The sequence below is a fragment of the Haemophilus sputorum CCUG 13788 genome (assembly GCF_000238795.1).
GTDB classification, from domain to species: domain Bacteria; phylum Pseudomonadota; class Gammaproteobacteria; order Enterobacterales; family Pasteurellaceae; genus Haemophilus_A; species Haemophilus_A sputorum.
The window spans coordinates 1-57,671 of sequence record NZ_AFNK01000007.1; the positions used below are offsets into that span (position 1 = coordinate 1).

Annotated in this window: 50 protein-coding genes, 1 tRNA gene and 1 riboswitch (1 of these 52 running past the window's edge); of the genes, 15 read left to right on the forward strand and 36 right to left on the reverse strand. The window is 39.0% G+C overall.

Features of this window, described 5'->3' with window-relative positions:
* Positions 1-50 precede the first annotated feature (50 nt).
* Together epmB and HSP_RS0101920 are read right to left on the reverse strand one after the other, a co-directional pair.
* Complete coding sequence (gene epmB / locus HSP_RS0101915) at positions 51-1,067, reverse strand: EF-P beta-lysylation protein EpmB (RefSeq protein WP_007524320.1); 1,017 nt, start codon at positions 1,065-1,067, stop codon at positions 51-53.
* Positions 1,068-1,104: 37 nt separating this feature from the next.
* The gene (locus HSP_RS0101920; RefSeq protein WP_007525405.1) at positions 1,105-1,671 is read right to left on the reverse strand and encodes a hypothetical protein; all 567 of its coding nucleotides are present in this window, start codon (positions 1,669-1,671) and stop codon (positions 1,105-1,107) included.
* Positions 1,672-1,820: 149 nt separating this feature from the next.
* On the opposite strand from HSP_RS0101920, the gene efp reads away from it, so the two are divergent.
* The gene (gene efp, locus HSP_RS0101925) at positions 1,821-2,387 is read left to right on the forward strand and encodes an elongation factor P (RefSeq protein ID WP_007524727.1); all 567 of its coding nucleotides are present in this window, start codon (positions 1,821-1,823) and stop codon (positions 2,385-2,387) included.
* Between the two features lie 113 nt (positions 2,388-2,500).
* Here the strand turns inward: efp and HSP_RS0101930 are convergent, their stop codons facing one another.
* Positions 2,501-3,574 carry an acyl-CoA dehydrogenase family protein gene (locus HSP_RS0101930; protein ID WP_007524392.1) on the reverse strand — a complete coding sequence of 358 codons (1,074 nt, stop codon included), beginning with the start codon at positions 3,572-3,574 and terminating at the stop codon, positions 2,501-2,503.
* Positions 3,575-3,863: 289 nt separating this feature from the next.
* On the opposite strand from HSP_RS0101930, the gene glnS reads away from it, so the two are divergent.
* Both glnS and HSP_RS11400 read left to right on the forward strand, forming a co-directional pair.
* Positions 3,864-5,534: a glutamine--tRNA ligase gene (gene glnS / locus HSP_RS0101935; RefSeq protein WP_010128283.1), complete on the forward strand. Its 1,671-nt coding sequence runs from the start codon at positions 3,864-3,866 to the stop codon at positions 5,532-5,534.
* 62 nt (positions 5,535-5,596) lie between these two features.
* A complete protein-coding gene (locus tag HSP_RS11400; protein WP_010128284.1) occupies positions 5,597-5,743 on the forward strand; it encodes a lipoprotein in 147 nt (48 codons plus the stop codon).
* A gap of 39 nt (positions 5,744-5,782) precedes the next feature.
* Here the strand turns inward: HSP_RS11400 and glpX are convergent, their stop codons facing one another.
* Positions 5,783-6,781, reverse strand: a complete 999-nt coding sequence (gene glpX, locus HSP_RS0101945) for a class II fructose-bisphosphatase (RefSeq protein WP_007525310.1) — start codon at positions 6,779-6,781, stop codon at positions 5,783-5,785.
* A gap of 194 nt (positions 6,782-6,975) precedes the next feature.
* Between glpX and HSP_RS0101955 the strand changes: the two genes are divergently transcribed.
* The 3 genes from HSP_RS0101955 (at position 6,976) to HSP_RS0101965 (ending at position 8,760) form a co-directional block, all read left to right on the forward strand.
* Positions 6,976-7,194, forward strand: coding sequence for a cell division protein ZapB (locus HSP_RS0101955; RefSeq protein ID WP_007524063.1), 219 nt, complete (start codon positions 6,976-6,978; stop codon positions 7,192-7,194).
* A gap of 55 nt (positions 7,195-7,249) precedes the next feature.
* The gene (locus tag HSP_RS0101960) at positions 7,250-7,828 is read left to right on the forward strand and encodes a thymidine kinase (RefSeq protein WP_010128285.1); all 579 of its coding nucleotides are present in this window, start codon (positions 7,250-7,252) and stop codon (positions 7,826-7,828) included.
* 68 nt (positions 7,829-7,896) lie between these two features.
* Positions 7,897-8,760, forward strand: a complete 864-nt coding sequence (locus HSP_RS0101965) for a VirK/YbjX family protein (protein ID WP_010128286.1) — start codon at positions 7,897-7,899, stop codon at positions 8,758-8,760.
* A gap of 73 nt (positions 8,761-8,833) precedes the next feature.
* On the opposite strand, the gene HSP_RS0101970 is transcribed toward HSP_RS0101965, so the two are convergent.
* Both HSP_RS0101970 and sspA read right to left on the reverse strand, forming a co-directional pair.
* Positions 8,834-9,250 carry a ClpXP protease specificity-enhancing factor gene (locus tag HSP_RS0101970; protein ID WP_007524558.1) on the reverse strand — a complete coding sequence of 139 codons (417 nt, stop codon included), beginning with the start codon at positions 9,248-9,250 and terminating at the stop codon, positions 8,834-8,836.
* The gene (gene sspA, locus HSP_RS0101975; RefSeq protein WP_007525118.1) at positions 9,250-9,894 is read right to left on the reverse strand and encodes a stringent starvation protein SspA; all 645 of its coding nucleotides are present in this window, start codon (positions 9,892-9,894) and stop codon (positions 9,250-9,252) included. The genes HSP_RS0101970 and sspA overlap by 1 nt, the downstream gene beginning before the upstream one ends.
* 226 nt (positions 9,895-10,120) lie before the next feature.
* Between sspA and purE the strand changes: the two genes are divergently transcribed.
* The 4 genes from purE to HSP_RS0101995 all read left to right on the forward strand — a co-directional run bounded on the left by purE (position 10,121) and on the right by HSP_RS0101995 (position 14,022).
* Positions 10,121-10,615 carry a 5-(carboxyamino)imidazole ribonucleotide mutase gene (gene purE / locus HSP_RS0101980; protein ID WP_007524438.1) on the forward strand — a complete coding sequence of 165 codons (495 nt, stop codon included), beginning with the start codon at positions 10,121-10,123 and terminating at the stop codon, positions 10,613-10,615.
* 1 nt (position 10,616) lies between these two features.
* Positions 10,617-11,582 (forward strand): asparaginase, encoded by a 966-nt coding sequence (locus HSP_RS0101985; protein WP_007524612.1) that lies wholly within the window; start codon positions 10,617-10,619, stop codon positions 11,580-11,582.
* Between the two features lie 19 nt (positions 11,583-11,601).
* Positions 11,602-12,690, forward strand: a complete 1,089-nt coding sequence (gene purK / locus HSP_RS0101990) for a 5-(carboxyamino)imidazole ribonucleotide synthase (protein ID WP_007524324.1) — start codon at positions 11,602-11,604, stop codon at positions 12,688-12,690.
* Positions 12,691-12,825: 135 nt separating this feature from the next.
* Positions 12,826-14,022, forward strand: coding sequence for an amino acid aminotransferase (locus HSP_RS0101995; RefSeq protein WP_007525366.1), 1,197 nt, complete (start codon positions 12,826-12,828; stop codon positions 14,020-14,022).
* 148 nt (positions 14,023-14,170) lie between these two features.
* On the opposite strand, the gene HSP_RS0102000 is transcribed toward HSP_RS0101995, so the two are convergent.
* Genes HSP_RS0102000 through uvrB form a run of 3 tightly spaced genes read right to left on the reverse strand, consistent with a single transcriptional unit; the run spans position 14,171 to position 17,617 of the window.
* Positions 14,171-14,830 (reverse strand): hypothetical protein, encoded by a 660-nt coding sequence (locus tag HSP_RS0102000; protein WP_007524390.1) that lies wholly within the window; start codon positions 14,828-14,830, stop codon positions 14,171-14,173.
* Between the two features lie 9 nt (positions 14,831-14,839).
* On the reverse strand, positions 14,840-15,571 hold the full coding sequence (locus tag HSP_RS0102005) for a PD-(D/E)XK nuclease family protein (RefSeq protein WP_231287863.1): 732 nt from the start codon (positions 15,569-15,571) through the stop codon (positions 14,840-14,842).
* A gap of 9 nt (positions 15,572-15,580) precedes the next feature.
* The gene (uvrB, locus tag HSP_RS0102010) at positions 15,581-17,617 is read right to left on the reverse strand and encodes an excinuclease ABC subunit UvrB (protein ID WP_010128290.1); all 2,037 of its coding nucleotides are present in this window, start codon (positions 17,615-17,617) and stop codon (positions 15,581-15,583) included.
* Between the two features lie 428 nt (positions 17,618-18,045).
* Here uvrB and asnS point away from each other — a divergent pair, with 428 nt between their 5' ends.
* Positions 18,046-19,449, forward strand: a complete 1,404-nt coding sequence (gene asnS / locus HSP_RS0102015; protein WP_010128291.1) for an asparagine--tRNA ligase — start codon at positions 18,046-18,048, stop codon at positions 19,447-19,449.
* 111 nt (positions 19,450-19,560) lie between these two features.
* Here the strand turns inward: asnS and serC are convergent, their stop codons facing one another.
* The 4 genes from serC to HSP_RS0102035 form a co-directional block, all read right to left on the reverse strand.
* Positions 19,561-20,649, reverse strand: a complete 1,089-nt coding sequence (gene serC / locus HSP_RS0102020; RefSeq protein ID WP_010128292.1) for a 3-phosphoserine/phosphohydroxythreonine transaminase — start codon at positions 20,647-20,649, stop codon at positions 19,561-19,563.
* Positions 20,650-20,778: 129 nt separating this feature from the next.
* Entirely contained in the window at positions 20,779-21,651 is an 873-nt protein-coding gene (locus HSP_RS0102025) for a MurR/RpiR family transcriptional regulator (RefSeq protein ID WP_007524419.1), read from the reverse strand.
* A gap of 14 nt (positions 21,652-21,665) precedes the next feature.
* Positions 21,666-22,133 (reverse strand): N-acetylneuraminate anomerase, encoded by a 468-nt coding sequence (nanQ, locus tag HSP_RS0102030; protein WP_010128293.1) that lies wholly within the window; start codon positions 22,131-22,133, stop codon positions 21,666-21,668.
* A 199-nt stretch (positions 22,134-22,332) separates the two neighbouring features.
* The gene (locus HSP_RS0102035) at positions 22,333-23,397 is read right to left on the reverse strand and encodes a porin (RefSeq protein ID WP_010128294.1); all 1,065 of its coding nucleotides are present in this window, start codon (positions 23,395-23,397) and stop codon (positions 22,333-22,335) included.
* A 464-nt stretch (positions 23,398-23,861) separates the two neighbouring features.
* Between HSP_RS0102035 and priC the strand changes: the two genes are divergently transcribed.
* Entirely contained in the window at positions 23,862-24,374 is a 513-nt protein-coding gene (priC, locus tag HSP_RS0102040; protein WP_010128295.1) for a primosomal replication protein PriC, read from the forward strand.
* Between the two features lie 34 nt (positions 24,375-24,408).
* Here the strand turns inward: priC and galU are convergent, their stop codons facing one another.
* The 5 genes from galU to HSP_RS0102065 all read right to left on the reverse strand — a co-directional run bounded on the left by galU (position 24,409) and on the right by HSP_RS0102065 (position 31,140).
* Positions 24,409-25,296, reverse strand: a complete 888-nt coding sequence (gene galU, locus HSP_RS0102045) for a UTP--glucose-1-phosphate uridylyltransferase GalU (RefSeq protein WP_010128296.1) — start codon at positions 25,294-25,296, stop codon at positions 24,409-24,411.
* A 101-nt stretch (positions 25,297-25,397) separates the two neighbouring features.
* Positions 25,398-25,586, reverse strand: a complete 189-nt coding sequence (gene csrA / locus HSP_RS0102050) for a carbon storage regulator CsrA (protein WP_010128298.1) — start codon at positions 25,584-25,586, stop codon at positions 25,398-25,400.
* Positions 25,587-25,681: 95 nt separating this feature from the next.
* Positions 25,682-28,306 carry an alanine--tRNA ligase gene (alaS, locus tag HSP_RS0102055; protein WP_010128301.1) on the reverse strand — a complete coding sequence of 875 codons (2,625 nt, stop codon included), beginning with the start codon at positions 28,304-28,306 and terminating at the stop codon, positions 25,682-25,684.
* Positions 28,307-28,523: 217 nt separating this feature from the next.
* Positions 28,524-30,455: an LTA synthase family protein gene (locus tag HSP_RS0102060; protein WP_010128304.1), complete on the reverse strand. Its 1,932-nt coding sequence runs from the start codon at positions 30,453-30,455 to the stop codon at positions 28,524-28,526.
* A 259-nt stretch (positions 30,456-30,714) separates the two neighbouring features.
* Positions 30,715-31,140, reverse strand: coding sequence for a universal stress protein (locus HSP_RS0102065; protein WP_010128305.1), 426 nt, complete (start codon positions 31,138-31,140; stop codon positions 30,715-30,717).
* A 206-nt stretch (positions 31,141-31,346) separates the two neighbouring features.
* Between HSP_RS0102065 and HSP_RS0102070 the strand changes: the two genes are divergently transcribed.
* Positions 31,347-32,129, forward strand: a complete 783-nt coding sequence (locus HSP_RS0102070) for an FNR family transcription factor (RefSeq protein ID WP_010128306.1) — start codon at positions 31,347-31,349, stop codon at positions 32,127-32,129.
* Between the two features lie 68 nt (positions 32,130-32,197).
* Here HSP_RS0102070 and topA read toward each other — a convergent pair whose 3' ends face one another.
* Positions 32,198-34,804 (reverse strand): type I DNA topoisomerase, encoded by a 2,607-nt coding sequence (gene topA / locus HSP_RS0102075; RefSeq protein WP_010128307.1) that lies wholly within the window; start codon positions 34,802-34,804, stop codon positions 32,198-32,200.
* Positions 34,805-34,955: 151 nt separating this feature from the next.
* Between topA and HSP_RS0102080 the strand changes: the two genes are divergently transcribed.
* A complete protein-coding gene (locus HSP_RS0102080; protein WP_010128308.1) occupies positions 34,956-35,852 on the forward strand; it encodes a LysR family transcriptional regulator in 897 nt (298 codons plus the stop codon).
* Positions 35,853-35,899: 47 nt separating this feature from the next.
* Here the strand turns inward: HSP_RS0102080 and argA are convergent, their stop codons facing one another.
* The 10 genes from argA to hisC form a co-directional block, all read right to left on the reverse strand.
* Positions 35,900-37,207 (reverse strand): amino-acid N-acetyltransferase, encoded by a 1,308-nt coding sequence (argA, locus tag HSP_RS0102085; RefSeq protein WP_010128309.1) that lies wholly within the window; start codon positions 37,205-37,207, stop codon positions 35,900-35,902.
* Between the two features lie 126 nt (positions 37,208-37,333).
* On the reverse strand, positions 37,334-38,431 hold the full coding sequence (locus tag HSP_RS0102090) for a lytic murein transglycosylase (RefSeq protein WP_007524093.1): 1,098 nt from the start codon (positions 38,429-38,431) through the stop codon (positions 37,334-37,336).
* A 60-nt stretch (positions 38,432-38,491) separates the two neighbouring features.
* Positions 38,492-39,409, reverse strand: a complete 918-nt coding sequence (gene truB, locus HSP_RS0102095) for a tRNA pseudouridine(55) synthase TruB (RefSeq protein ID WP_007525153.1) — start codon at positions 39,407-39,409, stop codon at positions 38,492-38,494.
* Between the two features lie 2 nt (positions 39,410-39,411).
* Entirely contained in the window at positions 39,412-39,792 is a 381-nt protein-coding gene (rbfA, locus tag HSP_RS0102100) for a 30S ribosome-binding factor RbfA (protein ID WP_007524973.1), read from the reverse strand.
* 151 nt (positions 39,793-39,943) lie between these two features.
* Entirely contained in the window at positions 39,944-42,481 is a 2,538-nt protein-coding gene (gene infB / locus HSP_RS0102105; RefSeq protein WP_007525325.1) for a translation initiation factor IF-2, read from the reverse strand.
* A 13-nt stretch (positions 42,482-42,494) separates the two neighbouring features.
* Positions 42,495-43,991: a transcription termination factor NusA gene (nusA, locus tag HSP_RS0102110; RefSeq protein WP_007525015.1), complete on the reverse strand. Its 1,497-nt coding sequence runs from the start codon at positions 43,989-43,991 to the stop codon at positions 42,495-42,497.
* Between the two features lie 26 nt (positions 43,992-44,017).
* Complete coding sequence (gene rimP / locus HSP_RS0102115) at positions 44,018-44,479, reverse strand: ribosome maturation factor RimP (RefSeq protein WP_007524119.1); 462 nt, start codon at positions 44,477-44,479, stop codon at positions 44,018-44,020.
* Between the two features lie 182 nt (positions 44,480-44,661).
* Positions 44,662-44,738 (reverse strand) — tRNA-Met (locus HSP_RS0102120).
* 85 nt (positions 44,739-44,823) lie between these two features.
* On the reverse strand, positions 44,824-46,122 hold the full coding sequence (aroA, locus tag HSP_RS0102125; protein WP_010128310.1) for a 3-phosphoshikimate 1-carboxyvinyltransferase: 1,299 nt from the start codon (positions 46,120-46,122) through the stop codon (positions 44,824-44,826).
* Between the two features lie 17 nt (positions 46,123-46,139).
* Positions 46,140-47,240: a histidinol-phosphate transaminase gene (gene hisC, locus HSP_RS0102130; RefSeq protein WP_010128311.1), complete on the reverse strand. Its 1,101-nt coding sequence runs from the start codon at positions 47,238-47,240 to the stop codon at positions 46,140-46,142.
* Between the two features lie 221 nt (positions 47,241-47,461).
* Between hisC and dld the strand changes: the two genes are divergently transcribed.
* Positions 47,462-49,156 carry a D-lactate dehydrogenase gene (gene dld, locus HSP_RS0102135; RefSeq protein ID WP_007524733.1) on the forward strand — a complete coding sequence of 565 codons (1,695 nt, stop codon included), beginning with the start codon at positions 47,462-47,464 and terminating at the stop codon, positions 49,154-49,156.
* Between the two features lie 74 nt (positions 49,157-49,230).
* Here dld and HSP_RS0102140 read toward each other — a convergent pair whose 3' ends face one another.
* The 7 genes from HSP_RS0102140 to rnd form a co-directional block, all read right to left on the reverse strand.
* On the reverse strand, positions 49,231-50,541 hold the full coding sequence (locus HSP_RS0102140) for an MFS transporter (RefSeq protein ID WP_010128312.1): 1,311 nt from the start codon (positions 50,539-50,541) through the stop codon (positions 49,231-49,233).
* Between the two features lie 97 nt (positions 50,542-50,638).
* Positions 50,639-50,729, reverse strand: a riboswitch (TPP riboswitch).
* A 71-nt stretch (positions 50,730-50,800) separates the two neighbouring features.
* Positions 50,801-51,463, reverse strand: coding sequence for a hypothetical protein (locus tag HSP_RS0102145; RefSeq protein ID WP_010128313.1), 663 nt, complete (start codon positions 51,461-51,463; stop codon positions 50,801-50,803).
* Positions 51,464-51,511: 48 nt separating this feature from the next.
* Positions 51,512-52,204, reverse strand: a complete 693-nt coding sequence (tsaB, locus tag HSP_RS0102150) for a tRNA (adenosine(37)-N6)-threonylcarbamoyltransferase complex dimerization subunit type 1 TsaB (RefSeq protein WP_010128314.1) — start codon at positions 52,202-52,204, stop codon at positions 51,512-51,514.
* 72 nt (positions 52,205-52,276) lie between these two features.
* On the reverse strand, positions 52,277-53,365 hold the full coding sequence (gene aroG / locus HSP_RS0102155; RefSeq protein ID WP_010128315.1) for a 3-deoxy-7-phosphoheptulonate synthase AroG: 1,089 nt from the start codon (positions 53,363-53,365) through the stop codon (positions 52,277-52,279).
* 156 nt (positions 53,366-53,521) lie between these two features.
* On the reverse strand, positions 53,522-56,446 hold the full coding sequence (locus HSP_RS0102160) for a DNA translocase FtsK (protein ID WP_050801702.1): 2,925 nt from the start codon (positions 56,444-56,446) through the stop codon (positions 53,522-53,524).
* 51 nt (positions 56,447-56,497) lie between these two features.
* Positions 56,498-56,980, reverse strand: coding sequence for a leucine-responsive transcriptional regulator Lrp (gene lrp / locus HSP_RS0102165; RefSeq protein ID WP_007524938.1), 483 nt, complete (start codon positions 56,978-56,980; stop codon positions 56,498-56,500).
* A 63-nt stretch (positions 56,981-57,043) separates the two neighbouring features.
* Positions 57,044-57,671, reverse strand: partial view of a ribonuclease D gene (gene rnd, locus HSP_RS0102170; RefSeq protein ID WP_007525114.1) — the 3' portion only. The gene runs 485 nt beyond the window's last position; only the last 628 of its 1,113 coding nucleotides appear in the window; the start codon falls outside the window, past its right edge; the stop codon is at positions 57,044-57,046.

A 57,671-nucleotide genomic window follows, 5' to 3' on the forward strand; every position in this document is an offset into this window, starting at 1 on the left:
TAGATTATGTTAAATGAATAATTAAACTAACAAAAGATTGAGTAACTTTGTTATCCAACTAACGTTTTATTCGGCTCTCCACCAATTTCACGTGCTAGTTTGGGAACTAAGTAACCTGATGTAATTTTTTGAAGTTCTCGGTAAATCTTTAAAGCTTCAGCATCTTCAACGAAGAAATGTGAGGCCCCTTCTACTCGGTCTAATAAGTGTAAATAATATGGCAAAATCCCAATACTAAATAATTTATGACTCAATTGTTTTAAACACTCAGCCTGGTTATTTACACCTTTAAGCAATACAGCTTGATTAAGCAATACAACATTAGCTTTTTTAAGCATTTGCATTTTTTGTGTAAAAATTTCATCTATCTCATTAGCGTGATTGATATGTGTCACCATCACAATATGCAAACGAGATTGCAAGAATCTTTGGCATAATATTTCTGTAATACGATTTGGAATCACTACAGGTAAACGAGAATGAATACGCAATGTTTGTATATGAGGAATTTGCTCTAATTGCGTAATAAGCCAATCTAACTCGGCGTCTTTCGCCATCAAAGGATCCCCCCCAGAGAAAATCACTTCCTCAATTTCTTTATGCGCGGCAATATAATCCAATCCTTGTTGCCAAATCTGTTTGCCACTTTTGATTTCATCATATGGGAAATGACGTCGGAAACAATAACGACAATTGATTGCACAACTATTTTTAATCATAAATAACAATCGATTTTGATATTTATGCAAAATATTAGGTGCTGGACTATGCTGTTCTTCTAGTGGATCTTTAACAAACCCTTCTGCTTGCAAAAATTCATTAGCCGAAGCCATTGCTTGTAGAAATAAGGGATCATAGCGATTTCCCTTCTCCATTTTTTCAGCAAATGATTTTGGTACACGTAAAGCAAATAATTTGCGCGCAAGTATATCCTGAGAAAAATCAGCTGGATCTAACTCAAGAAATTCAAGTAACGCGACTGGGTTATTAAAGGCATTAGCTAAATCGGTTAACCATTGCGCTTTTGTAGCTGTTTGTTGAGCAGTTGGAATAATCAATGAGTGCATAATAAATGCCCCTATTTCAAGGGGCTAAATAGAAGAATTAAGGAAGGAGCTGGCATTCTAATGGAGTGCCATTTGGATTTACCATCACAATAGGCGTACTTTGGCCACCTTGTGCAGCTGCTAAATATTGCACACCACCAATACAATAGCGACGATATCCATCTGTTTTTTCAACTAAATATGGGTCAATTTGTCCACCAATACTATGAAATTGTGCGACTGTAGAGACTACATTTTGTGTTGCTGGTGCTTGTTTTGTTTCAGTTACCGTTTGAGCTTGAGTTGTACCCTCTTGTGCTACTGCCTCATTAGGCGCAAGCGCATTGCTTAATAAATACCCTGCAGCTGCACCTGTTGCAAAGTTTGCCATACGATTCCCATTTACCGCTTGTTGGGATTGGTTGGGAATAGTTCGATTTGGCGTATTTTCAAAGGTCGCATCTTGTTTTTGTTGCGTGGATTGTGTTTTCTGTGTTTGAACAGGTTTTGAAACTACTGCACGAGAAGAACTGCCACCAAAACCGCCTGAACGCCCACCTCTTGCTTCAGCAAACCCTGCAACGGTGAATGCCACAATGGCAGAAATTGCCATAATTTTTTTCATATTCATTCCTCTTTTTAAGAAAGTTAACAGATTATAACAAAATTTTTTAGAGTTCTTTGAAGATTTACGGTATTATAGGGGGCTTTTTGGAAAACCCAATAGCGGGTAATTCAAAGTTTGTTAATTTTTTGTAAAACATTGAGGAATTTATGGCTAACTATAGCACTAATGATTTCAAACCAGGTTTAAAATTTATCCAAGATGGCGAACCTTGCGTAATCGTTGAAAACGAATTCGTGAAACCAGGTAAAGGTCAAGCATTTACCCGTACTAAAATCCGTAAATTGATTTCAGGTAAAGTATTAGAAATCAACTTTAAATCAGGTTCTTCTGTTGAAGCAGCTGATGTTGTAGATTATAACTACAACTACTCTTACAAAGATGAAGACTTCTGGTATTTCATGCACCCAGAAACTTTCGAGCAAATTTCTGTTGATGCAAAAGCATTAGGCGATAACGACAAATGGTTGGTTGACCAAGCAGAATGTATCATTACATTATGGAACGGTTCTGCAATCGCAGTAACACCACCAAACTTTGTGGAATTAGAAGTTGTTGAAACTGACCCAGGTTTAAAAGGTGATACCGCAGGTACTGGTGGTAAACCAGCAACATTAAGCACTGGCGCAGTAGTTCGTGTACCATTATTCGTTCAAATCGGTGAAGTTATCCGTGTGGATACCCGTTCAGGCGAATACGTTTCACGCGTAAAATAATTTAATTTTCGCAGTTTAAACAAAACAAGCGGTAAAATTTCTTGCAAACTTTGCAAAAAATCTTACCGCTTTTTATTGCTTCAAAAAATGGCTGAAGATTAACGTTTATATTGTTAAGCAGCCTGTAAAATTGTTTTCAACTGTAATGCGCTTGGCGTTACTACAGGTAAGAATGCGCCTTCTCTCCAACGACGAATAAAATCTGAACCTGCATTTTGTAAATAGCCACGCCCACCAGAGGCTTGAAGTTCTAGCAATAAACTTTGCGCGACTACATCCACAATTTCAATGCGAATATTAAATAGCGCTTTAGGATTTTCAATAAAATAGTTACCTTGTGCTAAACCTTGAGCTAAACGCTGTTCTAAGTCCGCTAATTTTTTTACCTGAACATCATATTCAGGTTTTAGCACAGAACGATTCTCAACATAATCTAATGCTTTTTTTACTTCCGCTAGACTGCGAGCCGCCAAACCAAATGCCATTGCACATTGTAACCCCAAGAAAGTAGGGCGAACATCAGACAAATATTCTTCCGCATTGTTGGCAATAATCCAATCGGGATCAAGCTCTACATGATTTAGCTCCACAGCAACAGTATTACTTCCTTGTAGCGCGACTAAAGAAAGCTCTTTAGCCCGAACAACGCCTTGTGCATTCGATGGTAACGCGACAATAATTGGCGCATGGCTACTATTTTCATACTCGGCAGCAATAATGGTTACAAATCCTTTTGCGGTTAAATTCGTAATCCATGGTAATCGCCCTTGTAAATAGCGCTTTCCATCTTTTTCGATAATTTTTACTTGTAATTCTTCAATACCTGATAGGAATTTTACTGCATTTGATAATCCTGTGCCGCCTGAGAGATTACCAACTAACAAATCGGCTAACCAACGTTCTCTTGGTGCGTGGTTTTCACTACTTAATAGATTTTGAATTAGGGTGCGATGCCCCCAAGAAATAAACCCCGCGGTTAAAGAATAAGTGGAAATTTCACGTACGGCGGCAATGGCTTGTTCAAAATCTCCCCCTGCTCCACCAAGATTCTCTGGTACTCCGATTTTAAAAACGCCTTCGTTTGCTATCCGTTGAAATAATTCATCGGCATATTGATTTGATTGATCGATTTCAGTGGCATGTTGGTTTAACCATGCTAGAAACTCTGCTGAGAAAAATTGAGACATTGTGTTGCTCCTTATTTGTTTTTTTATTGTTAAAAATGGAATGGCATGATAGATAGTAATTTAATTTTTTAGGCAAGAAAACCAACTAAAATCCACTAAATATTCTTTTTTTGTATAAGAATAAAAAGTTATAACACTAAACGATGCTCTTTTTTAAAGGCAAAATAAAAAGCAAGCGGTCAGAATTTGCAAAATTTTTACAAAAAAGACGCGCTTGCTTTCGCCCTTTCCGTTCTTATCAATACAGTGTAGAATACAAGTTATTTTTTATTGAAAAACAGAGAATGTTATGAGCGAAGAGATTTTAACTAACGCACCGGAAAGTCGTGCGAATTTTATTACCCATATTATTGATGAAGATTTAGCATCAGGTAAACATAACAACGTTTATACTCGATTCCCACCTGAGCCAAACGGCTATTTACATATTGGTCACGCTAAATCTATCTGCCTAAACTTTGGTATTGCACAAGAATATCAAGGTAAATGTAATTTACGTTTTGACGATACTAACCCCGTAAAAGAAGACGTTGAATATGTTGATTCGATTAAAGCTGATGTGGAATGGTTAGGCTTTAAATGGGAAGGTGAACCTCGTTATGCTTCAGATTACTTTGATGCGCTTTATGGTTATGCCATTGAGTTAATCAAAAAAGGTTTAGCTTATGTTGATGAACTTTCACCAGATGAAATGCGCGAATATCGTGGCACATTAACTGAACCGGGTAAAAATAGCCCTTATCGTGATCGTTCAGTAGAGGAAAACTTAGCGCTATTTGAAAAAATGAAAAATGGCGAAATCGCAGAAGGTAAAGCTTGTTTGCGTGCCAAAATTGATATGGCATCACCTTTTATTGTAATGCGTGACCCAGTTATTTATCGTGTTAAATTCGCTCACCACCACCAAACTGGTGATAAATGGTGCATTTATCCGATGTACGACTTCACGCACTGTATCTCTGATGCCATTGAACGTATTACCCACTCTTTATGTACGTTAGAATTCCAAGACAACCGTCGCTTATATGACTGGGTACTAGACAATATTTCTATTGAACGCCCATTACCGCATCAATATGAATTCTCGCGCTTAAATTTAGAAGGCACATTAACCTCTAAACGTAAATTATTAAAACTGGTTACAGATGGTATTGTCGATGGTTGGGATGATCCTCGTATGCCAACCATTTCAGGTTTACGTCGTCGTGGCTATACACCGGCATCATTGCGTGAATTCTGTCGTCGTATCGGGGTAACCAAACAAGATAACGTAGTAGAATACTCTGCGCTTGAAGCATGTATTCGTGAAGACTTAAATGAAAATGCACCACGTGCAATGGCCGTGATTAACCCTGTTAAAGTGGTGATTGAAAACTTTGGTGACAAAGAAATCTTAAAAGCACCTAACCATCCGAACCGCCCAGAATTAGGTGAACGCGAATTGCCATTTACGCGTGAGCTTTATATTGATGAAGCGGACTTCCGTGAAGAAGCAAATAAACAATATAAACGTTTAGTATTAGGCAAAGAAGTTCGCTTACGTAATGCTTATGTGATTAAAGCTGAGCGTGTTGAAAAAGATGCAAGCGGTCAAATTACCACAATTTATTGCACATACGATCCTGAAACCTTAGGTAAAAATCCAGCGGATGGTCGTAAAGTAAAAGGCGTAATTCACTGGGTATCTGCTGAAGAGAATAAACCTGCTGAATTCCGTATTTACAATCGTTTATTTACTGTACCAAATCCAGGTGCAGCAGATGACATTGAAACCGTATTAAACCCTGAATCTTTAGTGGTGAAACACGGTTTTGTGGAACCAAGTTTAGCGAATGCAAAAGCGGAACAAGGTTACCAATTTGAACGTGAAGGCTACTACTGCTTAGATAGCAAAGATGGTTCAGCTGAGAACTTAGTCTTTAACCTGACAGTGAGTTTAAAAGAAGGCTTTAGTGCCTAGTGAACATTTGCAAGCGGTCGGATCTTTTCAACCGCTTGCAATTTTATTTTGAGGAAAGTGTTATGAAAAAAATTATCCTATTATTAGTTAGCATATTAGCCATCAGCGCTTGTTCGCAATCAAAAAACGTTTATTTCAATGGTGCGGAAGGCTCTCACTCAGGAATTCGATATAGTTCAACCGATAAAAGTATATCTTTAAACCCATAAAACAATGCGGTAATAACCAATATTACCGCATTCTTTTTGCTAATCGTCCGTCAAATGAGAAATATCATGGTAAGACGCTAATTTACGAATAGTTCGTGAACGGCCTCGAATTAACAACGTTTCTGTAAAGATCATACTGCCTTTGCGTTGCACACCTCTAAGCAAATCTCCTGTAGTAATGCCTGTTGCAGCAAAAACGACATTATCATCTCGCACAATCTCTTCTATTTTTAATACCGTATTCACAGGAACATTCATGGCAGCACAACGCGAAATTTCTTTTTCCGCAGCTTTTAAGTTTTCAGGTGTATTCCCTTTTACTTTATTACGTGGAATCAATCTTGCCTGAATATCTCCCCCTAGTGCATTTACAGCAGCCGCAGTCACAACCCCTTCCGGCGCACCACCGATGCCATAAACTAAATCAATATCGCTATCAGGCAAACAACATTGTACACCAGCAGCAACATCGCCATCTGGAATAGCAAGAACTCTTACGCCTAAGGCTTGTACTGATTTGATAATTTCATCATGTCGAGGTTTTGCAAGAATAGCTACCGTAATTTGTGATAGCAATTTTCCTTTTTTAGAAGCCACTCGGCGAATGTTTTGTTCAAGCGGTAAGTTTAAATCAATCATCCCTTTGGCATCGCTATCTACCACTAGTTTTTCCATATACATATCTGGCGCTTGTAAGAATGTGTTTTTTCCCCCAGCTGCTAACACCGCTAATGCACCAGATTGCCCCATAGCTGTCATACGAGTTCCATCAATTGGATCAACCGCAATTGAAACCTCTTCTTGGTCAGGTTTGTTTTGTCCAACTTTTTCACCAATATAAAGCATTGGCGCTTCATCAATTTCGCCTTCTCCAATCACTACTTCACCACGAATTTCCATCTGATTGAGTAGCTGACGCATTGCTTTTACCGCAGCATTATCTGCCGCATTTTTATCCCCTCGCCCAATCCAATCAAAAGCAGCTAACGCAGCTGCCTCTGTTACGCGAGAAAATTCAAATGCAATTGCCCGTTTCATGATTCTGACTCCTTTACTAAAAAAACATTATTATTTTAACGCAACGCAAACGATTGCGAACAAAAATTTGCATAAAAACGTGATAAAAAATTATTTTTTACAAAAACATGGAACTTTTCAATGAAATCAATATCTTAATTAGGTATAATCCTTATGTATTTTAGTCACACATTTCCCATTTAGAGGTAAACACTATGTCATTAACAATTCTTGACCAACTTGAAGAAAAAATTAAACAAGCCGTTGAAACTATCCAACTCCTTCAATTAGAGTTAGAAGATTTAAAAGAACAAAAAGCGGCAGCAGAACAAGAATCAGCGGCATTACGCCAAGAACATGAGCAATTAAAATCAGAGCACCAAAACTTCCAAGATCGTTTGCGTGCACTTTTAGGCCAAATTGACAACGTTTAATTACTGATTAACACTAAACGGCTACTTAGTTAGCCGTTTTTTATTACACTGGATTATGGCAAAGCTCTACTTTTATTATTCTTCAATGAATGCAGGTAAATCAACTACTCTGCTTCAATCTGCTTATAACTATCGCGAACGTGGTATGAATACACTTATCTATACCGCTGCCATCGATGATCGTTTTGGGTTAGGTAAAGTGACCTCTCGAATTGGTATTGCAGAAGATGCCAAATTATTTACCAACGAAACTAATCTTTTCCTTGAAATTGCTAACGAGGTAGAAAAACAGCCACTGCACTGTATTCTGATTGATGAAGCACAATTTCTAACTAAATCACAAGTTTATCAACTGACCGATATCGTTGATAAATTAAATATTCCAGTGCTTTGCTATGGACTACGTACCGATTTCCAAGCAGAATTATTTGAAGGTAGCCACTATTTGTTAGCTTGGGCTGATGAATTGATAGAACTCAAAACTATTTGCGATTGTGGGCATAAAGCCCATTTTGTATTGCGTCTAAATGCGGACGGTCAACCGGTTAAAGATGGCGAGCAAATCCAAATTGGCGGGAATGACCGTTATCTTTCCGTCTGCCGTAAACATTATAAAGAAAGGCTTGGCAAATAGCCTAAATTGAAAAATTAGCTAATTTGCCAAAATTATGCAAAAATGGCCACCGATTTCAAGGAGCAGTTATGAACTTATCTCAATATCGGTGGACTAAGGCAACGGAAATTTACCCAAACCGAGGTAAGAAATCCTATGCAGGCAAACGCTTGCGTTATAGACTTCGTTCACTCCTTCATCGTCGCCAAGTTAAGCAATTTGAACAATTTGTTGCACAACATCCAATACTTATTCCTCTTTTAAAACAGCGGGTAAATTATAGCTATCCACTGGTACATCGTTTTTTAGATAAACGATTTAGTGCTCAACAGCGCTTTAATGCAATTTGTGAAAATTTATTATTTTTACCACAACAATTATCCCATTTGACTGAACCACTTTGGCAACAACCAATAAGCTTTGGTGAGGTAATTCCAGATTTTGAGATTTTACTCAATATCAATGAACATCAACCAATGGAGGGGTTCTGGGCATTAGAGCTTCGCTATAAACCACATAATCAACTGATCTATTTACTCACGTTCGGTAAGTTAGATGATGCATTACTGATTGCAGTAGTTCAAGGTCCGAACTTTGAAGGCGCTAAGGAGCTGGTTAAACAGCTTACCAAATATTGTCATGGTTTACGCCCAGCATATTTAATGGTTGAAGCGATGAAACTGCTTACCCAAATACTGGGATACCAGAAACTTTTTGGTATTCCCCAAAAATATCAGAATAAATCTCGCCTAGTACAAAGTAAGCGTTATGTGGTGGATTATGATGCTATTTTTTCTGAAGCTGGTGGGAAAGCTGGGCATTATTGGACTTTACCATTGCAAGAAGATCGTGATCTTGAGTCTATTCCTAGCAAAAAGCGCTCAATGTATCGGAAACGTTTTGCAATGTTAGATAGTCTAGGTGAAATCATGCAACAAACATTAAATAAATAGTTTTCGCACATAAAAAAGCTCGGTATTTACCGAGCTTTCTTTTTGCAAAAAATAGTAGAAATCAGACCGCTTGTTATTTCACTAATTTTAAGTGAGATGACTTTTTCTTCACGACTTTTTTCTCAGTTGTGGACTCACATAATTGTTTCGAACGCTCAAGATAAGCTTGTTCGCTATAATACGACTCTTCTTGGAACAAAATGCCATCTCCAGACTCTTGAGCATATAACGCTTCTGCAGCCCCAAATGGAATATAAATATCTCGTAACATTCCTTGAAAACGTGCACTAAAACGAATTGCTTCATCATCAACCACATATTGCCCAATTGAACGTTGGGAAATATTTAAGATAATTTTTCCGTCCCGTATAAATTCAACAGGAACATCTACATCTGGATAATTGCAATTGACTAATAAATAAGGGGTGTTTCCGTTATCTGAAATCCAGTTGTAATAAGCATAATAAACATAAGGGCGTAAAGGTTTCATTATTCTTTATCATCCATTAAATGTTTCGGTGCAGCACCACCGATAGATTGTACAAAACTATCACGTTGGAATACACGCGTCATATAAGCGTTGATTGCTTTTGCACTGCTTCCACTAAATTCAATACCAAGTTGATTCATTCGCCATAATAGTGGTGCAACATAGCAATCAACCAAACTAAACTCTTCGCTCATAAAATAAGGCGTTGCTGCGAAAATTGGGGCCAATGCCATCATTTCTTCACGCAGTTGTGCTAATGCTTTTTGTCCTTCTTTTGATTCAGGTGCGCGATTTACGATATTGATCAAAGAATACCAATTCTGTTCAATACGATACATCGTTAAACGGCATTTGGCACGTAATACAGGATAAACAGGCATTAGTGGTGGATGAGGAAAACGCTCATCAAGATATTCCATAATAATACGCGAATTAAACAAGACTAGGTCGCGATCAACTAAAGTTGGAATATTACCGGAAGGATTTAATACCATTAAATCTTCAGAAATCGAATTAGGGCTCACATTTTCAATCTCATAAGGCACCCCTTTTTCGGCTAAAACGATACGCACCTGATGGCTATAAATATCGTTTTTCTCTGAAAACAAGGTGGTTACAGAACGTTTATTGGCACTACTTGTCATTTATTATTCTCTCCGATAACTGATATGATACGCATGCTATTGAAAAACACATTGCAATAGCGAATTCAACGATAAATTATAGCATTTCCTTGCCTAAAATAACAGTATAAAATCATGCTTTGTCGCGTATTCCTTCGATAAGGAAGGATTATTTAAAATACCCAAGCAATCGTTTGCTCATCATGCTATACTTTTTATTATTTATTGACTAAACATAAGGTTTTCTATGTCTCAACCAGAAATTGCCATTGTTATGGGTTCTAAAAGCGACTGGGCAACAATGTCGGAAGCAACACAAATTTTAGATCAATTTTCGTTACCCTATCACGTTGAAATCGTTTCAGCCCATCGTACACCAGATAAACTTTTTTCTTTTGCTGAAAATGCTCGGGCAAACGGCTATAAAGTCATTATTGCGGGCGCAGGTGGCGCAGCTCATCTTCCCGGCATGATCGCAGCTAAAACTATCGTTCCTGTTTTAGGTGTCCCTGTTAAAAGTAGTATGTTAAGCGGTGTAGATAGCCTCTACTCTATTGTGCAAATGCCCAAAGGGATTCCTGTTGGCACGTTAGCCATTGGGCCAGCTGGTGCAGCCAATGCGGGGTTATTAGCCGCACAAATTTTAGCGATGTTCCATCCTGAATTGACTGAAAAACTACAAGCTTTCCGTCAAGCACAAACACAAACTGTATTAGATAATCCAGATCCTAGAGTCGCATAATATGTCGAAAAAATTATTGATTCTACACACTGGCGGCACGATTTCTATGAGCGAAGGCAAAGATGGAAAAGTCTCGCCTTCTGAGCGAAATCCGTTATTAGACACTCTTGAGAAATTAAATCATCCTGCACAACTATTCCAAGAGTCTATTTTTAATGTTCCTTCTCCACATATCAATTTAACGCATTGGCTAACGTTAAAAGCACGGATTGAAAAAGCGGTTAATGACGAATTTTACGATGGCATCGTTATCACACACGGTACAGATACATTAGAAGAAACAGCTTATTTTTTAGATTTAGCATTAAATATCAATGTACCAGTTGCCATTACTGGCGCAATGCGTTCAAGTAATGAACTTGGTGCCGATGGCTTAATTAACCTACAAAGTGCAATTTTAGTGGCGCTTTCGCCAGAAAGTCGTGGCAAAGGCGTCTTGGTTGTCATGAATGATGAAATTCATCACGCAAAATTCGTCACGAAAACCCATACTACAAACGTAGCTACTTTCCAAACACCAACTTTTGGACCTTGCGGGTTAATTACGAAAAATAATGTGCTTTATTTCCAGCAACTAACCGTTTATGAACGTTTTCCTGTACGTGAAATCTGTTACTCAAACATTCAAGTTATCAAAGCTTATGCGGGAATGGATAGTTTCTTACTTACCCAATTAGCTCAACATGGATGCGATGGTGTCATTATTGAAGCTTTAGGCGCAGGAAACCTTCCGCCAGATTCACTTTCGGGTGTAAACGCATTATTAGAGGCTAATATTCCCGTCGTATTAGTTTCACGCGCATTCCACGGCGTTACCCAAGATGTTTATGATTATCTTGGCGGCGGAAAACAACTCAAACAGCAAGGTATCATTTTTACAACGGGTCTTAGCGGACAAAAAGCACGCATTAAACTGATGGTATTATTGAACCAACAACGTGAAAAACCGCTTGCCGATTATTTTTAACAAAAACGGAATCCAAACCATGCAAAAAAGTGCAATTTACCCACCAGTGTATGTTCTAGGTAATGGTCAATTAGGCAGAATGCTACGCTATGCTGGTGCGCCTTTAGATATTGAAGTTTTGCCTCTTGCTTTTGATGCGCCAGTGTTTGAACTGCCTTCAAACAGCATCATTACCGCAGAAATTGAACGTTGGACGCAAACACCTTTAACCCAATTACTTGGTAATCATTCTAACTTCGTTAATCTAAATGTGTTTGGCACAACGGCCGATCGTTTCACACAAAAAAGCTTATTAGACAAACTACAATTACCGACAGCACCATGGCAACTACTCTCCTCTAAAGCACAATGGGATGAAGTATTTAGCCAAGTTGGAAAAAAAGTGGTGGTAAAACGCCGCACAGGTGGCTATGACGGACGAGGTCAATGGATTGTCACTCAAGAAAATTGCGCACAAATTACGGATGATCTCTTTGGAGAAGTCATCGCAGAGAAATTTATTCCATTTGATGGTGAAGTTTCTCTAGTCGGCGCACGGTTTAAAAATGGCGAAACACGTTTTTATCCAGTCACGCATAACTTACAACAAAACGGCATTTTACGTTATTCGATTTATCATCCTGATTTTCCACAGCAAGCCCACTTCCAAGCGCAAGCTGAACAAATGCTTAAAAAAATTATGGATGAACTCAATTATATCGGCGTGATGGCAATGGAATGTTTTGTTGTGGGCGATAAACTCCTCATCAATGAGCTGGCTCCTCGCGTACACAATAGCGGGCATTGGACTCAACTTGGTTGTTCAATTAGTCAGTTTGAACTTCATTTAAGAGCGTTATTAGATCTCCCTACTCCAAAACTTGAGCCCATTGCACCAAGTGTGATGGTTAATCTCATCGGCATTGAACATAACAATGCTTGGCTTAATATACCGTTTTCACAATTACATTGGTACGGTAAAGAGGTTCGTGCAGGACGTAAAGTTGGGCATATCAATCTCACTCATCCAAGTAACACCCAATTGATCGCATTACTTGAGCAGCTTCGCCCGCATCTTACCGAAGATTTCCAAAGCGGCTTAAATTGGGCAATTGAGAAATTAAAATAACGAGCACATTACAAGCGGTTAAATTTGTAAAAAGTTTTGCAAAAAATTTTTCATTTTAACCGCTTTTCTATTGTCAAAAGCGACTATCAGTTGTATAAGTAACCTTAGTTCACACACAACAATGAGGATAATAAGATGTCATTATTTGCACATATTCAGGCTGCACCAGCAGACCCAATTTTAGGTTTAGGTGAAGCATTTAAAGCAGAAAAACGCCCTGGTAAAATTAACTTAGGGATTGGCGTTTATATGAATAACGAAGGTGTTACGCCAATTATGAGCGCAGTTAAAATTGCTGAAGCTCGCCTATTAGAGGAAGAAATCAATAAAAACTATCTCACAATTGATGGCGTACAAGCATTTAATGCACACACCCAAGAATTACTATTCGGGAAAAATGCTGAAATTATCCACACTGGACGTGTTAAAACTGCACAAAGTTTAGGCGGAACTGGGGCGTTACGTATCGCAGCAGAATTTATTAAACGCCAAACTGCTGCGCAAAACATTTGGATTTCTAACCCAACATGGCCAAACCATACAGCGATTGCAAATTCTGCTGGTATCAATGTTAAAAACTATCGTTACTACAACCAAGAAACCCACGCATTAGATTGGGATAATTTAATTGCTGACTTAAGCCAAGCACAAGCAGGCGATGTTGTGTTATTCCATGGGTGCTGCCATAACCCAACCGGTATCGATCCAACACCAGAACAATGGGATTTCTTAGCAAAAATGTCAGCTGAGAAAGGTTGGCTACCATTATTTGACTTTGCTTACCAAGGTTTAGGTAACGGATTAGAAGAAGATGCTTACGGCTTACGTGCATTTGCCAAAGTCAATAAAGAATTATTAGTTGCAAGCTCATATTCTAAAAACTTCGGTTTATACAATGAGCGCGTTGGCGCCTTTACTTTAATTGCTGAAACACCAGAAATTGCAAATAATGCCTTCTCACAAGTGAAGTCTATTATTCGTGTGCTCTACTCTAACCCTGCTTCTCACGGCGCAAACACGGTTTCTCGTGTATTAGATGATGCAGAATTAAAAGCAAGCTGGATTAAAGAATTAGATGGCATGCGTGATCGCATTAAAACCATGCGCACCAAAATGGTAGAATTGCTAAAAGAAAAAGGCGCAAAACAAGATTTCAGCTTTATTGCTGAACAAAATGGAATGTTCTCTTTTAGTGGCTTAACACCAGAACAGGTTGATCGCTTAAAAGATGAATTTGCCATTTATGCGGTACGATCAGGTCGAATCAACGTTGCCGGCATTACCGACAAAAACATTGATGCACTTTGTGAAGCTATTGTAAAAGTGCTCTAATCTAAAAAGAAATTAGATTTATTAAACAATCTGCACCTTAAAATCGATTACTTATATTGGTAACAAATTAAGGTGCAGATTTTTCTTACAAATTTTGGGAAATTTTCCTGTATGAGAAAAGTTTTAACTTGCCTCATGATAAAAATCACTATTTTCCTATTATAATAAAACGTTCCTTTGCTGCTTCCACAATCTGTTCAAAAATAGAATGCGCTCTTTTGAATCTATTCAATGCATTTCGAATAGGTTGCATCGCATCGACTAAATTATCTGGGTAACATTCTATTACTTGTTTTGGTTCGAGTTTTTCATCTATTGGGAAATAGATATCGCCTTCTTTAGCATTAAGCTTAAATCCAAAAGAAATTAATTTTGTTTCATATTTTTTGTATTGTTCGCTAATAAAGTTTTTCCATTCTTTCTCACTACATTGGGTAAATTGCTTCTTATAACTATAGAAGCCTAATACCATACGTTCATTTTTATGTGAGAATAGTGGTGTTATCCACCAATACGTTCCTTTTTCTATTATTCCTTCATCACATTCAAATCCAAAATAATAATGAGCAAAGCAGTTTTTATAATCTGCATCATTATTGTTATTAGCAAGCCATTTAATTGGATAAAAAAGCACATCGCCATGTTGAAAAAAATCGAATCTCCCTTTAAACTCAGGAAACTCATCCTGAATTACTTCATCAATTTTATTAAATAACAATGCATTAAATTCATCCCTTATAAGTAATGAAGCTTCATCAAATATTTGAATATTTTCAATAATAATTCTAAAAGCGGCTTTTTTACTCATTTTTACTCCCTAAAATGTAAGAATATGTTGTATAAACTGCTCTGCTAACCAGATACCTTTATGTTGTGATACTTGCTGATTGGTTCTACGAGTATATTGAGTAAATGCAGTAGCAAGCCTTTTCCATGATAATCCAATAATATCTTGTCTGTTACGATAATTAATAGGCAATAAGCCATCACGCGTTAAATAAATTACTACAAAAGTCCGATTTCCAGCCTTAATTCTAGCATTGTCTAAATACCGTTCTAACTGTTTTTCACCCTCAATAGCATTAATTTTCACTTCAATAAATACTAATAGATTCTCAGCTTCAATTTCAATATCAACACGCTCACTTATTTCACCTAGCGGATGGCTTTCAGCTGTAGTACGGTATTGAGTTAAAGTTGGTAAAGATGATGATAAATGTATACTTTCAAATAATGCATTTAAAAAAGCTTTTCCCTGCCCATGATCTGCATACATATCTAAAAACCAACGTAATACTTTGCTGTTTCTTACTTCATTTTGTCCAATGTTCGCTATCTGCCAAACATTTATATATTTCCCTTCTGCTTTTTCTTGCTCAATCCCTGCTGTTATTTGTTGGTAATCAGTCAAAAATTGTTGAAGTTTTTTGGCATCAGGGATGTATTGAAATTTCTGCATATTTGATTCTACAGATAATTCAACATTTGCTTGCCAATCTGCACAGAAATTTGCAAGTTGTTGCGCAAAATTATTATTTATACCCATCATTTTCTACGTTTAAATTTCTAATAAACACATTTTCAAATTATGAATTTCATCTCTCACTGCAGCCGCTTTCTCAAACTCAAGATCTTTTGCAAAATCTCGCATTTGTTGTTCTAACTGTTTCATTTCTTTTTCTAACGCTTGACGAGATTTCGGTTTAGCATCATTTGCAAAACTATCTAATTTTTTGACCGCTTGTTTGCCACGTTTTGGTTTGTCCGTTTGACCAATATCGAGCAATTCACCTACTTTTTTATTCAATGCTTGCGGAACAATGCCTCGTTCTTCGTTGTATTTCATCTGTTTTTCACGACGACGTTCGGTTTCTTGAATCGCTTTTTGCATAGAATTTGTAATTCGGTCGCCATATAAAATCGCTTTACCATTGAGGTTACGCGCAGCACGCCCGATGGTTTGGATAAGTGAACGTTCGGAACGTAAAAAACCCTCTTTGTCTGCATCTAAAATTGCAACCAATGAAACTTCTGGCATATCTAACCCTTCACGTAATAAGTTGATGCCGACTAATACATCAAACATACCTTTACGTAAATCATGAATAATCTCAACGCGTTCAACCGTATCAATATCACTATGCAAATAACGCACTCGCACGCCATGTTCATCTAAATAATCGGTTAAATCTTCCGCCATTTTTTTCGTTAATGTCGTCACAAGCACACGTTCATCCACCGCAACGCGTTTATGAATTTCTGAAAGCAAATCATCCACTTGTGTCGCTACTGGGCGAACCTCAATAATCGGGTCAAGCAAACCGGTTGGACGCACGACTTGATCCACGACATCTCCATTGGATTTTTCTAACTCATAATTGCCTGGCGTGGCGGAAACATAAATCGTTTGGGGCGCTAGACGCTCAAACTCTTCAAATTTGAGTGGGCGGTTATCTAATGCGGAAGGTAAACGGAAGCCATATTGCACCAAATTTTCTTTTCGCGCGCGGTCTCCCCGATACATTCCACCAATTTGCGGAACAGTCACATGAGATTCATCAATAATTAACAAACCATCGCTAGGCATATAATCAAATAAAGTTGGAGGTGGTTCGCCCTCTTTTCGACCAGATAGATAGCGGGAGTAGTTTTCGATGCCTGAGCAATACCCTAACTCGTTCATCATTTCAATATCAAATTGTGTACGTTGCGCAATACGTTGTTCTTCAATCAACTTATTCTCTTTGATAAAATATTCACGACGAGTGACTAATTCAGCCTTAATTTCTTCAATTGCGGCAAGAATTCGTTCTCTTGGTGTCACATAGTGAGTTTTAGGATAAATCGTATAACGTGGAACTCGCCCTAAGCTATGACCTGTAAGTGGATCAAATAACGATAAGTTTTCAATTTCATCGTCAAATAATTCCACGCGTAATGCAACTTCATCGGATTCTGCGGGAAAAATATCAATCACTTCTCCGCGAACACGGAAGGTTGAACGCTGGAACGCTTGATCGTTTCGGGTGTATTGCAATTCGGCAAGCCGCGCTAAAATTTCACGTTGATTGATAATTGCACCTACTTGTAAATGCAGCATCATTTGCATATAAGCATCCACATCACCCAAACCATAAATGGCTGAAACGGAAGCAACAACAATGGTATCTCGGCGTTCTAGGAAAGATTTAGTGGCAGAAAGTCGCATCTGCTCAATTTGCTCATTGATAGAGGCGTCTTTTTCAATAAAAGTATCGCTGGCAGGCACATAGGCCTCTGGTTGATAATAATCATAATAAGAAACGAAATACTCTACTGCATTTTCTGGGAAAAAGGCTTTCATTTCCGCATAAAGTTGTGCAGCAAGCGTTTTATTCGGTGCCAGTAACATGGCTGGGCGGTTTAGTTTCGCAATTACATTCGCAATCGTAAACGTTTTTCCTGAGCCAGTCACACCTAATAAAGTTTGATGCGCTAAGCCATCTTTTAATCCTTCTGTTAATTTTGCAATCGCCGACGGTTGATCGCCAGAAGGTTTAAACGGGCTGTGTAAAATAAAAGGTTTCCCTTGTTTTAGGTCTTGAGTATTACGCATAAAAAATCCTATTTTGTCTTAATAAGATTTTATCACATTTAGCGGTTAGTGTATAAATTAACAGAATGGGAAGTAAGCCTTCTTATTGCACTGATAAGAAAATCTGAAACATAAAAAAAAGCCCGAATCCAATAATCAGAAACGGGCGGAGGTCTTACCTAAGGAAATGAAAAAAACTTTGCTGATAAATTCAGTCAGTTAGCGATATATCTGACTAAATTGCTTTCACAAAGTTCATCTTTTTTTATAAAAATTTTAAATTTTTTTATTGGTGCTACTCTTTTTGTTCAAAAAGGTGGGATATTTCCTGAAATGATTGCTCTGTTTTTGAGTTAGATGAGAAAAAAATCCCCCGCCATAGCTAGATTTCTAGTAGAATAGTGAGGATTTTATCTAAAATTCTAGAAAATATTATTTTGAGGTATTCAATGTCTAAATTTCCAACAGTTTCAGAAGTCCTCACCGGTAAAGTTGCGGTAGGCGAAACCGTTTCAATTCGTGGTTGGGTGCGTACCCGTCGCGATTCTAAAGCGGGATTATCTTTCTTAGCCGTTTATGACGGTTCTTGTTTTGATCCTATCCAAGCTATTATCAATAACGACTTACCAAATTATCAAGATGAAGTATTACGCTTAACAGCTGGCTGCTCTGTGGTTGTAACAGGTCAGATTGTAGAATCTCCGGCAGAAGGTCAAGCAGTAGAATTACAAGCAACGCATGTTGAAGTGGTTGGTTGGGTTGAAGATCCTGATACTTATCCAATGGCAGCAAAACGCCACTCTATTGAGTATTTACGTGAAGTCGCACACCTTCGCCCGCGTACTAACTTAATCGGTGCAGTTGCACGTGTGCGTCACTGTTTAGCGCAAGCGATTCATCGTTTCTTCAATGAGCAAGGTTTCTATTGGGTTGCAACTCCGTTAATTACTGCATCTGATACTGAAGGTGCTGGAGAAATGTTCCGTGTTTCAACACTAGATTTAGAAAACCTACCACGTACTGAAGAAGGTAAAGTCGATTTCAGCCAAGATTTCTTTGGTAAAGAGTCATTCTTAACTGTATCTGGTCAATTAAACGGCGAAACCTATGCTTGTGCATTAAGCAAAGTTTATACATTCGGCCCAACTTTCCGTGCAGAAAACTCTAACACGACTCGTCACTTAGCTGAATTCTGGATGGTAGAACCTGAGTTTGCATTTGCAGATTTAGCGGACAATGCAAAATTAGCCGAAGATATGTTGAAATATGTATTTAAAGCAGTATTAGCGGAACGCCCTGATGATATGGCATTCTTTGCAAAACACATTGATAAAGATGTCATTACTCGTCTTGAAAACTTCATTGCATCGCCATTTGCGCAAGTTGATTACACTGATGCCATCGAGATTTTATTAAAATCAGGCAAAGAATTTGAATTCCCAGTTTCTTGGGGTATCGACCTTTCTTCTGAACATGAGCGTTTCTTAGCAGAAGAATACTTCAAATCGCCAGTGGTTGTGAAAAACTATCCGAAAGACATTAAAGCATTCTATATGCGTTTAAATGAAGACGGTAAAACAGTAGCTGCAATGGACGTTTTAGCACCAGGAATCGGTGAAATTATCGGTGGTTCACAACGTGAAGAACGTTTAGAAGTATTAGATAAACGTATGGTAGAAATGGGCTTAAACCCAGAAGATTATTGGTGGTATCGTGATCTTCGTAAATACGGTACTGTTCCGCACTCTGGCTTTGGTTTAGGCTTTGAACGTTTAATTGTGTATGTCACTGGCTTACAAAACATTCGTGAAGTGATTCCATTCCCTCGTGCACCGCGTAATGCGAACTTCTAATCTGTACAAGCGGTAAAAATTAAGGCGAACTTTTCAAAGTTCGCCTTTTTCATATCTGTTTATTATTTTGCAAATAAGCGATCAAATTTAACCGCTTGTTTACTCATGAAATTAACTGTTTTCTTTCGCAAATTTGTCCATAAATGCAATCAGTGCTTCAACACCTTCAATCGGCATTGCGTTATAAATAGAAGCGCGCATTCCGCCTAATACTTTATGCCCTTTTAATGCCTGTAAACCTGCTTGAGTTGCCTCTGCTACAAATTTCGCATTCAATTCATCGTTATTTGTCGTAAAAGTCACATTCATCACAGAACGGTTTGGCTTAGCAATGTAGTTATGATAGAAAGTGCTGCTGTCTAAATATTGATAAAGCAATTCTGCTTTTTTCAGATTACGCGCTTCCACGGTTTTTACGCCACCTTCTTTCAATAAGTGTTTAAACACTAGCGCACATAAATACCATGCAAAAGTTGGTGGTGTGTTAATCATTGAATCTGCATTGGCTTGCGTTTCATAATTCCAGATAGATGGCGTTGCTTGGCGAGCATGACCAATTAAATCTTCACGCACAATAACAATTGTGATACCCGCTGGCCCAAGATTTTTTTGTGCACCCGCATAAATCAGACCAAACTGACTAATATCAATCTCACCTGATAAAATGTTAGATGACATATCTGCCACCAATACTGCATTCCCTACATTTGGAATTTCTTTGATTTCTACACCAGAAATCGTTTCATTTGTACAGTAATGGACATAATCATACTGTTCTGCAATATCAGAAAAATCAGTTCTCACCACAGAAATCACACCGTTAGCATCTGTTTCTGTAATATTGATTTCATCAATCTCGCAGAAATTACGCGCTTCTTTTGCTGCTGTTGCAGACCAGTGACCGCTATTTAAATAGAGCGCTTTACCTTTCTTACCAATTAAATTCATTGGAATTGCCGCAAATTGTCCGCGTGCGCCGCCTTGCAAGAATAAAATCTTGTAGTTATCTGGAATGTGATAAAGCTCACGGAAATCTTTATCTGATTGTGCAGCTAGTTCTGAGAAATATTTACCACGGTGGCTCACTTCCATTACAGAAGTGCCTTGATTTTGCCAGTTTAATAATTCTGCTTGAGCTTGTTCTAATACCGCTTTAGGCATCATTGCAGGGCCTGCGCTGAAGTTATAAATTTGTGTCATGTGTTTGCCTCTATTGTTGAAATGAAAAAGGGCACCTACTAGAAATAGGTTTGTCCTAAAATTCTAATAGAATACCCTTGAATTGCAAGCTGCAAGCGGTCATTTTTATCGAATTTTTTGCAAAAGACCTTATTTGATCGGCAAACGATGATCTTGCAATACTTGCATTGTTTTTTGTTTAAACTCTAATGCACTACCTGGGTTAGCTTGAACAATCAACATATAAATCAAATCCAACACAAATAATTGGGTCATTCGTGTACCGAGAGAGTCCCCTTGAATATGCCCTTGGCGATTGCCATTGACTAACACATAATCAGACACATTAGTAATTGGCGAACGCATATTATGCGTTAAAGCGATGGTAATCGCGCCATTTTCTTTCGCTAGTTTTAACGATTTATACGTTTCTTCTGAATAACCAGTATGACTAATCCCGATTGCAACATCACCCTCTTTCATTAAAGAGGCTTGCATATACATAAAGTGATTGTTGGTAACAGCATCAATTGGATAACCAATTCGCATTAGTTTAAATTTAAAGTCTTCTGCAGTCAGCCCTGAAGACCCTACACCGAACAAAATAATGCGTTTTGCCATGCGAAGCGCTTGCGTAACTTTTTTCAACTCTTCGAAATCAAGCAAATTAAGTGTTTCAGTAATCACATTATTAAGGCTCGCTTGCAATTTAACTGCAATTTCTTTTGGCGTATCGCGTTCAGAAACATCTGTATCTAATAGAACGCGATTTGCTCTATCTTGGGTGGCAAGCTCAATAGCCAGATCTAATTTAAAATCTGTATAACCTTTAAATCCTAATGTGCGACAAAAACGAATAAAGGTCGCCTCCCCCACATCGAGTTGAGTTGCGACTTCAGATAATGAACATTGACTTAATAAATCCGGACGCGCCAAAATTGCGGTGGCAATTTTCTTTTCTGTTTTCGTTAAGCTACTATGCAATGCACCAATTTTGTCTAGAATTTTACCTTGTGTGGACATAACACACCTCCCGCTTATAGCGCCTCAACTGGTACTTTGACCACTAATTTTTTAATCGTTTGAGATTTGCCGTTAACGGTGTTGCCCGGTTTATGCGGTTCATAAGGAAGGAAAATAGCAAATTGATTTGGTTTTAAGATAACCTCATTTTTATCTTCAATGGCTGGTGTTAATTGGTAGTCATCTTCATCACGATATTCATCAAATTTGGCTAAATCCGGTTGTTGCAAGCCATATTCAATCATCTCTTCGCCTTCAATAACTAATTGAATATCAATAAATTTACGATGCATTTCTGCTTGTTTGCCTTCTGGCATTGAGGTTTCAAATGTCATAACATTCATTTGAATGTCATCTACTAATGGTTGCCAACCTAATGGCAAACTAGCAAGATCTAAAGCGGTTAATTTTTCACATAATTTTGCAAATACTGGCGGTAATGATTTCGCATAATCCGCTCGAGTAAGATCACCTAATAACATATTATTCTCCTTAACGAGCACTATTGCTCCTAAATTAAATTCTCTAAATGAAGATGCACTCCATTTTGCATAGCGTAGTGCTTTATCCTTGAAATAACAAGAGATAAATTAAAAAAATGAGAAGCAGATCAAATTTTTAACAAAGAAAAACCCCAGCATTATGCTGGGGTTGGTTCAATTTAGGATAATTGTTTAACAATTACCAGAATACACGCATACCTACGCCGATAGCTTTATCTTGAACTTTAGCTGTGTAGTTGTAGCCATTGCCTGTGTAATCGAATTTTTTAGCACGTACGTATTTACCTTCAACAAATGCAACAACTTCTTTGCTGAATTTGTAATCTACGCCTAATAAGAAACCGTGTGCAGTTGCTTTAGATGCGTGTTGTTCTTTAGCACGTTCGTATAAATAGTTACCATATACTTTAGAGGCTGGAACTACTTGATATGCAAAGCCTGGAGAAACATAGAATTTATTGATTTTCGCACCAGCTTTTTTCACGTGAGCATAACCGAAGTCACCAGTTAATTTGAAGTTATCAACTGTATAACCAAGAGATGCTAAGTAACCATCTTTGCGGTGTTTTACATCGTTTGAACCAGTTTCATAGTTAGTGTGACCATATGCAAAACGAGCATCAAAGTTATCTTGTGCGAATAATGCACCTACACCATATGCATTTTTAGTTGGAGCCGATAATGCAGCACCATTCTCTTTGTGTCCTTGACCAAAGTTGTAGTTTGCGCTAAGTTGTAAACCTTCAACACCTTTATAGTCATAACGTACTACACCAGTACCAGCAGTTTCAACATAAGCACCTTTTGGAATAAGACCATATTCGTAGTCATTCGCTTGGCTTAAATCATCAGCGATAGTTAATTGACGACCGAATGTTACTTCACCGTATTGTTTGCTACCTAAACCTACATAAGCACGTTTAGCGTATAAATCGCCGAATTGGTCACGAGATTCAGTTTTATCAAAACGGAACTCTAAACGACCTAATGCGTAGAAGTCTTCACCTAAGTTGTGTTTAACTTTCACACCAAAACGTGAACCCGCATTACGTAACGCTGAGCCTTTAGTTTTCTCAGATTTGTTAGTAGCAACAGTTGTTTCTTTCGTGTTAGCTTTTTCTAAGATTAAACGTAATGAACCATCAAAATCAACTTTAGTTTGATCTGTGTCTAATACGGTAACAGCTTGAGCTGAAGATGCTGCGAAAGCCGCAACTGATAATGCAACAAGAGTTTTTTTCATAACAATCACCTTTCCAAGTGTAGGTTTATATTTATACAACTACTCTTTTGAGAGCGTTAAGAGTAATTTCCAAAATTTTACATTTAGTTCCGTAAATTCGGGTAAATGTCTTTTGCGTGGAAATAATCGCAAAAAGACACCATGCTGTCAATAGGCAATGATGTAAATTTATTTATTAAAAAAACATAATAAAAACAATTAGTTATAAACTTATCATCAAAAATGGAGCATTTTCAACATTTAAAATGCATTTTTTCTTCACTTGGAAAGTTAACATAACTTATTGATTTATAATGACTTTACCTTAATCAACTTAAATTTACGCTTTTAAAAAATTATTTTGTGATGTAGTTCTCAATTTTAAAAAAAACTTGCTTTATAGTAGCTTCCATACACAAAAAAATACCATTTTATTTTCAAAAATTCCCTTTTATAATAGAAAAAACAACTTTATTCGTTAATTTATGCCTATTCACGCTCAAGATTTTTCCTCTTATTTAGCATTTTTTACACCATTTTTAAACCAAGAAGCGGTCGTTTTTGATGACTGTTTTACTAAAAAAACGCAACTCGTTTTGCATTTTGTTTATGAAATGCAAGAAACTATTACACAACTCACTCAACAAAAAGATACTGAACACGCTGAAGTTTATGCTGCACGATTATTACGCCAGTTCGATGCCCTAAAACGCGCAGTTGCCCATATTAAGCCTGAGAAACAAGCGCTATTCCAATCAAGTTATCAATTCCCGAAAAACATTCATAGCTTACCAGCACCCAAACGACTCAATGAGTATCGAAAAGCATTAAGAGCATTACATGAAAAAACAAGCTGGTTAATTGAACAGAATTTGAAAGCGACAGATGCTAGAGTTAAGCAACAATTTGAAAATAGTATTCAAGAAACAGAATACCGAAAACAGAAATGCATTGCTGCGATTGAAAAATTAGAAGAAGAATTAAGTTTTGTAAAATAAAAAGCCCCTAATGGGGCTTTTTAAATTCTTGGAATTAAAGTGTTTTAGCGAGCTTTTTAATATAATCTTTAAACTCTGCGCCAAATTTATTATGGCGTAAGCTATATTCTACGAATGCTTCCATATAACCTAACTTATCGCCACAGTCGAAATTGCGACCGGTCATATTAAATGCTTCTACGGTTTCTTGTTCAATCAGCATGTCAATTGCATCAGTTAATTGAATTTCATCGCCAACACCTACTGGAGTTTTCTCTAGCAAGTTCCAAATATTTTTCGAGAAAACATAACGTCCTACTACAGCCAAATTAGATGGTGCTTCTTCCACTGCTGGTTTTTCAACCATTTTAACAATCTTGGCTGAACCACCTACTGGAATTTCTTCACCTGAACAATCTGCCACGCCATAGCTACTCACGGTTTCCATTGGCACTGGTGCAACCATAATTTGGCTATATCCAGTTTCATTAAAACGCTTAATCATAGCAGCTAAGTTTTCAGTTTTTTGATTCGCTGTAAAATCTGCCAAGATAACGTCAGGTAATACAACAACAAATGGTGCATCACCCACTACTGCTCGTGAACAAAGTACTGCGTGACCTAAACCTTTTGCCTGACCTTGACGAACGTGCATTAACGTTACATCTTTTGGCACAATAGAACGTACTTCATCTAATAGCTGACGTTTAACGCGTTTTTCAAGCATGGTTTCGAGTTCAAATGAAGTATCAAAATGGTTCTCAATAGCATTCTTAGAAGAATGAGTGACAAGTACAATTTCTTTAATACCAGCTGCTACACATTCATTAACAATATATTGGATCAATGGCTTATCCGCAATGGTTAACATTTCTTTTGGAATTGCTTTCGTTGCTGGAAGCATTCTTGTACCTAAACCTGCAACAGGAATTACAGCTTTCATATTTTTTCCTTATACGAGACGTCCTTACCATATTTGGCAAAGGATTTGATGATTTACTTAACTTGCATAGACAAGCTTGTTTAGTATTTTAGTATCGCGCTCTATTCTTCAACAGAATTACTATCTTCCGCTGCTTTAATGCGTTCATAAATTTCTTGACGATGTACAGCAATTTCTTTTGGTGCATTCACACCTAATTTCACTTGATTCCCTCTTACGCTAAGAACCGTAATTTCCACATTATCCCCTATAATCAAACTTTCCCCAATTTTACGGGTTAAAATAAGCATAAAAACCTCCACAGGTCTATTTATATCTGCCTTGTGAAGGCTAAAATCACAAGGCAGTTGCCGTTAGAATCATTCTAGACGACAAGTTATAGTTATTAGATTTTTGCCTGAATCCATTCTTTTGCAAATGTAAGTGCATTAGATAAATGTTGCGGCTCAGAGCCACCCGCCATCGCCATATCTGGACGGCCACCACCTTTTCCACCTACATGCTGGGCCATTTCTCCTACTAATTCGCCAGCTTTGACCTTGTCAGTTAAATCTCTCGTTACCCCAACAATGAGGTTAACTTTATCATCAACTACGCTTCCGAACACAATAATGGCAGTTCCTAGTTGATTTTTCAAGTCATCAACCATTGTTCTTAATGCTTTGGCATCAACATTATCAATTTGTTGAACAACTACATTCACACCATTGATTTGCTCTGCTTGTTTTGCTAAATCTGCACCTGCTTGTGAAGCTTGTTTTGTTTTTAACTGCTCAAGTTCTTTTTCTGTACGTTTTGCTTTATCTTGAAGTTGTTGGATTTTCTCCACCAAACTTGCCACATCAGTTTTTAACACTTCCGCACTATTTTGTGCAATTTGTTGAAGATTATGCAACCATGCTAATGCATTTTCACCGGTAACAGCTTCAACACGGCGTACGCCAGCAGCAACTGCACCTTCAGAAGTGATTTTAAATAAACCAATATCTCCAGTTTGGTTGACATGCGTTCCGCCACAAAGTTCAATTGAGAAGTCTGACATATCTACAACACGTACGACATCCCCATATTTCTCACCGAATAACGCCATTGCCCCTTTTGCTTTTGCAGATTCAATATCCATTTGCTCAATCAAAACTTGAATATTTTCTCTTACTTTACGGTTAACAATACGCTCAATTTCTGCCAGTTGCGCTTTGTTGATAGCCTCTGGTTGTGAGAAGTCAAAACGCAATACCTGCTCGTTCACTAAAGAGCCTTTTTGTGCAACATGGTTACCTAACACTTCACGTAGCGCTGAATGTAATAAATGCGTTGCTGAGTGATTTAAAGTAATAGCGTGACGACGTTGTGCTTCAACTTCAGCCTTAACTTTATCGCCTACTTTTAAACTACCAGAAGTTAATTGACCAATATGACCAAAAACTTGTCCATATTTTTGTGTGTCATTAACTTGGAAATTGCAAATTTCTGAAGAAATTAAACCGCTATCACCGACTTGACCACCAGATTCACCATAGAATGCAGTTTGATCTAAAATCACTACCGCATTTTCGCCAGATTTAATTTCATTAACAGACTCACCATTGCTGAATAATGCGACTACGGTTGCATCGGTATTTAATGTCTCATAACCTTTAAATTGCGTTTGACCCTCAACTTTAATTACATTGTTGTAGTCCATGCCAAAGTTGCTGCTAGCTTTTGCACGCTCACGTTGTGCTTGCATTTCTGCTTCAAAACCTTTCTCATCAATCGCAATATTACGCTCACGACAAACGTCCGCCGTCAGGTCTAATGGGAAACCGTAAGTATCATAAAGTTTAAATGCAACTTCACCAGATAACTGATTATTAGCTACTTTTGCTAATTCGTCTTCTAATAATGCCAATCCACGCTCAAGCGTACGTGCAAACTGCTCTTCTTCTGCTTTAAGCGTTTTTTGAATATGGTCTTGTTTTTGTGAAATGATTTCACCTGCATGCCCCATAACTTTAGCTAAAGTTGGAACTAACTCATAGAAGAATGCACCTTTTGCACCTAAAATATTGCCATGGCGCACTGCACGACGAATAATACGACGTAATACATAGCCACGACCTTCATTTGATGGAACAACGCCGTCTGCAATTAAATAAGCGCAAGAACGGATGTGGTCTGCAATTACGCGTAATGATTTATTGTTTAAATCTGTTACGTTTAATAATTCTGCAATCGTTTTGATCAGTGTTTGGAAAATATCAATCTCATAGTTTGAGTTAACATGCTGCAATACAGCAGTCATACGCTCCAATCCCATACCAGTATCTACTGATGGTTTTGGTAATTTTTCCATCGTACCGTCTGCATGACGGTTAAATTGCATAAATACGATATTCCAAACTTCAATGAAACGGTCACCATCTTCTTCTGGGGAACCTGGTAATCCACCCCAAATATGATCGCCATGATCATAGAAGATCTCTGTACAAGGGCCACAAGGACCGGTATCGCCCATTGCCCAGAAGTTATCTGAAGCATATGGTGCACCTTTGTTATCACCGATACGAATAATATGTTCTGCTGGCACGCCTACTTCATCATGCCAAATGTTATAAGCTTCATCGTCAGTTTCATAAACGGTTACATAAAGTTTTTCTTTTGGTAAACCTAACCATTGAGGAGATGTTAAATATTCCCAACCAAATTTAATAGCATCTTGTTTGAAATAATCACCAAAACTGAAATTCCCCATCATTTCAAAGAAAGTATGATGGCGCGCGGTATATCCTACGTTTTCTAAATCATTATGTTTACCACCGGCGCGCACACAACGCTGCGCAGTAGTTGCGCGGGTATAAGGACGTTTTTCATTACCTAAAAATACATCTTTAAATTGGTTCATCCCTGCATTAGTAAATAACAAGGTAGGATCATTTTCAGGCACTAGAGAACTACTTTCTACAACGGTATGCCCTTTACTATGGAAAAAATCTAAAAAAGATTGTCTGATTTCTGATGTTGTTTTCATTTAAATCATCTCTTAAAAAATCGTTATTTGAATATCTAAGATTTACCCGCGCATGATTTCGGCAGGCAATAATCCTCTTCTCATTTTACACGTATTTCATATAGATTGCTAAATAGAATTGCGCCTATTTTTGTCTCTTATTAAAATTTGTTAAATATAAATAAAAAACGACCGCTTGTATTGTCACAAAACGGTCGTTTTCGCTTAAATTTTCTGGCTATTTTTCATTGCCAGATTGATATAGGCGACCTTTGTAGAGGTAACTTCCTAATAATGCATGCGCTAAGGCTTCTTTTTTCATAGTTTCTGGCACAGCTTTTTCTGTTAAGGTCTCTGTCGCTTTATCATAATAGTAACCTTTGGCTTCTACTTTTGGCGCTTGAATGACTACATCATGATTACCTTTCATCATTGCTTGAACTTGATCAAACTGCATGAAAGCCCGATCCGGATTCACATTTTGGGTCAAGTCGAATCCAATCATCGGATAATTTCCACTAACTCCTGCAACGGAAAGTAATGTTGTCGGCATATCAATTTGGCTCACTAATCGATCATCTCGGCGTGGTTGAATGCCTTCACCTAAAATCAGTGCTGGAATATGGAAATGTTTAATCGGCATTAACGATGCCCCCGCAACACGCGAGTCATGGTCTGCGATTACTAAGAAAATGGTATCTTTCCAATAGTTTGAGGCTTTAGCTAGTTTAAAGAAATGCCCAATCGCATAGTCAGCATACTTTGAGCTGTTATTTCGCGTTTGTTTAGGTTGTTCATAAAGCTCAATTTTGCCATCTGGGAACTCAAATGGATCATGATTGCTTGAGCTAAACACAAGGCTGAAAAACGGTTTTCCTTCTTTTTGTAACGCTGTAAATGTTTCATTTGCCTTATCGAATAAATCCTCATCACTGACGCCCCATGTTGCAGTAAATTTTGGATTTTTATAATCTTGCTGATCGACAATAGTTTTGAATCCATTACCATAGAAGAACGTTGCCATATTATCAAAATGCTTTTCGCCTCCATAAATAAATGAGGTGTTATAACCTTGTTGGCTTAACAAATCAGCAATAGTGAAAAAGCCATTTTGTGCATTATTTAATTTCACCACAGCACGGGCTGGTGTTGGTGTAAACCCAGCGGTTACGGCTTCAATCCCACGCACAGAACGTGTGCCTGTTGCGTATAAATTTTCAAATAACCAACCTTCTTTAGCCAATTTATCAAACTCCGGAGAAAGTGGCTTTCCGCCTAATGTCCCAATAAATTGAGCACCTAAACTTTCTTCCAAAATAATCACGATATTCTTTGGCTTACCTTGATAAGTCGCTTGGTTTTTTGTCAAAGTCGGGAATTTATCAGAAATATAATCACTGTCTGGGCGTCCGCGACTTTGTTTGACAATACGTAGCATTTCATCAGTATCCATTTTGCCATACATTTCGGAAGATTTATCTTCATCTTTGAATTGCTGTGCCGCATAAATAACAGAATAGCCTGAATTTAATACTAATGAATTCACTAATGCATCAGAAGAAAAAGCGACCATTGCAGGGTTAATGCCACGGTGTTGGAAACTAGAACGTGCTCCAATAAAACTTACGGCAATGATTAGCAATGCTACAACAGGGCGTAATGTCCAACGCATAACCGCTAAATTTTTGACTGCATAGGCCGAAAGTTTCCAATAGAACATCGTTGCGATTAAAGTAATCACTGAACTAACGACTACTGCGGTCAAATGTCCCTCTACTAACATAGAGAAGACTTCTTGAGGATAAATTAAGTACTCAATAAATAAGCGATTTGGACGGAAATCGTAGGTTTCAATAAACGCAGGTGTAGCCAACTCCATAAACAGAATAAACACACTGCCTAATGTTAGCCATACACGTAGCACTTTTAACCATAATTTGTTGTTATGCAAAAATACGGTTAATAATGCTGGCACACCGAATAAATAACAAAGTGCAACAATATCAATACGTAGCCCTTGTAAGAATAATTGCCCCCATGCATCTACTGCAGAAACACGTTCTGATTGCCATAATGCCAATCCTAAACGGGAAAGCGTAAAGACAATGAGATTTACCAATACAAAAAAGAATATGGGAAAGAGTGAAGATCGTTTTTTCATAATAGTCATATATTTGAAATGATTTGATTGCTTCCACGCAATAACAGAATGGAAAGCTCCTTTTATTTTGTTGTGAAATGGTTATGTGACACAAAACAAATTTTTCGACAGGCTTTAGCTTCGTTTGGTTTCACATTTTACCAACCTCCAGATAACAAAATTTGGTGGAGTATCAAGCCAAAAAAGCATGTCGTCAAGAATTAAAATCAGAAAAACTAAGGGCGAAGCATTTACAGCTTCGCCCTTTAGGAATTTCTATCGTAATTTATTACTCATCATCAAGTGGTACAACCAACATATCCACTTTCACGCTATTCATTAATTGACGGGTTGAAGACATAAATTTGCTCCAAAAGTCTTGGTGATGCCCCGTAATTAATAAATCAACATCATGTTTATCTACTGCTTCTTCTAGCACTTGGCTGAAATCACCTGTACCATTCAGTTTTTCTGTTACAGGATAAGTAATTTGTCCTGCAAGATCATTTAACGCTTTGCTTGTTTCTGCAATTACACTGTCTTGAACCGAAGACATATTGATATCAATTAAACCGGTATAAAGATCAGAAAAATTCACATCAACGTGAATAAGAGAAAGTTTTGCGCCGAATTTTTCTGCAATATTTGCCCCTTTTCTAAGTAATACGAGGCTTTCTTCAGAAAGATCAACAGCAACTAAAACATGTTTATACATAAGAAGCTCCTTGCGTTTGCTTATTAAATTTTTAATTTATGAATAAATACTACCATTCTTTACTAGGGAAAAATGTGATTAACTTCTCATTTTTGAAAATTACTTTAAGCCCTTAATAAAATACTCAACCTACTTTTCTCAATACCTTTTTAGTGTTAAACTTTGCGATAAATCAAATTTATAAAACATTTCACGGACGTTTTTTTATGAAACTTGTTGCTGATTCCAAACATACCGGACGCTCTTGCACAATTCATTGCCAAAATTGTAGCATCAGTCAGCTTTGTTTACCATTCACACTTAACGAGCATGAATTAACTCAGCTTGATAACATCATTGAGCGAAAAAAACCGGTTCAAAAATCTCAAATCATCTTCAAATCTGGCGATGAATTACGTTCTATTTATGCGATTCGTTCTGGCACTATCAAAAGTTACACTTTAAGCGAAAGTGGCGAGGAACAAATTACCGCTTTCCATTTACCAGGTGATTTAGTTGGTTTCGATGCCATTATGAATATGCAACATGTTGGTTTTGCTCAAGCGCTTGAAACCTCTATGATCTGTGAAATTCCATTTGAAATTCTTGATGACTTGGCGGGTAAAATGCCGAAAATTCGCCATCAAATCATGCGCTTAATGAGTCATGAAATTAAAAGCGATCAAGAGATGATTTTATTATTATCAAAAATGAACGCTGAGGAGAAACTGGCCGCATTTTTATATAATCTTTCTCAACGTTATGCTGCACGTGGTTTTTCTGCAAGAGAATTCCGCTTAACGATGACACGTGGCGATATCGGTAACTATTTAGGTTTAACCATTGAAACCATCAGCCGCTTACTAGGGCGTTTCCAAAAAAGTGGCATGATTACCGTACAAGGTAAATATATTATGATCAATGATATGGAAATGTTAGAAGAATTATCTGGTGCAAAACGTCCACAAATCCCTATTATTGAGGTTTCTGAAGAAATAACAAGCGGTTAGTTTTTGAAACTTTTTTGCAAAAGCAAAAATAAAGGCGAACATGATGTTCGCCTTTTACTTATCTAATATTATTTCTTACGCTCTACCCATTGTCCATCTAGATAATCCATTATCCATTTCGTTTTCTTACCACCTTTTTCTGAGGTGATATATTGACGTTTTTCTTTACGGCTAAAGCTAATAATGGCTGGATTCCCTTCTGGATCAGTTAAAGGCGCATTGGCTAAATACTGCAATTTCTCCGGTAAACGTTCACGATATTGCGCTAATTCAGCCACTTTTGCTGGACGACTCTCACGTACTTTCGGGAAATTATGCGCGGACATAAATACCCCCACTGCACTATCTCTCAATACAAAATATGCATCAGCTTTTTCGCATTTTAGTTCTGGGAACGCAATTGGCTCTTCACGTGGTGGTGCAACCTCTCCATTTTTCAAGATTTTACGCGTGTTGTCGCAATGGGTACATGCCATGTATTTGCCGAATCGACCTAATTTCAAATGCATGTCTTCACCACATTTATCACATTCAACAACAGGGCCATCATAGCCTTTGATCTTAAATGAGCCTTGCTCTAACAAATAGCCATCACAATTTGGATTGTTACCGCAAATATGCAATTTACGGTGCGCATCAATCATATAACTATCCATTGCCGAATCACATTTCGGGCAACGTTTTCTGGCCATGAGCGCTTTGGTTTCAGTCTCATCATCCAATACGTTTAATAATTCCGCCTCAGGAATCAGATTCATGGTTTCTTTACAACGTTCTTTCGGAGGTAAAGCATAACCAGTGCAACCTAAAAATACGCCGGTAGAAGCAGTACGAATAGCCATTTGGCGACCACAATGAGTACAAGCTACATCAATCGGCACTAAACTATTTGGGCGCATACCGCCTTCAATCTCATCAAGCTCTGCTTGCGTTAACTGTTCAGAAAAATCTTTAAAGAAACGGTTTAACGCCGCTTTCCAGTTTTCTTGACCTTCAGCGATTTTATCCAGCGTTTTTTCCATGTTCGCGGTAAAATCATAGTTCATTAAATCACTAAAAGATTCATCTAGACGGTCGGTAACAATTTCCCCCATTTTTTCTGCATAAAATCGACGGTTTTCTACACGAACATAACCTCGTTCTTGAATGGTAGAAATAATTGCTGCATACGTTGAAGGACGTCCAATACCACGTTTTTCTAGCTCTTTAACTAAAGCAGCTTCACTAAAGCGTGCAGGCGGTTTGGTAAAGTGCTGGCTTGGTAACACTGTATCTAGCGTTAAAGTTTGGCCTAATTCCACTGCTGGCAATTCTTGGTCTTCAGCTGTTTTGCCTTGAATTGGTAGTACTTTCGTCCAACCATCGAAACGTAAAACACGCCCTTTCGCTTTCAATTCATAATCACCTGCTTGAACACTCAAACTGGTTGAATCGTATTGTGCAGGTGGCATTTGACAAGCCAAGAAACGGCGCCAAATTAAATCATAAAGGCGTTCAGCATCTTTATCCATTCCTTTTAAATCATGCATGGTGTTGCGAACATCAGAAGGACGAATGGCTTCATGCGCTTCTTGTGCGTTTTCTTTGCTGGAATAGAAATTTGGTTTTGCCGGCAAGTATTCGCTACCAAACTGGCTTTCAATATAGCTGCGCGCCATATTTAAAGCATCTTGGCTTAAATTGGTTGAGTCGGTACGCATATAAGTAATATAACCCGCCTCATACAAACGTTGCGCCAACATCATTGTTTTTTTCACACCAAAACCTAAACGGGTGCTAGCGGTTTGTTGTAACGTAGAAGTAATAAATGGCGGACTCGCTTTGGATGCGGTTGGTTTTTTCTCAACTTCTGAGACAACAAATGCAGATTGCTGTAAATTTTCGACCGCTTGCATGGCTTGCGTTTCGTTTTTCGCTTGCCATTTTTTGCCTTTAAAGCTAACTAACTCTAACGGTAAGGGTTTACGTTGTGCAAAAGTATTAGCAACAATTTCCCAATATTCTTGAGGTTGGAATGCTTTAATTTCACGCTCACGCTCAACTAATAATTTAACTGCCACAGATTGCACGCGACCAGCGGATAAACCACGAGCAATTTTCTTCCATAATAATGGTGAAACCATAAAGCCCACTACGCGGTCTAGAAAACGGCGGGTTTGCTGTGCATTGACGCGATCCATATTGAGATTATCTGGATGCTCAAACGCTTTTTGAATCGCATTTTTGGTGATTTCATTAAATACTACACGGCTAAAACGTTGTTCATCACCCCCAATAACTTCGCGTAAATGCCAAGCAATCGCTTCCCCTTCTCTATCCAAGTCGGTTGCTAAATAGATATGGTCTGCTTTTTTTGCTAATGATTTGAGTTCTGCGACGACTTTTGCCTTATCTGGCATAATCTGATAGTTCGCTTTCCAATCATGATAAGGGTCAATGCCCATACGCTTAACCAATGCGCTACGATCTTTTTCTGCCTTTACCTTAGCTTTTTCTTCGGCACTCATGCCTTTTGTCGAGATCGGCTTAGCTCGTTCTTTCTTTTCGTCAGAACCGCTTTTAGGTAAATCACGAATATGGCCAACGCTAGATTTCACAACATAATCGCTACCTAAATATTTATTGATGGTTTTCGCTTTTGCAGGCGATTCCACAATCACTAATGATTTTCCCATAGCAATCTACCTAACCTGAAATTAACTCAATATGAATAAAAATAAATATTTGCGCAAAATTATTCCTTTTGGGTTGATTTTTTTACGCGCTATTTTTACGATAACAAGGCTAAACAGAAATTACAACAGAATAAAGCAGAAAAAGAAGAGAATGGACAAACTAAACGCAATTAACCTTTTTTGTAAGGTGATCGAAACCCAAAGTTTTACCCAAGCAGCAAAACAAATGAACATTTCGCTCGCGATGGCCAGTAAATTAGTTTCTCAGCTAGAAGAGTTCTTAAATGTTCGCCTATTACATCGCACAACCCGAAAAATCACCCCAACTGAAGCGGGAATGCTCTACTATCAGCGCTGTGTGCCAATTATCAATGATTTAAAAGACGCAGAAGACAGCATAAGCGATATTGCCAGTTCACTACAAGGGTCAATATCTATTTCTCTTCCGATGGATTTTGGTACGCGTTTTATTGCACCGCATTTGAATCAATTTTTAGAACAGTATCCTAACGTAACATTAAATTTAGAGTTTAGCGATCGTCGTGTAGATGTAGTGGCTGAAGGATATGATTTAGTTTTAAGAATTGGACGCTTAGAAGACAGTTCATTATTTGTCAAAAAAATTGGCGCATCCGATAACATTATTGTCGCCTCACCTACTTATTTAGCTAAATTTGGCACCCCAGCCCACCCAAGCGAATTAGCTAATCATCAATGTTTGGTTTACCACACGCATCGTGCTTGGAAATTCAATATCGGTGATGAACAAGTGATTTTCCAACCTCAAGCACGCGTTCAAAGCAATAATGGTTCTGCATTAGTTGCCATGGCAAAGTCGGGACAAGGCATTATCAACTCGCCAAAATTCTTGTTAAAAGATGAATTACAATCTGGAGCGCTAGTACCTATTTTAACAGAGGCGCATCAAGCTCAATTTGATATTAGCCTACTTTATCCGCATCGCCGTTTTTTATCGCCTAAAGTAAAAGTGTTTATGGCGTTTCTTGCTCAATTACTAGAAGAACAAAAAACGTATTTAGTGCGTTAACTTTTGCAAACAAGCAGTCAAATATGACCGCTTGTAGCGCGATAAGTTTATAGGTTTAAAATCAGCACTTTAGACATACGCTGATAGTTGTAATTCTCCCGCTTATAAGCAGGTAAATCATCTGGAGAGGCAAGCTCAAACCCTCGCTCTTGAAACCATTGGGTTGTTCGAGTCGTCAATACAAAGAGTTTTTCAATCCCTAATTTTTGCGCACGGCGCTTAATTGCCTCTAAAAGCACATCGCCACGGGATGAATCACGATAATCCGGATGCACAGCGACGCACGCCATTTCTGCCATTTTTTCCGCTGAAAAAACATTAAGCGCAGCACAAGCAATGACAATCCCATCACGCTCAATAATAGTATAGCGCCCTACTTCCATTTCCAGCTGCTCGCGCGAACGTTTCACTAAAATACCTTGCTCTTCCAGCGGGCGAATCAGCTCTAAAATGCCCGGAATATCATGCGAAGTCGCAATGCGAATATGCTCAGAGCTTTCAAGCGAAAATTGCGTGCCGATACCATCGCGTGAGAATAATTCTTGCAGCAATGAACCATCTTCAATGTAACTAATTAAATGCGCTCGTTTAATGTCTGCATTTAATACATCTACTGCGGCTTGTAAAAAACGTGCAGCGGAATGGTGATAACCGCCGTTGGTAATTAACTCATTTAAGTAACGTTTTGCTTCCCGTGGGTGAATATCGGTAATGGTTCCACCCTGTGCATTCAGTAATCCCTGCGTATCACAAAAACCAATCAGCTTGTCTGCTTTTAGTTTAATCGCAATTTGCGTGGCAATTTCTTCAAATGGTAAGTTGAACATTTCTCCAGTCACAGACGGTGCAATAGGGCTTATCACAACCACTGCATTTTGTGATAATTGATGTTCAATCGCTTCCACGTTAACGCGGCGAATTTTTCCACTCAAACCGTAATCTACGCCATCAATCACCCCAATAGGTTGCGCTAAAATTGCATTTCCACTAACCACATTTAACACTGGAGAATTCGGCTGCCGAAGTGAAAGGCGAGAAATAATGTCATAATGCAATCCCCCTACGGCTTGCTTAATCAGCGATAACGTTTGGGGATCTGTAACACGAATATGTTGGTGATAACGGCTTCCGATATGATGGGCTTGCAGTAGCTGTTCAATTTGATAACGCGCGCCAAATACAATGACAATCTTGATGCCTAAACTGTGCAGTAAACTGATATCGTTGGTAATATTGAAAAAATTAGGATGTGCCACCGCATTACCGTCTAACATGATCACAAAAGTTTTACCTCGGTGCATGTTGACATAAGGGGTTGACTGCCGAAACCATTGAACTAATTCTGTGTTACGCATAATTCACTCACTATTAAAAATAGAATCTGTTTTATATGTTTATTGCATAATTATGCAATTATTTTGCATTTAAAGTCAAATTAAGACATAAAAAAAGCTAAACTCTTATGAGTTTAGCTTTTAAGATTATTGCCCCACGCCTTCTAAAATTCGGTCAGCGAATTTACCAATACTAATACCGAAGTTATTTGATTTATTCCAATCCATTAACGTGCGGAAGTTGCTTGTGACTAAGAAAGCTCTGCCAGCTTCTTTATCTGGGCGAACTAGCCATAATTTTTTGACATTCATTTTCGCCAATTTTGCTGACTCACGACCATTTGGATAGGCTAAATAAACGCCCCAAGATTGCCACTCGCCAAGGCTTTTTGCTTTGTTATCTTCAATACCAGAAAATGACATATCAATCGGCGAAGAAAGCTTCACTTCAACGCCCCATGATAAGGAATTATCCCAACCTACGGTAGAAAGATAAGATGCAATGGACGCAAAAGCATCCGCTTCATTGTTCCAAATATCTTTTTTACCATCGCCATCGCCATCTGCTGCATAGCTTAAATACGCTGTTGGCATAAACTGAGTTTGCCCCATAGCACCTGCCCAAGAACCCACCATTTGGTAGCGATTCAATGTACCTTCGTCTAGCATTTTCATGGCATTGACGAATTCTTGCGTAAATAATTTTTCACGGCGACCATCGAAAGCTAGGGTCGCTAGCACTGATAACACATCAAAATCGCCCTGATGGTTACCAAAACTGCTTTCCATTCCCCACAGCGCCATGATGTACTCTTTCTGTACCCCAAATTTTGCGCTGGCTTTTTCTAAAGGTGCTGCGTATTCATACCAATGGTCAACGGCTTGGTTAACTTTATTTTGGCTTAATACTTTGTTTAAATAATTCGTCACCCCGTTTGGATTGGGTGGCGGTGGCGGTAAATTGGGATCACGACGACGTGCAGCTTGCTGTTGATCCAATTCAATTGAACGCGCGTTGTATTGAATAAATTGCTGTGACTTCAAGGTTTTAGCAGACACGCCCGCACCCGCTGCCTTTTGTTTTAAAAAGTTCACATAATCATTAAAGTTATTCTGTGTACGTGGTTTGCTATAAGGCGCATCTATCGCAAGACTGGAATATCCGCCTTTATTAGCCGTTTGAGACGAACAACCGCCTAAAACAAGCGCGACACTAAAAGAAATTGCTAAAAGGTGTTTTTTCATGCTATTGATTTATGAGCAAGCGGTCTGTTTTGACTAATTTTTTGCAAAACACCACTTTGTTTAAAGATTAACCATTCTGTTAGGGCGAATTATATTCCCTACCGTGATTTCTGCAATACCTAAGAATTGCCCATTTTCTGAAAATAATCGAACTAAGCCACTTAATGCTTGTGGATTCTCAAATTTGACTCTTTGACCGAACCCAACTGCTTTAGTTTGCTCGGCGGTTAAATTTAATTGCGGTAATGATGTCACAGCAGTATCCATCGGCAATAATAAGCGGTCTAATTCACTACTTGGAAAACTATCGGCTAAGAGTGCTAAGTCTTCAATTGGCATCATTTCCTCAATCGGATAATCCGCAACCGCTAACCGACGTAACATGGTAACATGCGCACCGCAGCCTAAAGCTTCTCCTAAATCATCAACTAACGTGCGAATATAAGTGCCTTTTGAGCAATGCACTTCTAGTGTTAAAAATGGTGCTTGGTAGTCGATAAATTTGAGCTCAAAAATAGTAATCGGACGCGCTTCACGCTCAACGGTAACGCCAGCTCGGGCATATTCATACAAAGGTTTACCATTATGCTTTAAGGCTGAGAACATCGTTGGCACTTGTAGGATTTCGCCTCGAAATGCCGGCAATGCAGCTAAAATATCCGCTTCAGCCACATTCACCTCTCGGCTTTGTACTACCTGACCTTCTGCATCAGAAGTATCTGTACGTTCACCTAGTTTAGCCGTTACCACATAGCGCTTATCTGAATCTAATAAGAATTGGGAAAACTTGGTCGCCTCCCCTAAACAAATAGGCAACATGCCTGTGGCAAGTGGGTCAAGCGCGCCAGTATGCCCTGCTTTATTCGCTTTAAATAGGCGTTTAACTTTTTGCATGATGTCATTGCTAGAAACACCTTGTGGTTTATCTAACAAAAAGACGCCATGCACATCACGCCCTTTTTTACGAGGTCTGGACACAATTAGTCCTCTTTATGCTTAGCTTCATCTTGACGAATCACGTTTGAAACCAGATTAGACATTCTCATCCCTTCAACTAATGATTCATCGTAAATAAAGCGTAATTCCGGCACAATACGTAAACGCATAGCTTTGCCCACAAGGCTGCGAATATACGGACTTGCTTTTTCAAGCCCCGCCATGCCTTGTTCAATAGCAGCTTGGTCGCTATCAAATAAAAAAGTCACGAAAATTTTGGCATAGGCCAAATCACGTGAAACCTCAACATCTGAAACAGTGACCATTCCAATACGCGGGTCTTTTACCTCACGTTGTAAGATGATAGCCACCTCTTTTTTTAATTCTTGCGCAACACGATCGCTGCGTTTAAATTCTCTACTCATATTTTTCTCTTTTTTGTATATGTAAAGCGGTCGAATTTCGCAAAACTTTTGCAAAATCCAACCGCTTGTAGGGAAGGTGAACCTAATGTTCACGCACGAAAATCAAGGTATTTACTTGTGCGTATGATACTAAGTCCACACGCCCTACGAATTAAATCGAGCGTTTAATTTCAACCACTTCGAATACCTCGATTTGGTCGCCAACTTTAACATCGTTATAGTTTTTCACGCCGATACCACATTCCATACCATTGCGGACTTCTGAAACGTCATCTTTGAAGCGACGGAGAGAATCTAACTCACCTTCAAAAATAACCACGTTGTCACGCAATACGCGGATTGGGTTGTTACGTTTGATCACACCTTCAGTTACCATACAGCCCGCGATTGCACCAAATTTCGGATGGCGGAAGACATCACGTACTTCAGCTAAACCAATGATTTCTTGTTTGAATTCAGGTTGTAGCATACCGCTCATTGCTGCTTTAATTTCATTTAATAGTTCATAAATGATTGAATAGTAACGTAAGTCGATATTTTCACTTTCAATTACACGACGCGCTGAAGCATCTGCACGAACGTTAAAGCCGACCATAATCGCATTTGAAGCCGCAGCTAAAGTTGCATCAGTTTCAGTAATACCACCTACACCAGAACCCACAACTTTCACTTTCACTTCTGCAGTTGAAAGTTCTTGTAATGATTGGCAAATTGCTTCTACCGAACCTTGTACGTCTGCTTTCACGATAACGTTAAGCTCTGCAACATCGCCTTCAGTCATGTTGCTGAACATATTTTCTAGTTTCGCTTTTTGCTGACGCGCTAATTTGACTTCACGGAATTTACCTTGACGATATAAAGCTACTTCACGTGCTTTTTTCTCATCACGTACAACGGTTGCTTCATCACCCGCTGCCGGCACGCCTGAAAGACCTAATACCTCAACAGGAATAGATGGGCCAGCAGATTCTACTTCTTTACCGTTCTCATCACGCATTGCACGTACACGACCGTACTCAAAGCCACATAAAACGATATCGCCTTTGTTTAAAGTACCTGATTGTACAAGAATGGTTGCAACTGGACCGCGACCTTTATCAAGGTATGATTCAATTACTACACCACTTGCCATACCGTCTTTTACAGCGGTTAACTCAAGTACTTCTGATTGAAGTAAGATAGCATCTAATAAATCATCAATACCTGTTCCTTTCTTCGCAGAAACTGGAACGAATTGTACATCACCACCAAATTTTTCAGAAATTACTTCATGTTGAAGTAATTCTTGCTCTACGCGATCTGGGTTTGCTTCTGGTTTATCGATTTTGTTTACTGCTACTACTAAAGGCGCACCTGCTGCTTTCGCGTGTTGAATCGCTTCGATAGTTTGAGGCATCACACCATCATCTGCCGCAACAACAAGCACTACGATATCCGTTGCTTTCGCACCACGCGCACGCATTGAGGTAAATGCAGCGTGCCCCGGTGTATCTAAGAAGGTGATCATTTTGCCGTCATCCATTTCTACGTGGTATGCACCGATATGCTGGGTAATACCACCCGCTTCGCCGGCTGCCACTTTCGCTTTACGGATATAGTCAAGTAATGAGGTTTTACCATGGTCAACGTGACCCATGATAGTAACAACCGGTGCACGAGTGACTTTTTCAGCATCCACATCGCGGTCTTCCAATACAGCTTCTTCAAGCTCATTTTCTTTACGAAGAATTACTTTGTGGCCAAGTTCTTCCGCTACTAATTGTGCAGTTTCCTGATCAATTACTTGGTTGATAGTCACCATTTCACCCATTTTCATCATGAGCTTGATGATTTCTGTTGCTTTTACAGCCATTTTGTTAGCTAAGTCAGCCACGGTGATAGTTTCACCAATCACAACATCCGCTTTCACAACTTGCACAGGTTTAGTAAAGGCTTGTTGAAGGGCTGCCCCTTTCTTACCATTTTTACCTTTACCTTTCATATCTTTTTGGTTACGACGATCTGCATTACGTTCATTTTTATCGTCTTCACGGCCACCTTTTTTCGCTTTGGCTACTCCGCCTTTACCACGATTACGGTTACCTTCACTACGGCGGTCATTGTCACGCTCTGCATCACGCGCATAGCTAGAGGTAAAACGTTCATCTTCAAAATCATCGTTATTATCTACTGCTTCTTCACGCTCAATTTCGGCTAAACGGCGTGCGTTTTCTGCTGCGCGTTTAGCTTCCATTTCTGCTTTTTGGCGCGCTAATTCCTCTTGCTTACGGCGAAGTTCGGCTTCTTCTTTTTTCTTCGCTTCTTTTTCAGGATCAACCGTTTTTTCTTGTTTTGGTTGTTCTGCTTTTGGCGCTGCCGCTTTCGGTTTGCTATTTGGCATTACTGGTGCCGCTGGTTTTTTCGCAGCCTCTTTCTGTTTTACTGCTTCAGCAGCTTGTTTTTCAGCCTCAGCTTTTGCTTTAGCTTCAGCTGCTGCTTTTTCTGCGGCTTCTTTTTCTGCTTTCGCTTTTTCAGCCGCTAATTTTGCTTCTTGCTCTGCTTTCGCTTGTAATGCTTTAGCATCAATTTTAGGTTTTTTCTCTTTAACTTCTACCGCTTTAGTTTTGCCACCAGCAGTAGTTGCGCTCACTTTAGTGGTTTTACGTGCACCGCCTAACGAAAGCGTTTTTTTCTCTGTTGTTTCTGTCATATGAATTCCTCCTCTAGCTGAACCAGCAAATTTGACGTGCAGCCATAATCAATTCACCTGCTTTTTCTACTGATAATTCTTCAATCTCAGCTAAATCGTCTGTGCCTTGCTCAGCTAACTCTTCAAGGTTGGTAATGCCTTTTTCCGCTAATTTATACGCGATATGGCGTTCCATTCCTTCAAGATTTAATAATTTTTCATCGATATCCGCTTGTTTAAGCGCTTCTTCCTCTTCTAAGGCTTTTTTCGTCAGTGCATTTTTCGCTCGCGCTTGTAACTCTTCGACTAAATCTTCGTCTTCTAAGCCATCAATTGCAGTCAGTGCATCAACCGGCACATAGGCAATCGCTTCTAAAGAGGCAAAGCCTTCTTCAATTAACACTTGTGCAAATTCGTCATCGATTTCTAACGCAGAAGTTAATAAGTTAATCACTTTACCATCTTCCGCTTGATTTTTCGCCTCTAACTCTTCAACAGTCATCACATTTAATGCCCAACCGGTTAATTGTGTTGCAAGACGTACGTTTTGCCCGTTACGGCCGATTGCTTGTGCTAATTTTGCAGACTCTACCGCAATATCCATAGAATGTGCTTCATCATTGATGATGATTGAGCTTACATCCGCTGGTGCCATTGCGTTAATCACAAATTGTGCCGGGTTATCATCCCAAAGCACGATATCTACACGTTCGCCACCTAATTCATTGCTAATGGCTTGGACACGTGAACCACGCATACCTACGCAAGCACCAACTGGATCGATACGTTTATCGTTTGATTTCACGGCAATTTTTGCACGAGAACCAGGATCACGTGCCGCACCTTTAATTTCAATCAGCTGTTCACCAATTTCTGGCACTTCCAGTTTGAATAATTCTTCAAGCATTACTGGTTTAGAACGCGTTAAGAAAATTTGTGGGCCTTTTGATTCTGGTTTGATTGCATAAAGCACACCACGAACACGGTCGCCTGGGCGGAAGTTTTCGCGAGGCAACATATCTTCACGAACGATAACCGCTTCACCTTTAATATCTTCACTCTTACCTTGTAGTTCTAGGAAAATATTATCACGGGTTACTTTTTTAACCGTTGCACTGATGATCTTGCCTTCATCTGGACGGAATTCGTTGATGATTTTGCATTTTTCAGCTTCGCGGATTTTGGTTTTTACCACTTGACCAAAAGTTTGAATTGCAACACGACCGAACTCAATTGATTCTACTTCGTCTTCAACCACATCACCTAATTGCACATTTGGATCTTCAAATTGTGCTGCTTCTAAGCTAATTTCACGGGTCATGTTATGAACTTGTTCTACGACTAACCAGCGACGGAAAGTTGTGAAATCACCTGTTTTACGATCAACTACAACACGAATATCAATATCTAATTCGTGAGTTTTCTTGGTTGCGATAGTTAAAGCTGTTTCCAATGCCTCGAAAATAGCTTCTTTTGGTAATTGTTTCTCGTTTGAAACCGCTTCAGCGGCTAACAAAATTTCTTTACTCATTGAAAATGTCTCTTAGATAATTAAATTTAAAAATCAAATACTGGCACTAAGTTAGCCTTTTGAATATTACCGAAAGCAAATTGGCACGGTTCGTTATCCACTAATAAAGTAATAAAATCGCCTTCAACTTGTTCGATTTTTCCTTGCCATTTACGGCGATCGAACATCGGAATACGAAGATGAATAACAGCCTCACGTCCGATAAAACGTTGATAATGCGCTAAGTTAAATAATGGACGGTCTAAACCTGGTGAAGACACTTCTAAATTATATTTATCAGCAATTGGATCTTCTACGTCAAAAATAGCGCTAATTTGACGACTAACATCACTACAATCATCAATAGTCACGCCACCGTCTTTATCAATAAAAATACGTACAGTTAAATAACGCCCTGCACGTTGGCATTCGATGCCGACTAGCTCACACCCCATTGCTTCAATGGTATCTTGAGTCAGCTCAGTAAGCTTTTGTTCTAATGTAGCCAAAATTTTTCTCCAGATATAAAAAAAGAGCCTTACCAGCTCTTTATGATACGAATTTAAGGTATCGCCCGCTTAATTGAAAATTACTTTCTACAAGCGGTCTGTTTTATTCTGTTTTTTGCAAATTTGCAGTACATAATAAAACAAAGCTCACAGACCATAACCGGAATGTGAGCTGATAAAACTGGTTGCGGGGGCCGGATTTGAACCAACGACCTTCGGGTTATGAGCCCGACGAGCTACCAAGCTGCTCCACCCCGCGTCTGATGTGCGGTATTATAGAGAAAACTTCTGCTTTTGCAAGCAATTTTGTAAAAAATCCCTAAAAAATACCGCTTGTTTATTCTCTAAGCACGAATCGATAACTTTTCGAACTCAGAAAAATAGGTTGGAAATGTTTTGGCGGTACATTTCGGATCAAGAATTGTCACGGGCGTATTTGACAATGCAATTAGCGAGAAACACATCGCCATTCGGTGATCGTTATAAGTCGCAATTTCCGCTGCTTGGAATTGCGCTAATGCCAAAGGTTGAATACGAATGAAATCCTCGCCTTCTTCAACTTCTGCACCGATTTTACGAAGCTCGGTTGCCATCGCACTTAAACGGTCGGTTTCTTTTACCCGCCAGTTATAAATGTTGCGAATTACCGTTTCACCTTCGGCAAACAATGCTGTTGTTGCAATAGTCATTGCTGCATCTGGAATATGATTCATATCCATATCTACACCATGCAATGGTGCTTGTTCTGCTTGAATAAAATCCTCACCCCAAGTGATTTTTGCGCCCATTTTCTCTAATACATCGGCAAACAAGCGGTCACCTTGAATTGAATTTTTACCAATTCCTGTAACTTTTACTTTTCCTTTAATAGCACCTGCGGCTAAAAAATAAGAAGCAGAAGAAGCATCCCCTTCCACTAAATAACGCTTAGGTGAAATATAAGATTGATTGCCCTTTACAATAAAGGTTTGATAATTTTGGTTTTCTACTGTCACACCAAAATCTTTCATCATCGCCAAGGTGATATCAATGTAAGGTTTTGAAACTAGCTCGCCCATAATCTGAATTTCCATATCGCCTTCAGCAAGTGGGGCCGCCATCAATAGTGCCGTTAAAAATTGACTGGAAATTGAGCCGTCAATTTGCACTTTGCCGCCTTGTAACCCCGTATTTCGGATTGCGAGCGGTGGATACCCTTCTTGTTCAAGATATTGCACATTTGCGCCAACTTGAATTAAAGCATCAACCAAATGCTTAATTGGACGCTCTTTCATGCGAGGTTCGCCTGTTAAAACAACCTCTGCCTCTTGTTGTCCTTTTAAGCAAAGTGCAGCCGCTAACGGGCGCATGGCAGTGCCTGCATTCCCTAGGAAAAGTGAAAGCCCATTTTGCCAATTAAAGGCACCGCCAACGCCTGTTATTGTGCATACGGTTTTATCTGAGGATAGTTCATAACTCACTCCTAAAGATTTCAACGCATTTAGCATATGGCGAATATCATCACTGTCTAATAAATTGGTGACTTCCGTTGTGCCATGTGCTAATGCTGCCAATAACAAAGCACGGTTAGATAAGCTTTTTGAACCAGGTAAGTTAATCTCGCCTTCTACACGCAAAATAGGATTTAAAGTGATTTTTTCCATCTTTTCTCTCGCTTAAATTATTGTAGGTTTAACACTTTGCGTAATGCTTCAAACAGACGACTATTTTCTTCTGGCAAGCCAATACTAATGCGCAAATGATTCGGCATACCATAACCTGAAATCGGACGAACAATCACGCCTTCATGCAATAACGCATCATAAATCGGCTGCGCAGGACGTTTAAAATCAATGGTAATAAAATTACCTTTCGAGGGAATATAATCTAATTGGTATTGTTGACAAAATGCTTCATAACGCTGCATCTCTTGGCGATTATTGGTAGCGACTTTAGCAACAAAAGCATCATCATTTAACACGGCAATCGCAGAAGCTAAGGCTAGACTATTGCAGTTAAACGGTTGACGCACGCGGTTCAATAAGTCTGCAATTTCAGCATTTGAAACCGCATAACCAATGCGCAATCCAGCTAAGCCATATGCTTTGGAAAGCGAGCGTGAAACGATTAAATTGGGATATTTCGCTAATAACGCAAAACTATCTACCCGCTCAGTAGGTGCGGTAAATTCGGTATAAGCTTCATCTAATACCACAATAATATGTGATGGCACCTGTGCTAAAAAAGCATCTAGCTCAGCATGCGTTAAAAAATTCCCAGTTGGATTATTGGGGTTGGCGATAAATATCAGTTTGGTTTTCTCGTTAATCGCAGCTAGAAAACCGTTTAAGTTATGCCCCCAGTTTTTAGCTGGGATTTCGCGCGCAGTTGCATTGATTGCTTTAGTGACTAATGGATAAACAATAAAGGCATATTGCGAATAAATCACTTCATCTTGTTCGCTAGCAAAAGTATGAGCAAATAATTCTAATAAATCATTTGATCCATTACCCAATGTGATTTGATTAGGTTCAATATGAAATTTTTGCGCAATCGTCTTTTTCAATTCAAAGCCATTGGCATCAGGGTAACGAGTAAGATCATTTAATTGACTCATAATCGCTTGTTTAGCGCTTTCAGGAAAGCCAAACGGATTTTCGTTTGAAGCGAGTTTAATGATGTTAGAAATGCCAAGCTCTCGTTCTAATTCTTCAATTGGTTTGCCGGCTTGGTATGGAGAAAGCGATTTTACGCCCTCATTTGCGATGTTGATAAATTGCATAATGTGTCCTTTTTATTTTTCTTAGGCTCAGGATTGTAGTAGAGAATCACGCTTTTTTAAAGCGAAAGCGGTCGAATTTCATGGCGTTTTTGCAAAAATCACGGTTTTACTTTTATTTATTTTTTATTGATTGTGTGATTCATCTCACATTTTTTAATTCTTGATTTTGTTAGCATAACTGCTTGATTTTCTAACCCAACTCAAACAAAGGGCGATTTATTATGTCAACCCAACAACTTATTTCTCAATTAACCGACATTGTCGGTCACGCACATATTATTACGGATGCGGCAAAAAATGAGGCTTATCGCAGTGGTTATCGTTTTGGCACAGGTAACGCGATTGCGGTTGTGAGACCTGCTACATTATTAGAATTCTGGAACGTGCTAAAAGCCTGTGTGGCGCATGATGTGATTGTAATTAACCAAGCTGCAAATACGGGCTTAACAGGGGGTTCAACGCCTAGCGGGAACGATTATGATCGTGATATTGTTATCATCAACACCATGTTAATGAAAGACATTCAACTCATTAACGATGCCGAACAAGTTGTCTGTTTCCCAGGCTCAACCCTCAATGAATTAGAAAATTTATTAAAACCGCATGAAAGAGAGCCTCACTCAGTTATTGGTTCTTCTTGTATTGGTGCTTCCGTTATCGGTGGGATTTGTAATAACTCTGGCGGGGCTTTAGTACAACGTGGGCCAGCTTATACCGAAATGGCACTTTTTGCTCAATTAAATGAAAATGGTGAATTAGAACTTAAAAACCATTTAGGTATTGATTTAGGCGAAACCCCAGAAGAAATTTTAACGAACTTACAAGGTCACCACTATCAACGCAAAGATATCCAAAGAGATTGCGGAAAAGGTCACGACCATCATTATTGTAACCATGTTCGTAAAGTAGATGAAGATAGCCCTGCGCGCTTTAATGCAGACCCAAGTCGTCACTATGAATCATCCGGTTCTGCAGGAAAACTGGCTGTTTTTGCCGTGCGTTTAGATACTTTCCCATTAGAGAAAAATACGGCGGTGTTCTACATCGGCACAAACCAAATTCAAACACTTAACGACATTCGCCGCCATATGTTAGCCAATTTTGAAGTGCTACCGATTTCAGGCGAATACATTCATCGTGATGCTTTTGATGTGGCAGCACGTTATGGAAAAGATACCTTCTGGGTGATTAAAAAATTCGGTACACACTGGTTACCGAAACTCTTTGCATTGAAAGCTAATGTTGATCGTATTGCGAAAAAATTCTCGTTCTTACCACACCATTTAAGCGATAAATTTATGCAACTCTTATCAAAAGCGATGCCAGAACATCTGCCAAAAAGCTTGTGGACATATCGCGATAAATATGAACACCATTTAATCGTGAAAATGGGAGGAAAAGGCGTACAAGAAGCGCGTGAATTCTTAAAAACTTATTTTAGTGATGCCACTAAAGGCGGATATTTTGAATGTAACGCCGAAGAAACCCAAGCAGCCATGTTGCATCGTTTCGCAGTTGCAAGTGCAGCAATTCGCTATCGCGCTATTCATGAAAAAGAAGTGGAAGAAATCGTGGCATTAGACGTTGCGCTTCGCCGTAATGATAATGAATGGTTTGAAGTTCTTCCGCCAGAAATTGATAACAAAATTAGCCATAAGCTCTATTACGGTCACTTTATGTGCCATGTGTTCCACCAAGATTATATTGTGAAAAAAGGCTACGATTGTGAAGCCCTAGAGCATGACATGCTCAAATTGCTTGACCAACGTGGCGCACAATATCCAGCAGAACACAACGTAGGGCACCTTTATGAAGCTAAACCAGAATTGCGTAAATTCTATAAAGTACTCGACCCAACCAATAGCTTCAACCCAGGAATTGGTAAAACCACCAAGAAAAAACATTGGGTAGAATAATCCTGTTAATAAAACAAGCGGTCATATTTGCAAAACTTTTTACAAATATGACCGCTTGTATTTTTTAGAACTAATTACGCTAATTCCACATCTTTAGTTTCTTGCATAAACCATAAGCCTATCAAACTCAATACTGCGTTAGCAGCTAAATAAAGTCCAACTCCTTTCAATCCATAATGTGCATTTAGCGGTAAAGTAATGATTGTTGCCACGCTCGCACTTAAAAGTCCTGCACAGTTATACGTTAGCGATGCGCCAGAATATCGGGCGTGTGTGGGGAATAGTTCTGGCAAGAAACTTGCTAGCGGTGCATAACCTAAACCAATTAACCCCATGCCAATAATTAAAAACCAGAATAGGCTAACAGCACTGCCATTTTCTAGGAAACATGGTAAAGCTAAACCAAATACAGCTACACCGACGGTTGTCCAAATCATCCAAATACGACGCCCAATGCGGTCAATATATTTACCGGATAAATAGATCGTAGCCGCTAATGAAAATGCACTTGCCATTAACAATGCAGTAAATAATTGAGGCGAAAATCCTAGCCCCATTTTAAAACCCGCTTCTGAAATGGTTGGTGCAGATTTTGCATAGATTTGACTAAATGCGATCATAATATAGAACAACACATAGCCTGCCATACAAGCAAACATGCCAAGCATAAATGGTCTAAAATGGCTGGTCAAAACCGTCATCATCGGGATTCGTGTCGGTTGTTTTTGGATTAACGCAGCAAGAAAGATCGGTGCTTCAGTTAATTTCAAGCGGACATACAAGCCTATGGCAACTAACACGATTGAGCTTAAAAATGGAATACGCCAAGCCCATTCAACTAAATTACTTTGCCCTGCCCACATGCCTACCAGCAAAAAAGCGCCATTTGCTAATAATAATCCTAATGGCGCGCCTAGTTGCGGGAATGTGCCATACCAACCGCGTTTTCCTTGTGGGGCGTTTTCAATCGCCACTAACGCAGCACCTCCCCACTCTCCGCCTAATCCAATGCCTTGTCCAATTCTACACAAGCAAAGCAGTATGGTTGTGTAAATACCAATTTGCTCGTAAGTAGGTAATAAACCGATGGAAATCGTTGCAAAGCCCATCAATAACAGTGACATCACGAAGGTATTTTTTCGTCCGAATTTATCTCCAAAATGCCCGAAAATTAACGCACCTAATGGGCGAGCAACGAAAGTGAGTGCAAGTGTGGATAGTGCAGCAATTTGGTTGGAAAGCGGATCTGCTTGATGAAAAAATTGATGATTAAATACCAATACCGCAGCCATGGCATAAATATAATTATCAAAATATTCAATAGCTGTGCCAATCATAGTAGCTGATGCCACTTGAGTTAGATTATTGGTTTGCCGAATAGACATATTTCCCTCCTTTTATTCGGTGTCCAAAATAATGGCAATAACACTGAATCTCGTAGAGGGTAAACAAGCAAAGTAAGTAGATAGAAAAGAAAAATGAAAGATTGGCATGTTAGTTTCCTACGTCAGTATTAACTGCTTCAGGTTCACGGGTATCATCTCAGCGACAATGCGCACCCCGACTAATTCGGCTAAATTCTAGCGCTTTATATGAGAAAGCTCAATCTGATTTCTAAGAAAGATAAAGATAAACACTCAACATTTACTGTTTTGGAGTTTCTGTTGGGGAATTTTCTTTAACTAAAGCATTTACCCAAGAAATGGTTTGCATTTTTTCCCAAGCACTCCCTCTTACCATAGTCGGTACAGAGTAATCTTGGCATATTGCATTAAATAACAAATCATTTAAAGCAAGCGTAGCCATAATCTTAGGTCTTCCATACGCACCTATTTTTTCCTCATAAACAATATGATTGTCGCTTTCTGCTAACAAGTTAAACGTGACTTGAGATGGGCGTGCTTTAGCTATTTCATTTTTCAGCGTCTGAAAGTATTGGTGAATATACAATTTCCGACTATGTAATGCCATTTCAGCCAGTTGTTTATTATAAAAATCCACACTCTCTAGGCGGCAATCTTTTTCGATAACTGAATAACAACTTTGGTATCCTGGTCTGCCTTGTCCCCTTTGGAAGCATCTCTGATCAGGTTGAAAATAAAGCTTAACGATTGTATTTGCCATAGATGGACGTTCATCTAACCACGCTTTCAATTCTGGCTCATTTAAATCAGCTGGTATCATATTTTCTGGGGAAATCACAGTAATTGACGTGTTATTTACCATAATTTGTTCTTTCACTGGCACAATCGGTGCCGGTTTACAGCCCCATAAGCAGAAACACAATAGCCCTAATAACTTCTTCATTTAGCCTTATCCTTAATTTAAAAAACTTGTCCTTCGCTCATTTCTAAATTACTGCTTATGTGGCAATTTTTGCCAAGTTACTTCATTACGCAAATAGACGGGTTCAATCTCCATCGCTTGTTGTACTTTACCTTGGGCGATAGCAATTTTAGCTAGCTCAAGCATATATTGCGCTGAAGGTAGTGTAATTTCACTGACGACAAGCGGTCGTTTTTCTTCAGAAAATTGCGAATAAGCCTGCCAGCCCGTACCCACAACGGTAGGATTTTCCTCTAACATAAATTGTTCAATCGCTTTTTCAGGTGCGCAAACTTGTTCTGGTACAAGTTCTTGCCAGCCTTGTTCGGTTCGTTGATATTGCGCGAAATAAACTTCATTCATTCTGGCATCAATTAAAGCAATAACATTGGTAGCCCCTTCTGTTTGATAAGCTTGCTCTGCCATTGCCATTAAATTGGAAATCGCTAACACCTGTAATTCAGCTCCAAAGGCTAAACCTTGTGCGACACCAATGCCAACACGAACGCCAGTAAAACTCCCAGGCCCGCGCCCAAAGGCTAAATAATCAACCTCTTGTAACGAAATATTTGCTTTTGCTAATAATTCATCAATCATCGGCAAAATGCGCTGAGTATGAGTACGTGGGCTAAGTTCGTCTAAATGCGTCACTTTGCCTAAATGCGTTAACGCAACCGAACAAGCTTCTGTTGCGGTATCTAGCGCGAGAATGGTTTGAGTCATATTTTTTTCCTATTGGGTGCTACCACACCATAAAAATAAAAGGTGGGAACTTCCCACCCTATTAAATCTAAATTACTCGGCACGTTTCTTACGACGTTCTGCTACAGCATCAGCTAAGGCAAATAATGCTTTTTCGCTATCTTCCCAACCAATACATGCATCGGTAATGCTTTGTCCATAAACTAAATCTGCAAGTGTTTGACCTGCTTTCAGATCTTGGCGACCTTCAACTAAGTGACTTTCGATCATCACACCAGAAATATAGTCTGAACCGCCTGCAATTTGTGCGCAAACATCTGCGCAAACATCCATCTGGCGTTTAAATTGTTTTTGGCTATTTGCATGGCTGAAATCCACCATCACATGAGGTCGTCTGCCTGCTTTCGCAATACTTTCACAGACTTTCGCTACAGATTCTGCATCATAATTCGTACCATTATCGCCACCACGTAAAATAATATGGCAGTCTGGGTTTCCTGCTGTGGTTACAATCGCTGAATGGCCAAATTTCGTTACCGATAAAAAATGATGTTGAGATTCTGCTGAAGCAATTGCATCTAATGCAATTTTCACCCCACCGTTGGTACCATTTTTAAAGCCTACAGCACAAGATAACCCTGAAGCTAATTCACGATGAACTTGTGATTCTGTTGTACGGGCACCAATTGCGCCCCAACTCATAAAATCAGCCATATATTGTGGCGTAATCATATCTAAGAATTCACCTGCTGCTGGCACGGTTAAATCGTTAATATCAGATAACACTTTGCGACCAATCCGTAAGCCATCATTTAAAGCATAGCTTTCATCTAAATGCGGATCGTTGATCAAACCTTTCCAACCTACGGTTGTACGTGGCTTCTCAAAATACACTCGCATCACGACTTCTAAGTTCTCACTAATTCTTGGGTTATCACGTATAGCTTTAATTTTTTGTGCATATTCTAACGCGGCTTTGGGGTCATGAATTGAACATGGCCCAATAACCACTAACAAGCGATCGTCTGTTCCATGAATAATATGATGAATTGCACGGCGTGTTTTCTCTACAGTTCTAGCCGCAACCTCACTTGCTGGAAAGCGTTCTAATAGCGCTACCGGAGGCAAAAGCTCTTCAATTTTAGTAATCCGAAGATCATCGTTTTTATTTTTATAAGACATTGTGTTTTCCTTATTTATGTTTTTTTATATTGTGAATTATTCTATCTGAATATCTGGCTATCGCCTATCCTTAATTCGGGAAGAATAAACGAAAGCGGTCGAATTTACGCCATCTTTTGCAAAATTATGCGAAAACTCGACCGCTTGTGAGAGCAACTATCTTGCTAGCACTTCACGTTTGCCGTTCTTACCTGGCTCAGAAATCATACCTTGTGCTTCCATTTGGTCGATAATTTTTGCTGCACGGTTAAAACCTAAGCCAAAGCGGCGCTGAATACCGCTAATAGAAGTTACTCCACTTTCGATCACGAATTCTGCCACTTCATCAAAGCGTGAATCTAACAGCATACCACTTGTATCGCCATTATTGGCAACCTCTTCTTCTGCAGACTCAACAATACTATCAAGATAATTTGGTTTACCTCTCGCGCGCCAGTTATCTGCCACGCGGATAACTTCGTTGTCATCCATAAAGGCACCATGTACACGCAAGATCTCAGGGCTTCCCGAAGCGGAATAAAGCATATCTCCTCGACCAAGTAGTGATTCTGCGCCGCCAGCATCTAAAATCGTACGGGAGTCAATTTGCGTTGCAACAGTAAACGCAATTCGGCTTGGAATATTAGCCTTAATAACCCCTGTAATCACATCCGTTGAAGGGCGTTGAGTTGCAAGAATTAAGTGAATTCCCACCGCTCGCGCTTTTTGTGCGATGCGCATAATATGTTCTTCAACTTCTTTACCCGCACTCATCATCAAGTCAGCAAACTCATCTACAATTAAAACAATATAGCTAAGTTTTTCTAACGCTGGTGGCATGGCATCCATACTATCACCCGGTCTCCAAGCTGGGTTTGCAATCGGCATCCCCATTTCCGTTGCTTGATCAATTTTCGCGTTATAACCCTCAATATTACGAACCTGTAAATAGCTGATTAACTGATAACGTCTTTCCATCTCTTCCACTGCCCAACGCAAAGCATTTGCAGCTTTTTTCATATCCGTCACGACTGGCGTCAGCAAGTGTGGAATATCATTATAAACAGATAACTCAACTACTTTCGGATCAATCATAATAAAACGAACTTGCTCTGGAGTCAGTTTAAATAGCAGGCTTAAAATCATAGTATTTACGCCTACCGATTTACCACCACCTGTTTGCCCAGCCACCAATAAATGAGGCATTTTCGTCATATCAACAACAACTGGTTGACCACTAATATCTTTCCCCAATGCCATTGGCAGTTTTGCATCACTATGACGGAAAGCATCGCTATCTAATACATCACGCAACCAAACGGTTTCACGAAATGCATTCGGCGCTTCAATCCCCATATAAGGTTTACCGGGCACCACTTCGGTAATTCGGATCGCTTTAAACATTAACTCACGCGCCAAATCACTCGCAAGTGAAGTCACTTTTGCCGCTTTTACCCCTGCGGCAGGCTTAATTTCATAGCGGGTAACGACTGGCCCCACCAATACATCTTCTACCGTTGCTTTAACACCATAATTAGCTAAAGCTGTTTCAACACGGTGTGAAGTGGAAAGAATTTCTTCTTCTGTAACTCGCTGACTACTTGGCGGATGTCTATCTAATAAATCTAACGTTGGTAACGGTGTAGTCGGTTTTTCTGTTACCTTATTACGTTGTAATAAGGGATGAATTAACGTCTCGCCATATCCTTTAGGATAATCTACTGATGCTGGTTTGTTTGGTTGAACCGCTGGTTTAAGCTCTGCCGTGGTTGCAGCAGAAGGTGAGAAAACAGGCTCTTTCTCACTATTATTTTGCCAAATTTGTTCAAAGGTATCATCTAGCCCTTGAGTTTTAGCGCGTTCAGCAACCTCAGCCATTCGCTGCTTTTCAGCCTCTTCAAAAGCCCTTGCTCGTTCGGCTTCAAAATCTTTCTCTTCAGTTTCAGATTGAATTGCCACTTCTTCAAATGGTTTCATGCGCACCACAGGTCGTGAAGAGAGCGGGCTGCTTTCTTGAATAAATGCTGGTGCTTTTACTTCTTGATCAATCAATGAAATACTCATTTCATGTGAAGGTTCTGCCTCTACTTCCACTTCAAAAGTTTCTGATATAGCCGGTGTTTCTGATACGTCATCTTGTTCAGCGTAATTTGCTAATTTTACTGTTGGTAATGAAACATCAAAAGGTTCATAAACTTCATCCGCTTGCGATAAAGTTGGCGCGTCTTCCATTGTAGGCAAACTGCCTGGCGTAAAGCCTTGCACATTTACTTTCGGTAATTTAACTTCACTTTCCACTTTAAACATTGCGGGATCAGTTAAGTTCGTCATTACATGTTCGCTATGCAATGGGGAGTCTTGCTCAGCATTCGCAGTTTGCGGCTGAGTTGACGATAATCCAGTAATATTAGGACGTCTAAATACAGAAACATCGGTTAATGCTGGTGAGCTTGATAGATCAGGAATTTCATCCTCAGCTTGTTCAGTAGACACCGATGGCATTGAAGTAAAAGGAGTATCAGTTTCTGCTAGATGACTCTCATTATTTTCTGTTACTTCAGCCTTTGTTATTTTCGGCGCATCTTTTACCGTTAACCACTCATAAAATGAGGTAAGCAATGGGATCACCGTTTGCCCTGAACAGAAATAAAAGCCTAATGCAGTACACACCATTGCCAATAATAGTGCTGCAAATTGCCCCAATGACTCACCTAAATAAGTCTGCCACATCCCGCCAATAAAACCGCCTGCAAGGTAATAAGGTGAATGAGAAAGCAATACGCTCATCAATCCACTTAACCCGACCATAAAGAGTAAAAAACTCATAAAATAGAGCGTAACTTTTTTATAGGTTAATTGACTTCCTAAGCGCAACACTAATAAATAGAGCGAAACCGCAGTTAGTGAAAAAGGAACTAACCATGCCACTTTTCCAAAAAAGGCATAAAGTAGATCAATCCACCATGCACCAAAAGCGCCGGTTTTATTCAGTGTGGTATTTTCAGTTACCGTACTTGCAACTGACCATGCATTATCTAACGGGCTATAACTTGCCCAAGCAACAATTAAATAAATGCCGAAGATCCCGCTTATAATAAGCATCAGATCAATGAATTTTTGCTTTCCGTTTGATGATTTAATCACAATCCTTCCTTATTTTAACAGGAGATAGTTTGTCTGTTTGACCTCTTCCATGACGACATAAGTGCGTGTGTCATTCACCCCCGGCAAACGTAATAAAGTGGTACCCAGTAATTTACGATAAGCCGCCATATCTGCTACACGGGTTTTCAGTAAATAATCAAAATCCCCTGAAACCAAATGACATTCTTGAATTTCATCTAATTGCTGAACAGCATTGTTAAATTCTTCAAACACATCTGGACGGCCTCTGACTAAGGTAATTTCAACAATCACCAAAAGTGGTGCTTCTAGTAATTCTGGGTTTAGCAAAGCGCGATAACCCATAATAACATTTTGTTTTTCTAAACGTTTAACCCGCTCTAAACAAGGTGTAGGCGATAACCCAACACGTTTAGAAAGCTCAATATTAGAAATTTTTCCGTTACGTTGTAGTTCATTTAAAATTTTAAAGTCAATTGCATCAAGTGCTTTTGGCAGTTTTTTATTTTCCATTTTTTTGCCTTTTTAGAATAATGTTCTAATGAATTCTATCTTTTTTAACCATATAAATAAAGTCTAAGCCAACACTTCTGCAATTAACTGCCCAAAGTTAGCTCGCCAGCCTTGCATAAGTTCCGGTAAATTAGTTTGTGGGCGACCTTGACGATGCCATTTAAATAATTGATTAAGTTGTCGTTTGCTAGCAAGCAGCTCAGCTGGCAGATCAAGCGGTCGAATTTCTGCTAATTTTTGCTGCATCGCTTTTAAATTTTGTTTGTAACCAACTTCATCAAATAAACGGTTAATCTTTTCAGGATAATTCTCTTGAGGAACCGCTTGTCCTTGCTCTACTAACCAAAGCAATTTTTTGCCATGAATACGGACTTCATTCGGATGCATAAAGTTCAGTAGCTCAGAAGTATGCTTAGGCTGCGTTTTGGCGATTTCAAATAGGCTCTGCTCTTTCACCACAAAATTTAGTGCTAAATCACGTTTTTGCGCTTCTTCTAGGCGCCATTTTGCTAATACTTGTAGAACAGCTAATTGTTGAGGCGTTAACTGCCATGCTTGGCTAATATCGAGATAGGCTTTATTTGGATTAACTGTTTTCTGACGTTTCTGCAATAATTGTTCGCACTCTTCTCTTACCGCTGGCATCCAACGATTTTCTTGCATAGCTTCTTGCATTTTTTGATAAATGGGT

What these genes read in the sequence shown, in the direction of transcription:
- aroG (WP_010128315.1), bottom strand. Translation starts at nt 53,365, where the DNA reads ATGTCTTATAAAAATAAAAACGATGATCTTCGGATTACTAAAATTGAA.
- HSP_RS0102065 (WP_010128305.1), bottom strand. Translation starts at nt 31,140, where the DNA reads ATGTATAAACATGTTTTAGTTGCTGTTGATCTTTCTGAAGAAAGCCTC.
- alaS (WP_010128301.1), bottom strand. Translation starts at nt 28,306, where the DNA reads ATGAAAACAACATCAGAAATCAGACAATCTTTTTTAGATTTTTTCCAT.
- csrA (WP_010128298.1), bottom strand. Translation starts at nt 25,586, where the DNA reads ATGCTTATTTTAACCCGTAAAATTGGGGAAAGTTTGATTATAGGGGAT.
- HSP_RS0102070 (WP_010128306.1), top strand. Translation starts at nt 31,347, where the DNA reads ATGAAACTTGTTGCTGATTCCAAACATACCGGACGCTCTTGCACAATT.
- HSP_RS0101985 (WP_007524612.1), top strand. Translation starts at nt 10,617, where the DNA reads ATGTCGAAAAAATTATTGATTCTACACACTGGCGGCACGATTTCTATG.
- efp (WP_007524727.1), top strand. Translation starts at nt 1,821, where the DNA reads ATGGCTAACTATAGCACTAATGATTTCAAACCAGGTTTAAAATTTATC.
- sspA (WP_007525118.1), bottom strand. Translation starts at nt 9,894, where the DNA reads ATGACAAGTAGTGCCAATAAACGTTCTGTAACCACCTTGTTTTCAGAG.
- HSP_RS0101955 (WP_007524063.1), top strand. Translation starts at nt 6,976, where the DNA reads ATGTCATTAACAATTCTTGACCAACTTGAAGAAAAAATTAAACAAGCC.
- topA (WP_010128307.1), bottom strand. Translation starts at nt 34,804, where the DNA reads ATGGGAAAATCATTAGTGATTGTGGAATCGCCTGCAAAAGCGAAAACC.
- priC (WP_010128295.1), top strand. Translation starts at nt 23,862, where the DNA reads ATGCCTATTCACGCTCAAGATTTTTCCTCTTATTTAGCATTTTTTACA.
- serC (WP_010128292.1), bottom strand. Translation starts at nt 20,649, where the DNA reads ATGACACAAATTTATAACTTCAGCGCAGGCCCTGCAATGATGCCTAAA.
- HSP_RS0101970 (WP_007524558.1), bottom strand. Translation starts at nt 9,250, where the DNA reads ATGAAACCTTTACGCCCTTATGTTTATTATGCTTATTACAACTGGATT.
- argA (WP_010128309.1), bottom strand. Translation starts at nt 37,207, where the DNA reads ATGCGTAACACAGAATTAGTTCAATGGTTTCGGCAGTCAACCCCTTAT.
- galU (WP_010128296.1), bottom strand. Translation starts at nt 25,296, where the DNA reads ATGAAAGCTGTAATTCCTGTTGCAGGTTTAGGTACAAGAATGCTTCCA.
- HSP_RS0102080 (WP_010128308.1), top strand. Translation starts at nt 34,956, where the DNA reads ATGGACAAACTAAACGCAATTAACCTTTTTTGTAAGGTGATCGAAACC.
- HSP_RS11400 (WP_010128284.1), top strand. Translation starts at nt 5,597, where the DNA reads ATGAAAAAAATTATCCTATTATTAGTTAGCATATTAGCCATCAGCGCT.
- purK (WP_007524324.1), top strand. Translation starts at nt 11,602, where the DNA reads ATGCAAAAAAGTGCAATTTACCCACCAGTGTATGTTCTAGGTAATGGT.
- HSP_RS0101960 (WP_010128285.1), top strand. Translation starts at nt 7,250, where the DNA reads ATGGCAAAGCTCTACTTTTATTATTCTTCAATGAATGCAGGTAAATCA.
- infB (WP_007525325.1), bottom strand. Translation starts at nt 42,481, where the DNA reads ATGACAGAAACAACAGAGAAAAAAACGCTTTCGTTAGGCGGTGCACGT.
- HSP_RS0102035 (WP_010128294.1), bottom strand. Translation starts at nt 23,397, where the DNA reads ATGAAAAAAACTCTTGTTGCATTATCAGTTGCGGCTTTCGCAGCATCT.
- HSP_RS0102090 (WP_007524093.1), bottom strand. Translation starts at nt 38,431, where the DNA reads ATGAAAAAACACCTTTTAGCAATTTCTTTTAGTGTCGCGCTTGTTTTA.
- glpX (WP_007525310.1), bottom strand. Translation starts at nt 6,781, where the DNA reads ATGAAACGGGCAATTGCATTTGAATTTTCTCGCGTAACAGAGGCAGCT.
- dld (WP_007524733.1), top strand. Translation starts at nt 47,462, where the DNA reads ATGTCAACCCAACAACTTATTTCTCAATTAACCGACATTGTCGGTCAC.
- tsaB (WP_010128314.1), bottom strand. Translation starts at nt 52,204, where the DNA reads ATGACTCAAACCATTCTCGCGCTAGATACCGCAACAGAAGCTTGTTCG.
- HSP_RS0101930 (WP_007524392.1), bottom strand. Translation starts at nt 3,574, where the DNA reads ATGTCTCAATTTTTCTCAGCAGAGTTTCTAGCATGGTTAAACCAACAT.
- HSP_RS0101965 (WP_010128286.1), top strand. Translation starts at nt 7,897, where the DNA reads ATGAACTTATCTCAATATCGGTGGACTAAGGCAACGGAAATTTACCCA.
- HSP_RS0102060 (WP_010128304.1), bottom strand. Translation starts at nt 30,455, where the DNA reads ATGACTATTATGAAAAAACGATCTTCACTCTTTCCCATATTCTTTTTT.
- HSP_RS0101995 (WP_007525366.1), top strand. Translation starts at nt 12,826, where the DNA reads ATGTCATTATTTGCACATATTCAGGCTGCACCAGCAGACCCAATTTTA.
- nusA (WP_007525015.1), bottom strand. Translation starts at nt 43,991, where the DNA reads ATGAGTAAAGAAATTTTGTTAGCCGCTGAAGCGGTTTCAAACGAGAAA.
- HSP_RS0102000 (WP_007524390.1), bottom strand. Translation starts at nt 14,830, where the DNA reads ATGAGTAAAAAAGCCGCTTTTAGAATTATTATTGAAAATATTCAAATA.
- hisC (WP_010128311.1), bottom strand. Translation starts at nt 47,240, where the DNA reads ATGCAATTTATCAACATCGCAAATGAGGGCGTAAAATCGCTTTCTCCA.
- uvrB (WP_010128290.1), bottom strand. Translation starts at nt 17,617, where the DNA reads ATGCGTAATACTCAAGACCTAAAACAAGGGAAACCTTTTATTTTACAC.
- asnS (WP_010128291.1), top strand. Translation starts at nt 18,046, where the DNA reads ATGTCTAAATTTCCAACAGTTTCAGAAGTCCTCACCGGTAAAGTTGCG.
- HSP_RS0102160 (WP_050801702.1), bottom strand. Translation starts at nt 56,446, where the DNA reads ATGCTTATTATAAGCGGGATCTTCGGCATTTATTTAATTGTTGCTTGG.
- HSP_RS0102140 (WP_010128312.1), bottom strand. Translation starts at nt 50,541, where the DNA reads ATGTCTATTCGGCAAACCAATAATCTAACTCAAGTGGCATCAGCTACT.
- HSP_RS0101920 (WP_007525405.1), bottom strand. Translation starts at nt 1,671, where the DNA reads ATGAAAAAAATTATGGCAATTTCTGCCATTGTGGCATTCACCGTTGCA.
- HSP_RS0102005 (WP_231287863.1), bottom strand. Translation starts at nt 15,571, where the DNA reads ATGATGGGTATAAATAATAATTTTGCGCAACAACTTGCAAATTTCTGT.
- HSP_RS0102145 (WP_010128313.1), bottom strand. Translation starts at nt 51,463, where the DNA reads ATGAAGAAGTTATTAGGGCTATTGTGTTTCTGCTTATGGGGCTGTAAA.
- nanQ (WP_010128293.1), bottom strand. Translation starts at nt 22,133, where the DNA reads ATGTTATTAGGTGATCTTACTCGAGCGGATTATGCGAAATCATTACCG.
- HSP_RS0102025 (WP_007524419.1), bottom strand. Translation starts at nt 21,651, where the DNA reads ATGTCCACACAAGGTAAAATTCTAGACAAAATTGGTGCATTGCATAGT.
- lrp (WP_007524938.1), bottom strand. Translation starts at nt 56,980, where the DNA reads ATGGAAAATAAAAAACTGCCAAAAGCACTTGATGCAATTGACTTTAAA.
- epmB (WP_007524320.1), bottom strand. Translation starts at nt 1,067, where the DNA reads ATGCACTCATTGATTATTCCAACTGCTCAACAAACAGCTACAAAAGCG.
- glnS (WP_010128283.1), top strand. Translation starts at nt 3,864, where the DNA reads ATGAGCGAAGAGATTTTAACTAACGCACCGGAAAGTCGTGCGAATTTT.
- aroA (WP_010128310.1), bottom strand. Translation starts at nt 46,122, where the DNA reads ATGGAAAAAATCACTTTAAATCCTATTTTGCGTGTAGAAGGCGAGATT.
- rbfA (WP_007524973.1), bottom strand. Translation starts at nt 39,792, where the DNA reads ATGAGTAGAGAATTTAAACGCAGCGATCGTGTTGCGCAAGAATTAAAA.
- purE (WP_007524438.1), top strand. Translation starts at nt 10,121, where the DNA reads ATGTCTCAACCAGAAATTGCCATTGTTATGGGTTCTAAAAGCGACTGG.